This is a genomic window from Streptomyces wuyuanensis (genome assembly GCF_900103455.1).
GTDB lineage: Bacteria > Actinomycetota > Actinomycetes > Streptomycetales > Streptomycetaceae > Streptomyces > Streptomyces wuyuanensis.
The window spans coordinates 1,894-59,564 of sequence record NZ_FNHI01000003.1 but is presented as its reverse complement, the minus strand read 5'-3'; the positions used below and the strand labels follow the sequence as shown (position 1 = coordinate 59,564).

40 protein-coding genes (1 of these 40 running past the window's edge) are annotated in these 57,671 nt (G+C 71.4%); 28 read left to right on the top strand and 12 right to left on the bottom strand.

From position 1 onward, the window contains the following. Positions 1-561: the 3' end of a 4-hydroxybenzoate 3-monooxygenase gene (locus BLT82_RS05750; RefSeq protein ID WP_244291851.1), read on the top strand. It extends 672 nt beyond the left edge of the window; only the last 561 of its 1,233 coding nucleotides appear in the window; the start codon falls outside the window, past its left edge; the stop codon is at positions 559-561. Between the two features lie 174 nt (positions 562-735). Here the strand turns inward: BLT82_RS05750 and BLT82_RS05745 are convergent, their stop codons facing one another. After that, positions 736-2,322, bottom strand: coding sequence for a glutamate synthase subunit beta (locus BLT82_RS05745; RefSeq protein ID WP_093652739.1), 1,587 nt, complete (start codon positions 2,320-2,322; stop codon positions 736-738). A 381-nt stretch (positions 2,323-2,703) separates the two neighbouring features. Between BLT82_RS05745 and BLT82_RS05740 the strand changes: the two genes are divergently transcribed. Next, complete coding sequence (locus tag BLT82_RS05740; RefSeq protein ID WP_093652738.1) at positions 2,704-4,755, top strand: transglycosylase domain-containing protein; 2,052 nt, start codon at positions 2,704-2,706, stop codon at positions 4,753-4,755. A gap of 35 nt (positions 4,756-4,790) precedes the next feature. On the opposite strand, the gene BLT82_RS05735 is transcribed toward BLT82_RS05740, so the two are convergent. Then, entirely contained in the window at positions 4,791-6,533 is a 1,743-nt protein-coding gene (locus BLT82_RS05735) for an alpha/beta hydrolase (RefSeq protein ID WP_093652737.1), read from the bottom strand. A gap of 290 nt (positions 6,534-6,823) precedes the next feature. On the opposite strand from BLT82_RS05735, the gene BLT82_RS05730 reads away from it, so the two are divergent. Both BLT82_RS05730 and BLT82_RS05725 read left to right on the top strand, forming a co-directional pair. Further along, on the top strand, positions 6,824-7,168 hold the full coding sequence (locus BLT82_RS05730) for a hypothetical protein (RefSeq protein WP_093652736.1): 345 nt from the start codon (positions 6,824-6,826) through the stop codon (positions 7,166-7,168). A 214-nt stretch (positions 7,169-7,382) separates the two neighbouring features. Continuing rightward, positions 7,383-7,970, top strand: a complete 588-nt coding sequence (locus BLT82_RS05725) for a TetR/AcrR family transcriptional regulator (RefSeq protein WP_093652735.1) — start codon at positions 7,383-7,385, stop codon at positions 7,968-7,970. 41 nt (positions 7,971-8,011) lie between these two features. Here the strand turns inward: BLT82_RS05725 and BLT82_RS05720 are convergent, their stop codons facing one another. Next, positions 8,012-8,908: an NAD(P)-dependent oxidoreductase gene (locus BLT82_RS05720; protein ID WP_093652734.1), complete on the bottom strand. Its 897-nt coding sequence runs from the start codon at positions 8,906-8,908 to the stop codon at positions 8,012-8,014. A 56-nt stretch (positions 8,909-8,964) separates the two neighbouring features. Here BLT82_RS05720 and BLT82_RS05715 point away from each other — a divergent pair, with 56 nt between their 5' ends. Then, on the top strand, positions 8,965-9,549 hold the full coding sequence (locus BLT82_RS05715) for a GNAT family N-acetyltransferase (RefSeq protein ID WP_167745970.1): 585 nt from the start codon (positions 8,965-8,967) through the stop codon (positions 9,547-9,549). A 38-nt stretch (positions 9,550-9,587) separates the two neighbouring features. After that, entirely contained in the window at positions 9,588-10,193 is a 606-nt protein-coding gene (locus BLT82_RS05710; protein WP_093652732.1) for a TetR/AcrR family transcriptional regulator, read from the top strand. Between the two features lie 38 nt (positions 10,194-10,231). Here BLT82_RS05710 and BLT82_RS05705 read toward each other — a convergent pair whose 3' ends face one another. Further along, a complete protein-coding gene (locus tag BLT82_RS05705) occupies positions 10,232-10,798 on the bottom strand; it encodes a hypothetical protein (protein WP_244291850.1) in 567 nt (188 codons plus the stop codon). 184 nt (positions 10,799-10,982) lie between these two features. Then, positions 10,983-11,687, bottom strand: a complete 705-nt coding sequence (locus BLT82_RS05700; protein ID WP_093652731.1) for a DUF429 domain-containing protein — start codon at positions 11,685-11,687, stop codon at positions 10,983-10,985. Positions 11,688-11,820: 133 nt separating this feature from the next. Between BLT82_RS05700 and BLT82_RS05695 the strand changes: the two genes are divergently transcribed. The 5 genes from BLT82_RS05695 to BLT82_RS05675 all read left to right on the top strand — a co-directional run bounded on the left by BLT82_RS05695 (position 11,821) and on the right by BLT82_RS05675 (position 18,732). Next, a complete protein-coding gene (locus BLT82_RS05695) occupies positions 11,821-12,690 on the top strand; it encodes an aldo/keto reductase (RefSeq protein ID WP_093652730.1) in 870 nt (289 codons plus the stop codon). A gap of 66 nt (positions 12,691-12,756) precedes the next feature. Continuing rightward, positions 12,757-13,419 carry an NADPH-dependent F420 reductase gene (locus tag BLT82_RS05690; RefSeq protein ID WP_093652729.1) on the top strand — a complete coding sequence of 221 codons (663 nt, stop codon included), beginning with the start codon at positions 12,757-12,759 and terminating at the stop codon, positions 13,417-13,419. A 250-nt stretch (positions 13,420-13,669) separates the two neighbouring features. Then, positions 13,670-14,896 carry an MFS transporter gene (locus tag BLT82_RS05685; RefSeq protein WP_093652728.1) on the top strand — a complete coding sequence of 409 codons (1,227 nt, stop codon included), beginning with the start codon at positions 13,670-13,672 and terminating at the stop codon, positions 14,894-14,896. Positions 14,897-15,259: 363 nt separating this feature from the next. Continuing rightward, positions 15,260-17,050 carry a S8 family peptidase gene (locus tag BLT82_RS05680; protein ID WP_404203044.1) on the top strand — a complete coding sequence of 597 codons (1,791 nt, stop codon included), beginning with the start codon at positions 15,260-15,262 and terminating at the stop codon, positions 17,048-17,050. Positions 17,051-17,247: 197 nt separating this feature from the next. Then, positions 17,248-18,732: a peptide MFS transporter gene (locus BLT82_RS05675; RefSeq protein WP_244291849.1), complete on the top strand. Its 1,485-nt coding sequence runs from the start codon at positions 17,248-17,250 to the stop codon at positions 18,730-18,732. Between the two features lie 102 nt (positions 18,733-18,834). Here the strand turns inward: BLT82_RS05675 and BLT82_RS05670 are convergent, their stop codons facing one another. Further along, on the bottom strand, positions 18,835-19,311 hold the full coding sequence (locus BLT82_RS05670) for a lamin tail domain-containing protein (protein ID WP_093652725.1): 477 nt from the start codon (positions 19,309-19,311) through the stop codon (positions 18,835-18,837). 563 nt (positions 19,312-19,874) lie between these two features. Here BLT82_RS05670 and BLT82_RS05665 point away from each other — a divergent pair. Beyond that, complete coding sequence (locus BLT82_RS05665) at positions 19,875-20,441, top strand: PadR family transcriptional regulator (protein WP_093652724.1); 567 nt, start codon at positions 19,875-19,877, stop codon at positions 20,439-20,441. A gap of 101 nt (positions 20,442-20,542) precedes the next feature. Next, the gene (locus tag BLT82_RS05660; protein ID WP_093652723.1) at positions 20,543-22,261 is read left to right on the top strand and encodes an acyl-CoA dehydrogenase family protein; all 1,719 of its coding nucleotides are present in this window, start codon (positions 20,543-20,545) and stop codon (positions 22,259-22,261) included. A gap of 180 nt (positions 22,262-22,441) precedes the next feature. Here the strand turns inward: BLT82_RS05660 and BLT82_RS05655 are convergent, their stop codons facing one another. Then, positions 22,442-23,149 carry an AAA family ATPase gene (locus BLT82_RS05655; RefSeq protein WP_093652722.1) on the bottom strand — a complete coding sequence of 236 codons (708 nt, stop codon included), beginning with the start codon at positions 23,147-23,149 and terminating at the stop codon, positions 22,442-22,444. Between the two features lie 335 nt (positions 23,150-23,484). On the opposite strand from BLT82_RS05655, the gene BLT82_RS05650 reads away from it, so the two are divergent. From BLT82_RS05650 to BLT82_RS05625, 6 genes are all read left to right on the top strand, one after another. After that, positions 23,485-24,915, top strand: coding sequence for an MFS transporter (locus BLT82_RS05650; protein WP_244291848.1), 1,431 nt, complete (start codon positions 23,485-23,487; stop codon positions 24,913-24,915). A 157-nt stretch (positions 24,916-25,072) separates the two neighbouring features. Next, positions 25,073-26,368, top strand: a complete 1,296-nt coding sequence (locus tag BLT82_RS05645; protein ID WP_093652721.1) for a condensation domain-containing protein — start codon at positions 25,073-25,075, stop codon at positions 26,366-26,368. A gap of 383 nt (positions 26,369-26,751) precedes the next feature. Beyond that, positions 26,752-29,889 (top strand): non-ribosomal peptide synthetase, encoded by a 3,138-nt coding sequence (locus BLT82_RS05640; protein WP_093652720.1) that lies wholly within the window; start codon positions 26,752-26,754, stop codon positions 29,887-29,889. Further along, positions 29,889-31,838: a non-ribosomal peptide synthetase gene (locus tag BLT82_RS05635; RefSeq protein WP_093652719.1), complete on the top strand. Its 1,950-nt coding sequence runs from the start codon at positions 29,889-29,891 to the stop codon at positions 31,836-31,838. Before BLT82_RS05640 ends, BLT82_RS05635 begins: the two co-directional genes overlap by 1 nt. A gap of 1 nt (position 31,839) precedes the next feature. After that, complete coding sequence (locus BLT82_RS05630; protein ID WP_093652718.1) at positions 31,840-33,726, top strand: non-ribosomal peptide synthetase; 1,887 nt, start codon at positions 31,840-31,842, stop codon at positions 33,724-33,726. After that, positions 33,716-36,859, top strand: a complete 3,144-nt coding sequence (locus tag BLT82_RS05625) for a condensation domain-containing protein (RefSeq protein ID WP_093652717.1) — start codon at positions 33,716-33,718, stop codon at positions 36,857-36,859. Before BLT82_RS05630 ends, BLT82_RS05625 begins: the two co-directional genes overlap by 11 nt. A gap of 134 nt (positions 36,860-36,993) precedes the next feature. On the opposite strand, the gene BLT82_RS05620 is transcribed toward BLT82_RS05625, so the two are convergent. Continuing rightward, positions 36,994-39,108, bottom strand: a complete 2,115-nt coding sequence (locus BLT82_RS05620; protein ID WP_093652716.1) for a SpoIIE family protein phosphatase — start codon at positions 39,106-39,108, stop codon at positions 36,994-36,996. 799 nt (positions 39,109-39,907) lie between these two features. Here BLT82_RS05620 and BLT82_RS05615 point away from each other — a divergent pair. The 3 genes from BLT82_RS05615 (at position 39,908) to BLT82_RS05605 (ending at position 41,718) form a co-directional block, all read left to right on the top strand. After that, positions 39,908-40,732, top strand: coding sequence for an LLM class F420-dependent oxidoreductase (locus BLT82_RS05615; protein ID WP_093652715.1), 825 nt, complete (start codon positions 39,908-39,910; stop codon positions 40,730-40,732). 11 nt (positions 40,733-40,743) lie between these two features. Further along, positions 40,744-41,160 (top strand): TIGR03668 family PPOX class F420-dependent oxidoreductase, encoded by a 417-nt coding sequence (locus BLT82_RS05610; protein WP_093652714.1) that lies wholly within the window; start codon positions 40,744-40,746, stop codon positions 41,158-41,160. Between the two features lie 195 nt (positions 41,161-41,355). Further along, positions 41,356-41,718, top strand: a complete 363-nt coding sequence (locus tag BLT82_RS05605) for a DUF4180 domain-containing protein (protein WP_093652713.1) — start codon at positions 41,356-41,358, stop codon at positions 41,716-41,718. 108 nt (positions 41,719-41,826) lie between these two features. On the opposite strand, the gene sbnA is transcribed toward BLT82_RS05605, so the two are convergent. Beyond that, entirely contained in the window at positions 41,827-42,810 is a 984-nt protein-coding gene (gene sbnA, locus BLT82_RS05600; protein ID WP_093652712.1) for a 2,3-diaminopropionate biosynthesis protein SbnA, read from the bottom strand. A 771-nt stretch (positions 42,811-43,581) separates the two neighbouring features. Between sbnA and BLT82_RS05595 the strand changes: the two genes are divergently transcribed. The 3 genes from BLT82_RS05595 (at position 43,582) to BLT82_RS05585 (ending at position 46,269) form a co-directional block, all read left to right on the top strand. Next, positions 43,582-44,139, top strand: a complete 558-nt coding sequence (locus BLT82_RS05595; protein WP_093652711.1) for a condensation domain-containing protein — start codon at positions 43,582-43,584, stop codon at positions 44,137-44,139. A 264-nt stretch (positions 44,140-44,403) separates the two neighbouring features. Next, positions 44,404-45,522, top strand: coding sequence for a DUF262 domain-containing protein (locus BLT82_RS05590; protein ID WP_093652710.1), 1,119 nt, complete (start codon positions 44,404-44,406; stop codon positions 45,520-45,522). Between the two features lie 6 nt (positions 45,523-45,528). Further along, a complete protein-coding gene (locus tag BLT82_RS05585; RefSeq protein WP_143041472.1) occupies positions 45,529-46,269 on the top strand; it encodes an MAE_28990/MAE_18760 family HEPN-like nuclease in 741 nt (246 codons plus the stop codon). A 407-nt stretch (positions 46,270-46,676) separates the two neighbouring features. Here the strand turns inward: BLT82_RS05585 and BLT82_RS05580 are convergent, their stop codons facing one another. The 3 genes from BLT82_RS05580 to BLT82_RS05570 form a co-directional block, all read right to left on the bottom strand. Next, positions 46,677-48,815 carry a DNA methyltransferase gene (locus BLT82_RS05580; RefSeq protein WP_093652708.1) on the bottom strand — a complete coding sequence of 713 codons (2,139 nt, stop codon included), beginning with the start codon at positions 48,813-48,815 and terminating at the stop codon, positions 46,677-46,679. Next, complete coding sequence (locus BLT82_RS37550) at positions 48,796-49,602, bottom strand: hypothetical protein (protein ID WP_244291872.1); 807 nt, start codon at positions 49,600-49,602, stop codon at positions 48,796-48,798. The genes BLT82_RS05580 and BLT82_RS37550 overlap by 20 nt, the downstream gene beginning before the upstream one ends. Before the next feature lie 250 nt (positions 49,603-49,852). Further along, a complete protein-coding gene (locus tag BLT82_RS05570; RefSeq protein ID WP_093652707.1) occupies positions 49,853-50,098 on the bottom strand; it encodes a hypothetical protein in 246 nt (81 codons plus the stop codon). Between the two features lie 551 nt (positions 50,099-50,649). On the opposite strand from BLT82_RS05570, the gene BLT82_RS05565 reads away from it, so the two are divergent. From BLT82_RS05565 to BLT82_RS05555, 3 genes are all read left to right on the top strand, one after another. Next, positions 50,650-51,279 (top strand): hypothetical protein, encoded by a 630-nt coding sequence (locus BLT82_RS05565; protein ID WP_093652998.1) that lies wholly within the window; start codon positions 50,650-50,652, stop codon positions 51,277-51,279. A gap of 1,265 nt (positions 51,280-52,544) precedes the next feature. After that, positions 52,545-55,121, top strand: a complete 2,577-nt coding sequence (locus tag BLT82_RS05560) for a Pls/PosA family non-ribosomal peptide synthetase (protein ID WP_093652706.1) — start codon at positions 52,545-52,547, stop codon at positions 55,119-55,121. 15 nt (positions 55,122-55,136) lie between these two features. Then, the coding region (locus BLT82_RS05555) for a non-ribosomal peptide synthetase (protein WP_244291847.1) at positions 55,137-57,671 on the top strand (2,535 nt) is incomplete at its 3' end.

The window sequence follows — 57,671 nt, the reverse complement described above, 5'->3', positions numbered from 1 at the left end:
GGCTTCGCCGCACACATGGCCCGCAGCCCCCAGGTCACCCGCTACTACCTCGAGTGCCCACCCGGCGACGACCCCGGGAACTGGCCGCACGAGCGGGTGTGGTCCGAACTGCGCCTCCGGCTGGCGGCCGACGGCGCCATGCCGCTCACCGAGGGCCGGCTCATCGAGAAACGCGTTCTCGACATGCACAACTACGTGGTGGAGCCCATGTCGTACGGCCGGCTCCACCTCGCCGGCGACGCCGCCCACCTCGCCGCGCCGATCGCCGCGAAGGGCATGAACCTGGCCCTCCACGACGCCCTGCTGCTCGGCGACGCGCTCGTCGCCCACTGCGCCCGGGGCGACAGCGGCGGGCTGCGGGACTACTCGGCGGCGTCGCTGCGGCGAGTGTGGCAGTACCAGGAGTTCTCGCAGTGGCTCTCGGAGGTCATGCACGGTGCCTCGTCGGGCGATCCGTTCCGCGCGGGCGTCGCGACGGCCCGCCTCAGGCGCGTCTTCGGCTCGCCCGCCGCCGCTGCCGCGTTCGCCGAGCTGTACATCGGCAAGGACATCGACCCCTGAGCCGGTCTCGCCCGACCTGACGCGTCCCGAGCGGACGCCGCGTCCCGACGCCCGAGCGGACGCAGCCGTACGGGATCGGCCGCGGCCCGACCGGCCGCGGCCCGACCGGCCGCGGCCCGACCGGCCGGCCGGGCGATGGCAATGAGCCGCGGGCCTGCGCCGGCGTCGAGGCCCTCAGGCGACGAGCGGCCGGTCCCAAGGGGCGATCGGCGACGGCAGCACGGTCGACCCGGTGAGATAGCGGTCCGCCGCAGCCGCGGCCGCCCGGCCCTCGGCGATGGCCCACACCACCAGGGACTGTCCCCGTCCGGCGTCGCCGGCGACGAACACCCCGTCCGCCCGTGCGCGCCCGGCGGCCGCGCCCCGTGCCGCCGAAGGTGCCGCCGAGGCGTCCTCACCGCCCGCGGAGTCCCGCCGGCCGGGGGCGCCCCGGCCGGCCGGCCGTGCCCGAAGTGCGGCGAAGTCCCCGCCCCGGGCGAAGTTCCCCCGGCCGTCCACGGTCAGCCCCAGCTGCTCCATCAGGCCCGAGCCCTGTTCCGGCCCGGAGAAGCCGAGGGCGATCAGCACCAGCTCCGCCGGCAGCACCCTCTCGGTCCCCGGCAGTGGACTCCTCGCGGTCGGCTCCACCTCCGTCAGACACAGCGCCCGTACATTCCCCTCCGCGTCACCTTCGAAGTGAAGGGTTGCCGAGGCGAACAGCCTGGGATCGATCCCCTCACGGCCGCGTGCCTCCGCATGGGCATGGGATATCCGGTACACCTTCGGATGCGTCACGGGCCACGGCTGGGCCTCCGGCCTGGCCTCTCCGGGCTCGGGGTTGATGTCCAACTGCACGGCGGACAGCGCACCCTGGCGCAGCACGGTGCCGAGACAGTCGGAGCCGGTGTCCCCGCCTCCGACGATCACGGCGTGCTTGCCCTCGGCGCTCACCGGGGAAGCGGCGTAGTCGCCCTCCTGGACGCGGTTCGCGTACGTCAGATAGTCCATGGCCTGGTGGATGCCGTACAGCTCGCGGCCCGGCACGGGCAGCTCGCGCCGCTCGGTCGCGCCCACCGCGACGATCAGCGCGTCATGGCGCCGTCGGAGCTCGGCGGCGTCCAGCTCGCCACCGACGTCCACACCGGTGCGGAATTTGGTCCCCTCCTCCCGCATCTGCTGGATACGGCGGTCGAGATGGCTCTTCTCCAGCTTGAACTCGGGAATGCCGTAGCGGAGCAGCCCGCCCAGCCGGTCGTCCCGCTCGTAGACGACCACGGTGTGGCCCGTGCGCGTCAGTTGCTGCGCCGCGGCCAGTCCCGCCGGGCCGGATCCGATGACGGCGACGGTCTTGCCGCTCAGCCGCTGCGGTGGCTGCGGCGGCGCGTACCCGCGCTTCCACGCCTCCTCGGCGATGGTCTCCTCGACGTTCTTGATCGTCACCGGGTCCGTGTTGATCGCCAGGACGCAGGCGTCCTCGCAGGGCGCCGGGCACAGCTTCCCGGTGAACTCGGGGAAGTTGTTGGTCGCGTGCAGCCGCTCCGCCGCGGCCGACCAGTCGCCGTGCGCGGCGTACGCGTTCCACTCCGGGATGAGGTTGCCCAGGGGGCAGCCGCTGTGGCAGAACGGGATGCCGCAGTCCATGCAGCGCATCGCCTGCTCGGACACCAGCGGGAGCAGCGCCTGCCCCGCGTAGACCTCCCGCCAGTCGTCCAGGCGCTCCTCCACGGGGCGTGGCGGGACGGGCCGCCGGGGGATCCTGAGGAAGCCGCGTGGGTCGGTCATGCGCCGCCTCCGTCGTCCTCTCGCACTGCATTGCGACGTTCCGACCAGCGTACGCCTGGTTCGTCCCGTCTTGTCATGGCCCGGGAGCCGCCCCGGAGTCGTGCCTCACCGGCCCGTGCGCCCCTGCCGCATCGAGGCGGCCGGTGTGTCCCGCCGCCCCCACTCACCCCGCCCCACGCAGACTCGGCCGTGGTGCGGCCCGCCTACGTGACTCGCCGGTAGCGGTGCGAGGCCGAAACCGGTCCCGGGGTTCCCGTTCCGCGGCGTGCTGTCCTTCACAGTGCCGCCAGGCAACGCCGGGGCGGCACGCACCGTATTGCTCGGTGAGATCCGCGTGCCGCGGGGGCGTGCGCGCGGGGCCCGACCGAGGAGCAGCCGCACATGAGCGAAGAACCCCAGCCGTCCCGCTCGCGCCTCCGGCGGAGCGTGCCGCGCCGCCGGATCGACTACCCGCGCCGGGGCAGACAGGGTTTCCGCCGCTGGCTCCCTTCGTGGAAGCTGCTCCTCGGAGCCTTCTCCGCCGTCGTCGTCGGGCTCCTGGCGCTCTTCGCCGCCGTCTACGCCTACGTCGACATCCCGAGCGAGAACGCGGCGGCGCGCCAGGAAGCCAACGTCTACTACTGGGCCGACGGCAGCCAGATGGTGAGCGTCGGCGCGGTGAACCGGCAGAACGTCCCGCTGTCGCGGATCCCGGTGTCCGTCCGCAACGCCGCCATCGCGGCCGAGAACGCCGGCTTCTACGAGGACTCCGGCGTCTCCTTCTCCGGTCTCGCGCGGGCCGTCGCGAACATGGCCCGGGGAGAGGAGACCCAGGGTGGCTCCACCATCACCCAGCAGTACGTGAAGAACACGTACCTGTCGCAGGAGCAGACGGTGTCCCGGAAGGTGCAGGAATTCTGCATCGCCCTGAAGCTCGACAGCCGCAAGACCAAGGACGACATCCTCCAGGGGTACCTGAACACCAGTTGGTTCGGCCGCGGGGCGTACGGGATCCAGGCCGCGTCCAACGCCTACTACGGCATCGCCGCGGACAAGCTGAATCCCAGTCAGGGAGCATTCCTGGCAGCACTGTTGAAGGGCGGCAACGATTACGATCCGGCGCTCGGCGCGAGCCATCGCAAGCGCGCGGCGGAGCGCTGGTCCTGGATCCTGGACCGCCAGGTCGAGCTGGGCATGATGAGCCAGGACGAGCGGGCCCGGTACACGGTCTTCCCGGCGCCGCGCCCGCAGTCCAAGTCCACCAATCTGAGCGGCCAGACCGGTTATCTCGTCGACATCGCCAAGCGCTACGTCAAGAAGCGGACGAACCTCAGCGACGCCGATCTCGACCGGGGCGGCTACCGGATCCACACCACCTTCGACCGGGCGGCCGTCCAGCAGCTCGAACGCTCCGTCCAGGACACCCTCCGGCGGCACATCGACCCCAAGACCCGTGCGGCGGACCGTCACGTCCAGGTGGGCGCCGCCTCCGTGCGGCCCGACGACGGTGCCATCGTCGCCGTCTACGGCGGCCCCGACGCCACCGCACACTTCACCAACAACGCCGACACCTCGGGCGTGCCCGCGGGTTCGGTCTTCAAGCCGTTCGTGCTCGCCGCGGCGCTCCAGCACGGTGCCGTGGCCGACGACGGTTCCGTGCGGGCCGTCTCCACCGAGAGCGCCTTCGACGAGTCGGGCCGGCTGACCACGGGCCTCCCGCCGGTGCGGCAGGACGGCACCTTCGTGTCCCCGCTGGCCGGCCCCGGTGGCTTCCTGACCCTGCGCAAGGCGATGGCGGCCGGCCTCAACGTGCCCTTCGAGCGGCTGGGTTCGGCGACCGGGCTGGCGCGGGTCGAGGACATGGCCGTGGGCGCCGGCATGCTCCGCAGCAGCATGGCGCCCCGCACCGGGGAGTTTTCGCTGGGCACCTCCTCGCCCAGCGCGATCAGGGTGGCCGGCTCCTACGCGACCTTCGCGAGCGAAGGCGTGCGGCACGAGCCGTACTCGGTCACCAAGGTGCTCCGGGGGGACGAATCCGTCGCCGGCCTCACCGTGCCGGCCTCGCGGCGCGTGATGAACCCGGAGGTGGCCCTCGGCGTCACCTCCGTGCTGGAGGACACCGCGTTCGGCACTGCGGCCGCCCCCGCCGCAACGGCCCTCGGCCGCTTCGCCGTGGCCGCCACCGGCCGTCACGACACCCAGCGCGCCGCCTGGTTCGCCGGGTACAACGGGAACCTGTCGACGGCCGTGACGATGTTCCGCTCCCAGCCCGGCAAACCGCTGCTCCCCATGGCCGGTACGGGCGGTGAGGGAACCGTGCGCGGCAGCCTCTTCCCGGCGCAGATCTGGGCGGACTACATGACCTCGGACTCCCTGCGGAAGATGGCGCCGCGGCCCGTCGCGGCCGCGGAGGCGACCCCGGAGGCGGCCCCCACCACCACGTCGCCGGGGTAGGGGGCCGGCCCCGGGGCCGCGGGGCCGCCGGGACCTCAGGCGCAGCGGGTGCCGTCCGCAGGCGGCAGGCCCTCGATCAGATACCTGTCGACGGCCCGGTCGACACAGGCGTTGCCGACGTTGTACCCGCTGTGGCCGTCGCCGTCGCGGGTCAGCAGCACACCGGACTCCAACTGCCCCGCCAGGCCCTCGGCCCAGGCGTAGGGCGTCGCCGGGTCCCGTGTGGTGCCCACGACCAGGATCGGCGGGGTGCCGGGCGCCGTGATCGTACGCGGCGTGCCGACGGCGGCGACCGGCCACTCCGCGCAATTCAGCGCGCTCCAGCCGAGCCATTCGCCGAAGACGGGGGAGGCCTGCCGGAAGGAGGGCAGCTCGGCCTGCAACTGCTCCGAGGAGGTCACGGCCGGTGGCAGGTCCAGACACGAGATGGCCTGGAAGGACTGGCCGAACGCGTTGTCGGCGGCGCCCTCGACGAGCTCGGAGAACTCCGTCCCGTTCCCGGCGAGGGCCGCGCCCAGGGCCGACTCCAGCGCGGGCCAGGAGTCCCTTCCGTAGAGCGACTGCGCCATGATCACCACGGTGGTGTCCCGGTCGAGGAGCCCGGCCCCGCCCGCCGGGAGCGGGGAACGGTCGAGCCGTGCCAGCAGATCCGTCAGGCGCTTCGCGGCCTTGGCCGGATCGGTGCCCAGGGGGCATTCCGGCCGCTTCGTGCAGTCGGCGAGGAAGGCGTCCAGGGCCCGCTGGAAACCGGCGGCCTGACCGCGAAGCGACTCCAGCGCGTCCAGCCGGGGGTCGACCGCGGCGTCCAGGGTCAGCCGGCCGACCCGGTCGGGGAAGAGATCGGCGTACAGAGTGCCCAGGTACGTGCCGTAGGAGACGCCCAGATAGTTCAGTTTGGGGTCGCCCAGGACGGCGCGGAGCACGTCCATGTCGCGGGCTGTCTCCAGGGTGGACACATGGCCGAGGCGCGGACCGGTTCCGGAACCGCACGCGGCCGCGTTCTCCCGGGCCGACCGGACGAACCCGTCGACCTCGGCAGGGGTGTCCGGGGTGATGTCGACCGGGGCGTCACCGGCCGTCCGGACGGGCGCGCAGCGAACCGGGGCGCTCTCGCCCACACCGCGCGGATCGAAGCTCACGAGGTCGTACCGGGCGGCGACCCCGGGGGTGGCCAGCATCTCGGAAGCGGACTTCACCGCGTCGACGCCCGACGCGCCCGGCCCGCCGGGGTTGTAGAGCAGCGAGCCGATCCGGTCGGCAGGGTCGGTCGCCCGCACGCGTGCGAGCGACAGCCGGATGGTGCCGGCGGCCGGGTCGGCGTAGTCCGTCGGCACCACCAGCTCGCCGCACTGGACGACCGCACCGCAGGTCTCCCAGTCGATTCGCTGGGTGTAGAACGGGCGGAGCCCTTCCGGCACGGCGGCGGGGATGCTCGCCGGAGTGCCCTGGGATCGGGTGGCCGCGGCTCCGTCGTCGGCAGCCGCTGCGCCAGGGAGCCCCGCTCCGGCCACCAGCGCCAGGGGCACTGCCGACAGCAGGGCCGTCCCCCGCCGGCCTCGTCCGGGCGCCGCCGCACGTCCGTCTGCCGGGCCCGCCGGCCGCGCGCGGTCGAGGCGTGCGAACGGAGCGCCGGCGGCGAGCACCGCCCGGTACAGCGCCCCACGCAGTCCGGCCGCCCGGCGCCGGGCGGCCCAGGGCGCGCGGGCCGGCGTTCCGCGGTTCGGCGCGGTGTCCGCATGCTCGCCGGTGCGGTCGTGGCCGGGCGCTCGGGTGTCCATGGTTGCTCCAATCGGCGGCGGGCCGCGGCCGCGGCCCCACCCCGAGTGAAACGGCGGACGGCGCGCGGGAACACGTCCGGGAACCCGTGACTTGACAGGCCAGGGGCTTCCTGGATCGCGGGATCCGTGCAGGTCAAAGGCGGTGCGCCGGATTCTCGCGGTCCGTGTCCCGCGAGATCGTGTGATGACGTGGTTTTGGCGGCGTACGGGTGATGTGCGGGGCGAGGAGGAACCGCTCCCCGCCGGAGAGCGCCCTCAGTGGTGTCAGTGACGCAACCCTGGAGGCTTCCATGACTGCTGAGCCCCTTCTTTCGCTGTCGTCGGTGCTGTCGGAGACGGCCGCCGATCCCTACCGGGTCCCCGGCGCGCGTGACATCGACGGGCTGTACCCCGCGATGGCGGGCGGCGAAGCCGAACTCCTGCCGCCCGCCCCGGCGCAGCGGCTGGCCATCCCGCTCGCGGCACACGACCGCCGGCGCCTGGACCTGCACTCGGCCCTGACCGCCAACGGCGTCGCACCACTGCCGGGCGACCTGGACGCGATCAACATCCTCAGCGCGCTCGACGACCGGACGGTGGAGACCATCCTGCACTGGATCACCGTCCCCGGTCCGAGGCCGGCCCGCGCCAGTTGACCCGGCCCGCGCGACCGACGGGTCCCGAGTGCCGCGCAAGGCGCGGGCCCGGTACCGGAGCACCGCGAACGTGCGCCCGCGACCGCCACGGCGGCCGCGGGCGCAGGTCTGTCCCGGGCGGTCCCTGCCCGGCTCCGGATGGTGCTCGCCGACCCTCGGCGGGGACGGCGGGTGAGCTGTAGTAACTTTCCACGGGAAAGATGGGGGTTCCCCGATGGCGCGTCAGTCCTATCACCACGGTGACCTGCGCAAGGCCTTCCTCGACGCGGCTGTCGAGGTGATCGGCGAGTCCGGCACCGGCGCCATGAGCCTGCGGGAGCTGGCGCGCCGGGCAGGGGTCTCGCACGCCGCGTCACAGCACCACTTCGGCGACAAGGCCGGGCTGCTGACGGCGGTGGCCTGCCAGGGCTACGAACTCCTCGCCGAGGCACTGCGCCAGGCCGGCGACGAACTCCTCGACGTCGGGGTGGCCTATGTGGACTTCGCCGTGACGCACAGGGCGCACTTCGAGGTGATGTTCCAGCCGGGTCTTTACCACGCGGACGCCCCGGAGGTGCGTGCCGCGCGCGAGCGTGCCGGCCTGGCCCTGGCCGGCGGGCTGGCGCGGATGCCGGCCCGACGGGGCCCCGCGTCCCCGCACGCGCCCGTGGCCGCGTGGTCGATCGTGCACGGCTTCGCCACGCTGTGGCTGGCCGGTGCTCTGCCCGAGGGCCTGGGGGACGACCCCGGGGCGGCCGCCCGCCCGGTGATCGAGCTTCTCTTCGACCACGGCGACCGGAACGGCTCCGGCGGCGGGGGCTGAGGGCGGTCCCGAACCCCGTGGGAACGGTTCCGGCCGCCCGTTCAGGGCGCCCCCGGCCGCTCCCCGTCGGTGCGTGCCTCGATCGCCCGCAGGACGGCGACCATGTCGGACGCCCCGTGCCCGAGGGACACCGTTTCGCCGAAGAGGGCGTGGCAGACGTCCAGCAGCGGTGACGCCAGCCCCGAATCCCGCGCCGCCGCCGCGATCAGCCGGTTGTTCTTGAGTACGTCCACGGCCGCGGCCTGGGCCTCGAAGTCACGGCCCATCAGCTTCGGGCCCTTCATCCGCGAGACGCCACTGGCCATCGGTCCCGCGTCGAGCACCGCCAGGAACCGCTCCCGGTCGAGGCCCTGCCGGTCCGCGAAGTGGTAGGCCTCGGTCAGTCCGGTGACCATCGTGATCAGGAACAGGTTCACCGCGAGCTTCATCAGCAGGGCGTTGGGCGCCGGGCCGCACACGAAGGTCTCGTGGCACATCGGCCGCAGCAGCGGGCGAACCGCCTTCACCGCGGACTCCTCCCCGGCCAGCATCGCCACCAGCCGCCCGGACTCCGCCGGCCCCCGCGACCCGGAAACCGGAGCCTCGACGTACCGTCCGCCCGCGGCACGGACATCGGACTCGAGACGCCGTGAGTAATCCGGAGACGTCGTGCCCATGTGGACGATCGTGCGCCGCGCGACGTTCACCGCGAAGTCCGCTGTCCCGCGGCCCAGTACGGAGTCGATCGCCGGTCCGTCCGCCAGCATCATGAGCACCACGCCCGACCGCGCGAAGACCTCGGAGGGCCGTGCCGCCACCCCGGCACCGGCCGCGCGCAACGGCTCGCACCGGGCCGCGCCGCGGTTCCAGACGACGAGGTCCTGCCCGGACCGCACGAGGTTGAGCGCCATGGGCTGCCCCATGATGCCGAGTCCCACAAAGCCCACAACCGTGTCCACGGAGCACCGCCAGTGTCGCCTTGCCGTCTATGACGCTCGTCATAATACTGGGTTCCATGACGAGCGTCATAGTGGATTCCCCCGTCCCTCCCGCCCCTCGTGATCGAGGCCGGCCCGCGCCCGGTGCCCTGCCCGGGACGGAAGGATCGGGGCGGTGGTACGTCGAGAGCGTCCGTCCCGGTGACGGCCCCGCCCTGAGGTCACTCTTCGCCGGGTGCTCGCCCGAGACGGTCCGCCTGCGCTTCTTCGGGCTCCCGCGCGAGCTGCCGCGCGAGTACGCCGACAGCGTTCTGGCCTGCAGGCCAGAGGTGCACGACGCGGTCGTGGTCCACCGCGGCGACCGTCGACGGCTCGCCGGGCTGGCGGGACTCGCCGCCCCGGCGGAAGCCGGACCCGGGGCGGCCGCCGTGCTCGGGGTGCTCGTCGCCGACGAGTGGCAGCGGCAGGGACTGGGCAGGGCCATGGTGGACGAACTCCTCGCCCGCGCCCGTCGACGCGGCGTCGAACGCATCTCGGCGACCGTTCTCCCGGGCCGGTCCCGGCTGCTCGACGCGATGGCGCGCCACCTCGAGCCGGAGAGTTCGTCCCTCGACCGGGACGGGCTCACCCGCGTCTATAGGCTGGGGCGGCCGGGGCGCTGACCACGCGCCCGTGTTCGCCGGTCGGCAGGAGGTCAACGATGGCGGGTTCCGGGCGGGGGCCGCGGGAGCGGATGGTCTTCAGTGCGGCCCAGCTCATCCGGCGCGACGGAGTCACGGCGACGGGAATGCGGGACGTGGCCGCCCACGCCGGGGCGCCGCGCGGTTCGCTCCAGCACTACTTCCCGGGCGGGAAGGAGCAGTTGGTCAACGAGGCCGTCGAATGGGCGGGGCGGTACGCGGCCCGGCGCGTCGACCGCTTCCTCGCCGAGCTGCCCCGCCCCACGCCGGGCGGGCTGTTCGCCGCCATGGTGCGCCAGTGGACCGATGAGTACGAGAACTCCGGCTTCGGCACGGGCTGTCCCGTCGCCGCCGCGACGGTGGACTGCACGGCCTCCACCGAGTCCACGCGCACCGCCGCCGCCGACGCCTTCGCCTGCTGGAACCGTCCGCTGGCCCGGGCCCTCGGCGAGATGGGGGTGCCGGCCGAACGCACCGAGGCCCTCGCCACCCTCATGATCGGCGCTCTGGAGGGCGCGATCCTCATCGCCCGCGCCGAACGCGACGTCCGCGCCCTGACGTCGGTTGCGCGAGAACTCGGCCCGCTGCTCGACGGCTGCGCCACGGAGGCGCCGCCGGGGCGGTGAGCGAGCCGGAGCCGTACCCGACCGGCGCCTGGAGCCGGTCAGTGGCCTCCCCGGTTCTCGACGCAGGGTCCCGTCCCTGGCTGGGGCTCGGCATACGCGCCGTGCACCTCGCTGGTCAGCTCCTCCTCGGTGACGCGCCCGGACACGCAGACGACACCCGTGTGGACGCTGTAGAAGCCGTCCCCGATGTGGACGCCGTGCTCCTCCCCGCAGCCGAGGCTCCTCAACGCGGCCGCGATCCGCTCGTCGCCGAAGTCCCCCTCTTCCCGGACCCTTTCCAGCTCCTTGCGGATGAGCGCGGCGGACGCCTCGCCCTGGGCGCGCTGGTCGGCCGCGAGCGGCGCCTGCATGCGATAGGCGTGGTTGTCGGCGTAGTTGGGAGGAGCGTCCCCGTTCTCCTGGGCCCGACCGCCGTCCACGCCGGGGAGCGGAGACGACGGCTCGGGTACGGGCACCTCGGCTGCCTGTGCGCACTCGGGCCGTGGAGCGAAGGACGGCGAGGGGCCGGACGCCCGTGTCTGCGCCTGCCCGCCCCGCTGAGTTCCGCACGCCGTCAGGGTGAGGGCGATGAGTACGGCTGCTGCCGCCGATCGTCTGATGGACATGGGCGGAGTCTTCCGTCACGGCCCGCCCGTGTCATGAGTGCGGATACTCACCTCCGTTCCCCTGACCGTGTTCGCCTCGCCGCGTGCCCCTCCCGGCGTTCCCCTCGCCGAGACCGAGACCGCGCCCGAGCCCGGGCCCGAGCCCGCAGCGGCCCCCGCGTCCCGGGCGGCGCCCGGGGCCGGGTCAGTACCAGATGGCGATCGGTCGGCCCCGGTCACCGGGCTGCGGAGGGTCCGGCAGGCTACGGGCCCGGCCCCGGGCGATCCGGTCGGCGCTCCATGCCGCGGCGGCCGCGTCGAGCACGTCGTCCGCAGGAACCACTCCCGCGTCGCCGAGGTCGTCGGGCAGCACGATGTCCGCCTTCTCGAGGAGCGAGCGACGGGCCATCTGCCCCGCCCAGCTCTTCTTCCGGTGCACTGGCGGACGTCCGCCCGCCAGTGCCCGGAACGACACCTCCGGATGCACCTCGCGGAGACGCTCTCCGCCTGCCCCTGTCAAACATTCGTTCGCCTCGCGCAGCTTCGCGGCGAGGCCCCAGCTCTGACGGCTCAGCCCCGCTCCGGTCAGCTCCCGGCAAAGGCGGTTCGCCGCCTCGTACTGCTCCTCCTGCCACACCGCGCGCGGCGGTACCCGGAACACACTGCCGCGCAGCCTCCCCAGCAGGGCGGCGGCCTCCGCGTCGGCGCGCCGCCAGCCCGTGTCCAGGAGGCCCAGGGGAATGTCCACGGCCACCACAACGGCGTCACCCGTCCCGTCGCCGTTCCCGCCCAGCAGCGAGCGCAGGCTCGCGGCGAAGCGCGCACCGTCGAACCGCCCGTCGCTCAGCGCCACCGCGACCCACCCGCCCGGGCAGGCGTCGATCCCGAGAACCCTCACCGCGTCACCCATGCCCAACGGTTTCCCCCGGAGGGCGCCCCGCACCCGGAACCCGTCCGGAATGCGGAACGGACGGAATACAACGACTGCCGGCCGGGTTCACGAGGAGCGTCAGTGTCCCGCGGCACGCGAAAGGAACGCTCGTATGAGCACCACAGCATCCCGCCCGGCCGACGCATCCGGCACCTTTGCCCTAGGCGGCGACCTGACCGTCAATCGACTCGGTTTCGGTGCCATGAGGCTCACGGGTCCCGGCATCTGGGGCGAACCGGAAGACCACGACGAGGCCGTGCGCGTGCTGCGCCGCGCGGTCGAGCTGGGCGTCAACTTCATCGACACGGCCGACTCCTACGGCCCCTTCGTCAGCGAGCGCCTGATCCGTGAAGCGCTCCACCCCTACCCGGACGATCTCGTCATCGCGACCAAGGCCGGTCTGGCGCGCTCCGGGCCGGACGGCTGGAGCCCGCTGGGCCGCCCCGAGTACCTCCGTCAGCAGCTCGAACTCAGCCTGCGCCACCTCGGCGTCGAACGCATCGACCTGTACCAGCTGCACCGCATCGACGAGAAGGTGCCGACGGCCGACCAGCTCGGTGAGCTCGCACTGCTGCGGCAGGAGGGCAAGATCCGCCACATCGGCGTGTCCGAGGTGACCGTCGAACAGCTCGAGGAGGCACGCTCGTACGTCGACGTCGTCTCCGTGCAGAACCTGTACAACCTCGCGGACCGCAGTGCCGAGGACGTGCTGCGGTACGCCGAGTCCGAGAACCTCGCATTCATCCCGTGGTTCCCCATCGCCACGGGCGAACTCGCGCGTCCCGGGGGACCGCTCGACACCGCCGCCCGTGAGCACGGGGCCACGCCCGCGCAGCTGGCCCTGGCCTGGCTGCTGCGCCGCTCCCCGGTCATGCTCCCCATCCCCGGCACCTCCAGCGTCGCCCACCTCGACGAGAACGTCCGGGCAGCGGAGATCGAGCTGAACGACGAGGAGTTCGAGGAACTCACCAAGGCCGTGTGAACCCGGCGCAGGCACGCCCCGCCGGATCCGCGCACACCCACTGGCTCACCACCCGGAGGAAGCACCATGAAGATCGGCATCATCGGCGCGGGCAACATCGGGGGAAACCTCACCCGCAGGCTGACCGCCCTGGGGCACGACGTATCCGTCGCCAACTCCCGCGGTCCGCAGACCCTGACCGCGCTCGCCGAGGAGACCGGAGCCACCGCGGTCGACGCGCGCGACGCGGCTCGCGACGCCGAGGTCGTCGTTGTCACCGTGCCCCTCAAGAGGGTCCCGGACCTGCCGTCCGGCCTCTTCGACGGGGCCGCCGACGGCTTCGTCGTGATCGACACCGGCAACTACTACCCCAGGGAGCGCGACGGCCGTATCCCGGAGATCGAGGACGGCGGTCTCACCGAGAGCCGCTGGACCGAGCGCCACGTCGGCCACCCGGTCGTCAAGGCGTTCAACGGCACGTACGCCCAGGACATCCTCGAACGCCCGCGGCCCGCGGGCGACCCCGAGCGCATGGCACTGCCGGTCGCCGGTGACGACGAGAGGGCCAAGGGCGTCGTCCGGGCCCTGATCGACGAACTCGGCTTCGACACGGTCGACGCGGGCGGCATCGACGACTCCTGGCACCAGCAGCCCGGTACTCCCGTGTACGGGCTCCGTGCCGGTGCGGAGGCCGTCGCCAAGGCCCTGGCCGAGGCTTCCCCCGAGCGTCCGGCGGCCTTCCGCGGGTGACGGCCGCATGCGATGCGGGCCGCGGCCCCGACCGCGGCCCGCTGCCGCCGCCGCGCAATCGGGGGTGGGACAAGGCGCCGTCCGGGCCCGCGGCGCGTCGGAGCCGGCGCGCCGCCGGTGCGGTCCCCCTCGCAACCCGCGGACCGTACGGGTGACCAAGCCGCGGCGGCATCCCGTCCGGTCGGCGGACAGTGACCCCCGCGCGTCGTGGCGGACGAGCCTGACGGACCATCACCCATAAGGTGCCGGGATGGTCGATCGCACGGGCGGAACAAGCGGGACGGGCGGCGGAGGATCGGGTGGGGGCAGGCGACCGGGATACCCGGCGGCTGCCGCGGTGTTCGCGATCGGCATGGCCGGAACGACGCTTCCCACCCCGCTGTACGGTCTCTACCAGGAGCAGATCGGCTTCTCCGAGCTGACGGTGACGGTCGTCTTCGCCGTCTACGCGATCGCCGTCATCACGGCTCTGCTGGTGGCCGGCAACTACTCCGACGCCGTCGGACGCCGGCCGGTACTGCTGGCGGCCATGGGCTTCTCGGCGGCGAGCGCCTGCTGCTTCCTGCTCGAGTCCGGCCTGCCGCTGCTGTTCGCGGGACGGCTGCTGTCGGGCTTCGCCGCCGGGCTGCTCAGCGGCGCCGCGACGGCCGCCGTGATCGAACTCGCCCCGCCCGGGAAGAAGGCGCGCGCCGCCTTCGCGGCCACCGCCGCGAACATGGGCGGCCTGGGCTGCGGCCCACTGCTGTCCGGTCTGCTCGCGGAGTACGCTCCCTGGCCGCTGACGCTGGTCTTCCTGGTGCACCTCGGCCTGATCGCGGTGGCCTGCGTGCTCACGTGGCTGCTGCCCGAAACGGTCGAGGACCCGCGGCGATGGCCCCGGCTGAGCCCGCAGGGCATCTCCGTACCGCCCGGGGTGAAGGGCGTCTTCGTACCCGCGTCCGTCGCGGCGTTCGCAGGATTCGCCCTCCTCGGACTGTTCACGGCGGTGGCGCCCAGCTTCGTGGCGATGACGCTGGACGTGCACAATCTCGCGGTCTCGGGCGCCGTCGTGTTCTCCGTGTTCCTGGCCTCGACCATCGGCCAGTCGATGACACCGAAGGTCGGGGCCGTCCGGGCGCTCCCCGTCGGCTGCGGCGTCCTCGTCGTGGGGCTGCTGCTCGTCGCCGCGTCCCTGCTCGCCGCGTCCCTGCCACTGCTGGTCCTGGGCGCCCTCCTCGGCGGCACCGGCCAGGGCCTCGCCTTCCGGGCCGCCCTCACCCTGGTCAGCGGCGCGGCGCCACCGGATCACCGGGGCGGGACCATCTCGGCGTTCTTCGTCGTCGCGTACGCCGGCATCTCCGTGCCCGTGGTCGGCGTCGGTGCCCTGGCCATGGGGCTGGGACTGCGCACGGCGGGCCTCGTCTTCGCCGGCTGCGTCACGGTGGTCGCGGCCTGCGCGGGTGCGTACGCGGCACTCCACCCGCCGGCACGCAGCTGACGCCCCGCTTCGCAGGGGCCGCCGGGCGGGACGGGTGAACGAACCCGGGCGACCCGGCGCCGACACCCGGACGTGGGACATCCCAGGCCGCCCCGTCGCGGGGCGGGCGGCGGTGATCGGCGACGGCGTACGCCTGCTCGCCGGCCCGTCCGCATGCCGGGGGCACATGGCCGCCTGCCGGTGCGACAAGCCGTCCGACTGGGGTTCAAAACAGGCGGAATGGCCTCCAACCACTTGTCGGCCGGGGCCAGTTGGGCGCCGGAACGCCTTCCCTTGCGGCCTCACGGTCTGAGATCTTGCGTCCATTCCGTTCATCACCCGCCCGGTATGCGCCTCGGCGCGGCCGGGCTTTCGGAGGATGCATTGCCTACCCCCCTCATATCCAGCCGGCTGAGACGTCCGCTCGTGGCGGCCGCCGCCGTCGGCGCGGCCCTGCTGTCGGCCGTCCCCGCGAGCGCCGCGCAGGCGGCGCCGGCCGCGCCCGCGGTGGCGAGCGCGCCCACCTCTCCGCAGGCCACCTGGGCCGCCGGGACCCGCGCGTACCTGGTGATCACCGCGCCCGGTGACACCTCCGCCGTGCGCGGTGCGGTGACCGCCAACGGCGGGTCAGTCTTCGCGCACCACGACGCGATCGGTGTGATCGTGGCGCACTCCACGTCGCCGGCGTTCGCGGGCACCATGCGCGGTGTCGCCGGGGTGCAGCAGGTCGGTGCGACCCGCACCTCGGACGTCCCGGCCGACGCGTACAACCCCGCGCTGCCCGCGGCACCGTCCCAGTCGCCGACCACCCTGACCGAGTCCAACCGCTGGGACATGACCCAGATCAAGGCGGACAAGGCGTGGGCGGTCAGCACCGGTTCCGCGTCGGTCAAGGTCGGTGTCCTCGACACCGGCGTCGACGACCTGCACCAGGACATCGCACCCAACTTCAACGCGGCGGACTCGGTCTCCTGCGCCTACGGCCGGCCCGACACCCGCGCGGGTGCCTGGCGCGACATCGGCGACCACGGGACGCACGTCGCGGGCACCATCGCCGCGGCGAAGAACGGCAAGGGCGTCATCGGTGTCGCCCCCGGTGTGCGGATCTCCTCCGTCCGTATCGCCGAACCCACCACCAGCATGTTCTTCGCCGAGAACACCATCTGCGGTTTCATGTGGGCCGGTGACCACGGCTTCAAGGTCACCAACAACAGCTACTACACCGATCCGTGGATGTTCAACTGCCCGGACGACGCCGACCAGGCCGCGATCATCGAGGGCGTGAAGCGGGCCCAGCAGTACGCGGAGGGCAAGGGCTCGCTCCAGGTCGCGGCCGCCGGCAACTCCAACTACGACCTGGCGAACAAGCGGACCGACGCCTCCAGCCCCAACGACTCGACGCCGGTGACCCGCACCATCACCAACGCGTGCATCGACATTCCGACCGAACTCCCGGGTGTCGTCACGGTCGCGGCGATGGGCAACGGCAACGTGAAGGCCTCGTACTCCAACCTCGGCCGGAACGTCATCGACGTCGCCGCCCCGGGCGGTGACGGTGCGTCAGGGGTGTACTCCACACTCCCGGGCGGGAAGTACGGCAACATGAACGGCACGTCGATGGCCTCCCCGCACGTTGCGGGCGTCGCCGCGCTGCTGGCGAGCACCGACCCGGCCGCGACCCCGGCCGACCTGCGCGCCCGTCTCGCCACCCAGGCCAACGACACCGCCTGCCCGTCCGACAGCCGTTGCACGGGCACGACCGCCAACAACGCCTTCTTCGGCGAGGGGCAGGTCGACGCGCTGAAGGCGGTCGGAGGCACACCGCCCCCGGCCCGCCACTTCGAGAACACCACCGACGTGGCCGTCAACGACAACGCCACCGCCGAGTCGCCCATCACCGTGACCGGTGTCGCGGGCAATGCCCCCGCCGCCCTCAAGGTCGGTGTGGACGTCAAGCACACCTACCGCGGTGACCTGGTGCTGTCTCTCGTCGCCCCGGACGGCACGGTGTTCCTGCTGGAGGACTTCGCGGACGGCGACAGCGCCGACAACGTCGTGAAGACCTACACGGTGAACGCCTCCGCCGAGGCGGCCGCCGGCATCTGGAAGCTGCGCGTACGGGACACCGCCGCCCAGGACACGGGCCGCATCGACTCCTGGAACCTCACCTTCTAGGGGCTGGTACGGGCCAGGCACGACACGGGCCCCGGGGAATGCGTCCGCGCCTTCCCCGGGGCCCGTTCGGGTCCGGGCGCCGGGCGGCGCGCGGTTCCTGCGAACGCCGGCAGCCGTGCGGGCGGGAAGGCGTGGCGAACGGCCGGACGGGCTGGGGATGCATAGGTTCTGCATCACCGCCGTCCGAAAGGTGCAAAGTGGTCAGTACGCCCAAGGCCCCGGAAACCACCCGTACGTTCTTCGGACACCCCAGGGGTCTGTCCACGCTCTTCCTCACCGAGATGTGGGAGCGCTTCAGCTACTACGGCATGCGCGCCCTGCTCGCCGTCTACCTCGCGGCGCCGAAGAGCGAGGGCGGCCTCGGCTTCCCGGACAACACGGCCATCGCCATCTTCAGCGTCTACCTGTCGATGGTCTATCTGCTGACGCTGCCGGGCGGTTGGGTGTCCGACCGGTTCCTCGGCCCGAGGAAGGCGGTCACGGTCGCCTGTGTGATCATCATGATCGGGCACTTCCTCCTCGCCGTCCCCACCGAGGGGTTCTTCTTCGCGGGGCTGTTCTTCGTGGCGATCGGGTCGGGCCTGGTCAAGGCGAACATCTCGACCATGGTGGGCCATCTCTACGAGGGCCCGCTGGAATGGCGCCGCGACAGCGCCTTCACCATCTTCTACATGGGCATCAACCTGGGTGCCTTCTTCGCCCCGCTGGTCATCGGCACGATCGGCCAGAAGGTGAGCTACCACCTCGGGTTCGCGGTGGCCGGCATCGGCATGGCCCTGGGTCTGCTGCAGTACCTTCTCGGGCGGCGCCGGCTGAGTCCGCACAGCGACGTCGTGCCCTCGCCGATGGACGCGACAGACCGCAAGGCCATGGTGAAGAAGGGGCTCCTGTGGCTTCTGGTGCCCGTCGCCGTCTACACGGTCGTCGGGCTCTCCGGCCACTACACGCTGAACTGGGTCATCGTCCCGCTCACCGTCCTCGGGCTGGTGTTCCCCGCGTGGACGCTGATGCGCATCAGGAGGGACCCGGACCTCACCCCTGTCGAGCAGCAGCGGATGACGGCCTACGTCTGGCTGTTCGTGGCAGCCGCGATCTTCTGGATGATCTACGACCAGGGCGGCTCGACGCTCAACATCTTCGCCGAGAAGAACACCGACACGGTCGTCGCGGGCATCGACTTCCCGTCCAGCTGGTTCCAGTCGCTGAACCCGCTGTTCATCATGGCCCTGGGTCCGGTCTTCGCCTGGCTCTGGCAGTGGCTCGCCGCCCGGGACAAGGAGCCTTCCACGCCGGTCAAGTTCGCCGTCGGCCTCATCCTGGTCGGGCTGTCCTTCGCCGTCTTCCTGCCCGCCCTCGCGGCCGCCTCCGGCGGTTCGCCGGTCTCCCCGATGTGGCTCGCCGTCATCTATCTCGTGCAGACGGTGGGCGAGCTGTGTCTTTCCCCCGTCGGACTCTCGGTGACCACCAAGCTCGCGCCGGAGAAGTACGGCAGCCAGATGATGGGCGTGTGGTTCCTGGCGGTGACGGCGGGGGACTGTGTCACCTCGCTGGCCTCGCTGGCCGGCGCGAATCTCGACGGGCGTCCGTTCGTCGTCGCCGAGGTGACGGTCGCGGTGGCCGTGGGCGTGCTCATCCTGGTCTGCCGAAAGAGGATCAGCAGCCGGTTCGTCGGACATCACTGACGGCCCGCGCGGCGGTTGCCGGCCGTGGACCGTCAGTCGGGAAAATGCCCGGGGGCCCGGCCGCGCGAAAGCGGCCGGGCCCCCGGGGTGTGTGGTGCCGGGTCAGCGGCGGTGGTGTCCGAAGCGGCCCCAGGACTTGGTGTCGAGGACGCGGCCGCGGTCGTTGCGGAGGGTCGCGGTGTCGCGGTTGTCCCAGACGTAGTTGCGGCGGTCCTGGTAGACGTCGGTACGCGTGTCGCGGCCGATGCCGGTGTGCACACGGACGCTCGAGCGACCGTCGAGGCGCAGGTTGTCGAAGCGGAAGCGGTTGCCGTCCCGGTCGCTGAGCGTGTAACCGCGGAGGTTGACCGCGTGCCGGCCGGTGTTCCTCACCTCGACCCACTCGGCGTTGAGGCTGCGGTTGGAGCGGTCGTCCCGGCCGGGGCTGTCGTACTGGACCTGCCCGATGACGACCGTCGACCGGAAGCCGTGGTGCCGGTCGTGACCGGCTGCCGTCGCCGGCAGCGCGGCCGCCGCGAGGAGGGCGCCGGAGGCGAGTGCCGTGGCGACGACGCGGCGGGTGATGCGAGAAGCAGACATGGAATGCCCCTTCGAGGACGTGCCTGACAAGGCCCAGTTCAGGGCCCTTGTGCGGCGGTTCAGGTTCCCCGGCTTGCTGCCGAGGGCCCTCACTCTGGCCTGGTCGCGGACCCTACGAGACGCAAACCGGACGCTATGACGAAATGCGGACATCTCCGTAACTCTTGCCTGTATGGGGCACTCATTCCGCATCGGCCTCGGCGGCGATTGGTTTCATGTTGCACCGATCCGTTGACTGATCAACAACAAGCGGTTTCCGGCGCCGCGTGCGCCCCTCCTGTGCGCGTGGGGGTGTCGCGCTGGAAAGGGGTGGATTTATGTAACAGCGTCACTGTTTCGCCAGTCGGGCGGGCGGTCCCACGTCGCACTATCGTGCGGTTTTCGGCCGGGCCGGGTGGCCGTGCGTGCGCCACGGCGACGGCGTCTCCTTCTGCGGATCGGCATGCGGCCGGGCGAGCTGAAGGGCTCGGGGGAGTGGCGTCGCGGGCCATGCCGGGTGAGCCGCGTCTCATCCGTGCTCGGTCGCTTGTCTATGCAACGAGTTGCATAGAAGGATCGGGGTCATGGCGCTCGAACACGCGATCCTCGTCTCCCTGCTGGAGAAGCCCGGCTCCGGCTATGAGCTGGCGCGCCGGTTCGAGCGGTCCATCGGGTACTTCTGGACCGCCACCCATCAGCAGATCTACCGCGTACTCAAGCGCATGGAGAGTGACGGCCTGCTGGAGGTCCGCGAAGTGGCCCAGCAGGGGCGGCCGGACAAGAAGGAGTACTCCGTGGCGGGCCCAGGCCGTGCCGCCCTCTCCCGGTGGCTGCACGAGCCGGTCGAGCCGGAGAGCATCCGGCACGAACTCGCCGTGAAGATCCGGGGCGCCGCGTTCGACGACCCGGCGGGTCTCGTCTCCGAGGTCGAACGGCACCGCAAGGCCCACGCCGACCGGCTCGCGCACTACCTCTCGGGAGAGCGGCGGGACTTCACCGGCCCCGAGGCGCCGCTCCCGCTGGACGCCGGCCGGGAGCTCCAGCACGCCGTGCTGCGCGGCGGCATCGCCTACGAGCGGATGACGATCGCCTGGCTGGACGACGTGCTCGCCACCCTGCACCGGCTCGGCACCGCACGTCCGGGCATCTGAACCGATCCGGCCGCGCGGCCACCGCCACCCGTACCCCGCCCCGCACCCGACCGCACCGTCGACGTACCGATCCCGACCCTCGACCTCCGGAAGGCGTACCCATGGCCGACCAGCTCCTGTTCAACCCGCGTACCTACGACCCGGCGCACTTCGATCCCGAGACCCGCAGGCTGCTGCGCGCCACGGTCGACTGGTTCGAGGCCCGCGGCAAGCGCAGGCTGATCGAGGACTACCGCTCCCGCGTCTGGCTGGAGGACTTCCTCGCGTTCGCCGCCAAGGAAGGCCTGTTCGCCACCTTCCTCACTCCCGCCCCCGACGCCGGCCGGCCCGACCAGCGCTGGGACACCGCCCGGATCGCCGCCCTCAACGAGATCTTCGGGTTCTACGGGCTCGACTACTGGTACGCGTGGCAGGTCACCATCCTCGGCCTCGGACCGGTGTGGCAGAGCGACAACGCCGCCGCGCGCGCCCGCGCGGCCGAACTGCTGCTGCAGGGCGAGGTGTTCGCCTTCGGCCTCTCCGAGAAGAGCCACGGCGCCGACATCTACTCCACCGACATGCTGCTGGAGCCGGACGGCGACGGCGGCTTCAAGGCGACCGGGTCCAAGTACTACATCGGCAACGGCAACGCCGCCGGGCTCGTCTCCGTCTTCGGCCGCCGCGCCGACGTCGAGGGCCCGGACGGCTACGTCTTCTTCGCGGCCGACAGCCGCCACCCGGCGTACCGCCTCGTGAAGAACGTCGTCGACTCCTCCAAGTACGTCAGCGAGTTCCGGCTCGACGAGTACCCGGTGGCCCCCGAGGACGTCCTCCACACCGGCCGCGCCGCCTTCGACGCCGCCCTCAACACCGTCAACGTCGGCAAGTTCAACCTCTGCACCGCCTCGATCGGCATCTGCGAGCACGCGATGTACGAGGCCGTCACCCACGCCCACAACCGGATCCTGTACGGCCGCCCCGTCACCGCCTTCCCGCACGTGCGGCGCGAACTGGCCGACGCGTACGTCCGCCTCGTCGGCATGAAGCTGTTCAGCGACCGCGCCGTCGACTACTTCCGTTCCGCGGGCCCCGACGACCGCCGCTACCTGCTCTTCAACCCGATGACCAAGATGAAGGTCACCACGGAGGGCGAGAAGGTCATCGACCTGATGTGGGACGTCATCGCTGCCAAGGGCTTCGAGAAGGACACCTACTTCGCCCAGGCCGCGGTCGAGATCCGGGGACTGCCGAAGCTCGAGGGGACCGTCCACGTCAACCTCGCGCTGATCCTGAAGTTCATGCGCAACCATCTGCTGGACCCGGTCGCCCACCCGGAGGTGCCGACCCGGCTCGATGCCGCGGACGACGGCTTCCTCTTCCGGCAGGGGCCGGCCCGGGGTCTCGGCTCCATCCGCTTCCACGACTGGCGCACCGCCTTCGACGCCTTCGCCGCGGTGCCCAACGTCGCCCGGTTCCGCGAACAGGCGGACGCCCTGTGCGAGTTCGTCGCCACCGCGGCCCCCGGCGAGGAGCAGAGCCGCGACCTGGACCTCCTGCTCGCCGTCGGCCAGCTGTTCGCCCTGGTGGTGCACGGCCAGCTGATCCTCGAGCAGGCCCGGCTCACGGACCTGGACGAGGATGTCCTCGACGAGCTGTTCTCGGTCCTCGTCCGAGACTTCTCCGGCTACGCCGTCGAACTCCACGGCAAGGACTCCGCCACCGAGGCGCAGCAGAGCTGGGCGCTGGGCGCCGTTCGCCGCCCGGTCGTCGACGAAGCCCGTTCGGCACGCGTCTGGGAGCGGGTCGAGGCGCTGTCCGGGGCGTACGAGATGGCTCCGTAGGCCGCGTTGGTCCGGCTTCCGTCCGTACTCACGGACGCCGGACCGGCGGCCCGCCGGATTCCCGTGCGTCCGATGGGGAATCCGGGGGAGAAGAAGACGCCAGAGCCCCTGTCCCACACGTCGGCGGGACAGGGGCTCGCCGTCGTGCGACAGGGGCCGGGCTCGCGGGTGAGGGGGGCCTCAGTCGAGGACGTGGCGCAGATACGCCTGCGGGTCGGTGAGGTAGCGGCGCCAGTGGTCGACGAGCGCGAGCTCGTCCCAGGTGCTGCGGCGCATGCCGTGCTCGCCGACCTCCACGATGTCGGCGCCCGGGAGCGCGGTCAGCAGCGGGGAGTGGGTGGCGCAGATCACCTGGCCGCCCTTCTTCGCCAACTCGTCGATGTGCCCGAGCAGTTCCAGGCACGAGCCGAACGACAGGGCGGCCTCGGGCTCGTCCATGACGTAGAGGCCGGGCTGCAGGAACTTGTGCCGGAAGGCCGCGAGGAACCCTTCTCCGTGACTGACGGAGTCCGGCGCGAACCCCTCCCGTGCGAGTGCGTCGAGCGCCGTCTCGGCGCGCAGGAAGAACCCCTTGCGCGCCGACCAGCTGCCCATCATGCGCCGGCCCCGTGGCGCGGCTTCGAAGCGGATCCGTTCGCCGAGGGGCGACTTGGGGCGGTGGGCGGCGTACCTCCAGTCGTGCGAACCGCCCCAGGAGTCCAGCCCGAAGCCCTCGGCGAGCGCTTCGGCCAGGGTCGACTTGCCGGAACCGTTCTCACCGACCAGGAACGTCACCGGCGCGGCGAAGCGCAGGCCGTCCGCCAGCAGGTCGCGTACGCAGGGCAGGTCCCACGGCCAGGCGTCCTCGTGGTGCGGGTCCACGGCTGCGTACGCGCGTTCGATGATCACGGGCCGAGTCTTTCACGGCGCGCACGCGAGTGCCGATCACGGTCCATAGCTGGCGGAATGACCAATTCATTCCCACCGTGATCGGGAGTGGCTGTTTTCGGTCAGGATTTGAGCGGTCACGCTGAGTGGGGGACCGCCGGTGACGATCTCGCCCGCCTCCTGCCCCGGCCCGGGCGCCCGTGTCCGGCGCGGGTGCGGCATGGAAGGCATTCATGCGGAAGTACCTTGGATTCGGTGAAACTTTTACTGAGAAGACGTCGAAGTGACGCAAGAATCGACCGAAACTGGCTGCGTACTTTTGACTACTGATCGACGGTTCAGTGACTGTCGTTCACATGTCCGTCACATCCCGAGCCGCCGACGGCGGCCCGACGCGCATACGTGACTTCCGGCTGCTGCTCGCGGGAGCGGCCACCGGACAGCTCGGTGCACACGTCACACTGGTGGCCCTGCCGCTCGTGGCCGTCCTCGAACTCGACGCCTCCGCCTTCCAGGTGGGCCTCCTCACCGCCGCCGAGACCGCGGCGTTCCTGCTCATCGGACTGCCGGCCGGTGCCCTCACCGACCGGATGCGCAAGCGCCCCCTGATGATCCGTGCGGACGTGGTCCGCGCCGCGGCGATGGCGAGCATCCCGGCCGCCGCCGTCGCCGGTGTGCTGACGATGGTCCAGCTCTACGCCGTCGCGCTCGTCGTCGGCGTGGCGACCGTGTTCTTCGACGTCGCCCACCAGAGCTACCTCCCGCAGCTCCTGCCCCGCGAGCAGCTGGTCGCGGGCAACGGCGCCCTCGAGACGGTCCGTTCCACGGCCCAGGTGACCGGCCCCGGCATCGGCGGCGGACTCGTCCAACTCGCCGGAGCACACCTCGCCGTCATCGCCGACGCCGTCGGCTACGCGCTCTCCGCACTGTTCCTCCTCGGCATCAGACGGCCCGAGGAACGGCCCGAGCCCACCGCCGGTGGCTCCCTGCGCAAGGAGATCACCGAAGGCGTCCGCTTCGTCGTCCGCCACCCGCTGCTCCGTGTCATCGCCCTCACCACGGGCCTCGCCAACCTCTGCACCGCCGTCCTCATGGCGACGCAGACGGTTCATCTCGTCCGCTCCGTCGGGCTGCAGCCGGGGGCGCTCGGACTGGTCCTGTCGGCATCCGCCGTCGGAGGGCTCCTCGGCGCACTGTGCGCCGCGCGTCTCGCCGCACGGCTGGGCCAGGCCCGGATCATCCGGCTGTCCGCCCTCGCGACGGGACCGTTCGCCGTGCTGTGGCCCCTGTCCGGCCCCGGCATCCCCGGCGCGGTCCTCTTCGCCACCGGATCCGCCGTCGTCTCCTTCGGCGCAGTCGTCTACAACGTCGCCCAGGTCAGCTTCCGCCAGGCGCTGTGCCCGCCCCGGCTGCTCGGCCGGATGAACGCCACCCTGCGCTTCCTCATGTGGGGCACCCTCCCGCTCGGCGCGCTCCTCGGAGGCGCCCTCGCCGAGTCCTACGGGGCGCGCACCGCGCTCGCCTGGTGCGCCGTCGGCTTCCTCGCCGTACCGCTGCCGCTGCTGCTGTCCCCGCTGCGCCGGATGCGGGACCTGCCGGCGCCGGACGGCGTCACCGACGGCACCGCGCACGGGGCACCGGACCCGGGCGTCACCCCGAACCGAGCACCGGACGACAGCGGCTCCGTGCGCGAGGCGCCGCACGACGCCGGCATCCCGAACGGGACACCGCAGGACGGCCGAATCGCGGAAGACGGCGAACACCCCACCGCCGCGACCCTCCGCTGACCCACCGCCACACGGTCCCGGCCGCGGACATCCCGTGCGAGCCGGGTGCGCGGCCCGCGCCCCCGGCCACCACGGCGTGCGTACGCGCCCGACGCCGCGCCGGTACCGGCACCATCGCCCTCCCGCGGAACCGCGGCGACGAAACAGAGAGGATCACGTGCTCAGCATCACGAGCCAGTACCTGGCCCGCTACCGGCACCTCACCGCCGGCGACCGGGCCGACGCCCTGCTGCCCGTCACCGGAGCACAGCGCCGCTTCGTACTGGTGCGTTCGCTGGACCCGACGGGACGCCCCGACGTGGTGCCGATGTTCTTCGCCTTCCCGCCCGGCACCGTCGACGCCGAGCGCCTCCGGGCGGCGGCCTGCCGTCTCGCCGCGCGGCACACCGCCCTGCGCTCGCGACCGGCCGTGGTCCGCGGGACGCCCGTGCTCCGTGCCGGGGAGCCGGACGTCCCCCTGGTCCGGCCCGCCCCCGCCCCGGGCGAGCGGCCCGCCGACACGCTCCGCCGCGCGCTGGCCACCTGGGACCCGAAGGGCCCACCGCTGAGACTGTTCCTCGTGCGCGACGACAGGGGCAGGGCGGACGACCTCCTGGCCGTCGTGCTGGACCACGCCGTGTGCGACGGCCGCTCGCTGGCCCGGATCGTCGAGGAACTCGGCGCCGCCTACGCCGAGTCCAACACGGCGGGCCATCCCTCCCCTGAGGAGTCGGACGCCGAACTCGCCGCCTACCGGGAGGCCGTCCTCCTGCAACTCGCCGCCGAAGAACGCGCGGACACGACCGAGGCGGCGGCGTACTGGGCGGACCGGCTCCGCGCCGTACGCGAACAGGCCCCGCAGGCACGCCCGGAGCGCGTCGCCGACGGCGCTCTCCCGAGCGGCTCCGCCGAGGCCCGGCTGCCGGCCCACGAGGACACCGTGCCCTTCCCCGACCTGCTCGACGCCTGTCGCGCAGCGGCGCGCGCACTGTACGGCCCGGGCAACGTCGTGCCGCTCGGCTACCCCTGGGGCGGCCGGCCGGCAGGTGCGGAACCGGTCGTCGGCTGCTTCCTCAACACCGTCGTCTTTCCTGCCGCCACCGGTCACGGCCCCGCACCGGAGGTGACGGCCGACGCCTGGTGGGACGACCTCGACCGGGCCGACGCGCCCTTCGACGCCGTCGTGAGCGCCGCCCGGTCGGCCGGCTCCGGCTGGACCGGACGCCTCGACGGGCTGCTGACCGTGGACGACGACCGCCGCCGGCCGCCGCTGCGGCTGGGCGGTGTCGAGGGGCGGGAGATCCACGTCGACGGCAGGACCGTCCGGGGGCCCTTCGCGGTCTCCGTGACCCAGGGGGCCGAACTCCGGCTGCGGATGGTCTGGGACCGCGCGGTCCTCGACGACGCCACCGCGCACGAGGCGTTCGCCGCACTCGCCGACGCACTGCGCCCACCGGGGCGGACCGTGGACTGACACCCGCCGCCCCGGAGCGCGCGCGGCGCGGGGACGAACGGCCCGACGCGGCCGGGCCGGTGCACCCTTCGCCGCCCCGCCGCCCCGCCGCCCCGGCGCCCCGGTCCACCGGGCACCGGCACGCCGCGGACCCTCCGCATACCCGCACCGCCGCGCACGACCGCACCGCAACGGCTCCCGGCCGGCGCCACCACGGCACCACCTCCGAGCGGTCCGGCGGAGCCCCGCGGCGCCGGTCCGACGCACCACCCCCAACGCACGACCCGACGCACCACTCAATGGCCGAAGCGCCTCCGCGCGACCCGCGGAGCGCCCGCACGACCACCGCCGGACACGACCGTGACCGGCCAGGACAACCGACCCGACGACCTCAGGGATCGCCCATGCTTCCGCTCTCCTCCTCGCAGGAGATCGTCTGGCTGCACGAGCAGATGCAGCCGGGCAGCCGCGCCTACAACTTCACCGCCGCACTCGACCTGTGGGGCACCCTCGACGCCGAGGCGCTGGGCCGCGGCCTCGCCGCCACGCTGGACCGCCACCCCGGCCTGCGGCTCGAACTCGTCGCCTCCACCGGGTCCGTACCGGGGCAGCGGGTGGCGCGGGAGTGCCGGCCGCGGCTGCGCACCGTCGACCTCAGCGGGGAGGAGGACCCCGAGGCGGCCTTCGCGGAGCTGCTGCGCACCGAGGCCGAGACACCGCTCGACACCTTCGAGGCGCCGCTGATCCGCTGGACGCTCGTCCGCCTCGCCGACCGCCACCACCGGCTGATCCACGTCGAGCACCACCTGATCCACGACGGGCACTCCTTCGCGATCCTCCTCGACGACGTCTTCGGCGTCTACCGCGCCCACGTCCTCGGCGAGCCCCCCGAGCTCCCGCCCGCATCCTCGTACGCGGACCACGTCCGCGCCCGCGCCGAGGCCGCGTTCGCACCCGAGAGCCTCGACTTCTGGCGGACGGAACTGCGGGACCAGCCCCACGACCTGCCGCTGCCCGGACTCGCCCGCCCCGGCGCCCGGCGCCGCCACCACGGCGGGCAGCTGCGCCAGTCGATCGGCGCCGACCTCGCCGGGCGGCTGCGCGAGCACGCCCGCTCGCGCGGCCTCACCCCCTTCGCCACGCTCCTCGGCCTGTTCGCCGAGCTCCTGCGCCGCCACAGCGGGCGCTCCCGGATGGTCGTCGGCACCGCCGTCGGCAACCGCCCGCGCGGCTACGAGGACGCGGTCGGCATGTTCGTCAACACCATCCCGCTGCCACTCGCCCTGGACGCCGCCGCACCCGCGCAGGACACCATGGACGAGGTCACGGACACCCTCATCCGCGCCCTGCCGCACCAGGACGTGCCGGTGCAGGAACTCACCCGGGCTCTCGGCATGCACACCTCCGGCGCCGACAACCCCCTGTTCTCCGTCATGTTCAGCGCCCACGACGCCCCGCTCCCCGAGATCGACGTACCCGGCCTGGACATCACGCTCTTCGAGGGGTTCAACACCGGCACCACCCGGTTCGACCTCGACGTCGTGCTGCTGCCGGACGACCGGCGCGGCGTCACCCCCCGCCACGGCGCGGCCGGGATGACCCTCGTCTGGGACTACGACGCCGACCTCTTCGGCGAGGACGTGGCGCGGCTGCTCGCCGGCCGTTTCCTGGACCTGCTCCGGGCCTACCTCGACGCCCCGGCGACGCCGCTGGCCGATCTGGCGCCCGCGGCCGTGGAGCCGGCCGCCGCAGCCGTCCCCGTACCGGCCGAGCGCGACCTGCTCGACCCCGCGGCCGGCCACGACCCGTCACTGCCCGCCCTGCTGTCCGGCGCCCGGCGCCTCACCTACGGCGAACTCGACGCGCGCGTCGGCTCGCTCGCCGAGCGGCTCCGCGGCGCGGGCGTGACCCCCGGTCAGCCGGTGGCCGTCGTCCTGCCCAGGGGAGCCGACTCCGTCGTCGCCCTGCTGGCCTGCCTGCGGGCGGGAGCCGTCTACTGCCCGCTGTCGCCTTCCGACCCGCCGGCCCGGCTCGCACTGCTGCTGGAGCGGCTCGGCCCGGCGCTGGTGCTCACCGGGGAGGGCGGCCCCGCCGTGCCGGACGGACTTCCCGCCGCCGGGGTCGACGCCCCCGTGCTTCCCCGCGCACGCGAGGCCGACGCACTCCCCGGCACCACGTACGTCATCCACACCTCCGGTTCCACCGGGACCCCGAAGCCCGTCGCCGTCGGGCGCGCGGCTCTCGAGCACCATCTGACGGCGGCCGCCGCGCGGTTCGGCCTCGCCGCCGGCGACCGGGTCCTGATGTTCGCCCAGCCGTCCTTCGACGTGGCGCTGGAGGAGGTGCTGCCGACGCTCCACGCCGGAGCCTGCCTGGTCGTCCCCGACCACGAGGTGCCCACCGGCGCGGAACTCGCCGACCTGCTCGCTTCCGCGCGCGTGACCGTCGCCAACCTGCCCACCAGCTACTTCCTCGCCACCCGCGACGAGATGCGGCCCGCGCTGCGCGACGGCAGCTGGGCGCCGCGGCTGCTCGTCCTCGGCGGCGAGCGTCTTCCCGCGGACGCACTCCGCGACGTCCTCGGCGACACCGACGCGACCGTCCTCAACGTGTACGGCGTCACCGAGGCGGCCATCAGCTCCACCGTCCACGAGATCTCCCGGGACTCCCTCCCAGGCGGCGCCGAGATCCCCCTCGGCACCGAACTCCCGGGCGAACGCGTCCACGTCCTGGACGCCCACCACCGTCCGCTGCCGCCCGGCGCCGTCGGCGAACTCGCCATCGCGGGGCCCGGTCTCGCGCAGGGCTACGCGGGGAACCCGGAGGCCACGGCCGCCCGGTTCGTCACCGTCGACGCGCTCGACGGGGAGCGTGTCTATCTGACCGGCGACCTCGGTTACCGCGGACTCGACGGACTCCTGTACTTCCTGGGCCGGCGGGACAACCAGATCAAGCTCCGCGGCCACCGCATCGAGCTCGAGGAGATCGAGGCGGCGGCGTCCGCCGCGCTCGGCGGCCGGTCCTGCGCCGTCGTCCTGGACCGCGAGACGGCGGGAGGCCCCCGGCTCGTCGGCTTCCTCGAAGACGGCGGCGACCGCGCGGAGTTCGACGAGAAGGCGCTGCACGCCGAGCTGAGCCGCCGGCTGCCCGGCCCGCTCGTCCCGGCGCGCTGGGCGCGGCTCGACGCCATGCCGACCCTGGCAGGCGGCAAGCCCGACCGGACGGCGCTCGCCCGGCGCGCGGCGTCGCTCGAACCGGTGGCACCCGCCGCGCCCGCGCCTGGGCCCGCCGCCTTGCCGGACGATCCGATGACGGCCCTGCTCGCCGAGGGCTGGCGCGAAGTCCTCGGCCACGGCCGGTTCGACGCGCGTTCCCACTTCTTCCGCAGCGGAGGCCACTCGCTGCTCGCCGCCGAACTCGCGGCGTGGCTGGAGCCCCGGCTGGGCACGCGCCCGCCGCTCAGGGTGCTCTTCCGCAACCCCGTCCTCGCCGACCAGGCCGACGCTCTCGCGGCCACCGCCGCCCTCACCACGGAGTCGTGATGACCCAGCCCCTGACCAGCCCCGACATCATCCCCGGCACCGGCACCGGCACCGCGGTTCGGCTCGCCGCCGAGGACGTCCCCGACGGCCTTGCCGCCGGACCGGCGCCGAGCATCGCCCGCGGCCCCGCAGCCGAACCGACCGGCGTGATCGCCCGCTTCGAGGAGTGGGCCCGGCGCACGCCGCAGGCCCCCGCCGTGATCGACGGCGAGCACACCTGGACGTACCGCGACCTCGACAGGGCCGCCGCGCTCGTCACCACCGCCCTGCGCGACCGCGTACGCCCGGGGGACCTGGTCGGCGTCTGCCTCGACCGCTCCGCGGCCCTCGTGGTCACCGCCGTCGCGCTCGCCCGCGTCGGTGCCGTCTATCTGCCCCTCGGCCCCCGCCCGGGGGAGCGTCGCACCGAGGCCGTCGCCGAGGACCTCGACGTCGTCTGCCTCATCGGCGATCCCGGAGTCCTGCCGGCCCGGCACCGTGCCGGGGAGCTGACTCCGCTGCCCCTGCCCACCGAGGGCAGCAACGCCCCGGCCGCCCCCGTGGCCGCCTTCACCGACCCCGACCCGGGCGACGGCGCGCGACGCGCACCCGAGGGAGCCCTGTACGCCGTCCTCACCTCCGGCTCCACGGGCCGCCCCAAAGCGGTCGCGGTGGCCGAGCCCGCGCTGTCCGTCGCCCTCGACTGGTACCGGGCCGAAACCGGCCTCGCCCCCGGTGACCGGCAGTCGCTGCTCATCGGTGTCGCGTTCGACCCGCACCTGCTGGAGCTGTGGGCCGGACTCACCTCCGGCGCCGCCCTCGTCCCGGCACCCGACGACGTCCGGTGGGACTCGCGCGTCCTCACCGACTGGTGGCGGGACGCCGGCGTCACGGTCTCCGTGGCCGCCACCCCGACGGTCGAACCCCTGCTGGACCGGCCCTGGCCCCAGGACCTGAAACTGCGTCACCTCGTGGTCGGCGGTGACCGAATGCGCGGCCGGCCCGGCCGCGACGTCACCGCCACCGTCCACAACGCCTACGGCCCCGCGGAAGCCACCGTGGTCGCCACCACGTACGCGATGCGCGGCAGCGACGCCGAGGCGGGCGACACGGCCCCGCCGCCGATCGGCACCCCCCTCCCGGGCGTCACGGTCGTCGTCACCGGGGACGACGGCCGGCCCGTCGACCGCGGGCAGGACGGCGAACTCCGCATCGGCGGCCACTGCCTGGCCCTCGGCTACCTCGACCCGGAGCTCACCGCACGCCGCTTCGCCGCACCGCCGCAGGACGCCCCGCTGCCGGGTGTCGACCGTCTCTACCGCACCGGCGACCGGGTGCGGATGACCTCCGACGGCAGCCTGGAGTTCCTCGGCCGCCTCGACGACCAGGTCAAGATCAGCGGCGTGCGGATCGAACCGGCCGAGGTGGAGGCCGCGTTCGAGCGCGACCCGGCCGTCCGCAGTGCCGTCGTGACCGTGCTGCGCGACGAGTCGGGCCGCGCACGCCTCGTCGCCCACGTCAGGCCCGCCGCCCTCGGCGGGCCCTCGGCCGGCGACCTGCTCGCGGCGGTCCGCGCCTGGCTCCCCGAGCAGGCCGTCCCCTCCGTCGTGCGTCTCGTCGACGGCTACCCCCTCGACGCCAACGGCAAGGTGGACCGGGCCGCCCTCGCGGCCGAGGCGTCCGCTCCCGGCGGCCCTTCGGCGCCCGCCGCCGACCTCGCCGGCGCCACCCCCGCGGAACGGCTCGTCCTCGCGACCGTGCGGGACCTCCTCGGCCGGCCCGGCACCACGCTCGGCGACAACTTCACCGACGCCGGCGGAACCTCCGTCGTGGCCGCCCGGCTGCTGGCGGCCGTCGAGCGCGAGACGGGCGTCCGGCTGCGAGCGCCCGAACTACTGCGCAGCCCCGACCTGCGCGCCTTCGCCGCCCTCCTCGACGAGCGCCGTGCCCCGCGACCGGCAGGAGCCTGACATGTCACACAGCACCCCGCAGCCGCTCGACACGACGAGGGACGCGACCGTGCCTCCGCTCGACGCCCCGGCCGGCCCCGGTGCCACGCCGCCCGCCCCGCGGACCGGCCTGCCCGGGCTCGTCGCCCGGCGCGCCGAACTCACCCCGGACGCCCTCGCCGTCGTCGACGGGGACACCACCCTCACCTACGGCCGGCTCGTGGCGGCCGGCCGCGCACTCGCCGCACGCCTGCGCGACCACGGGGTGGCCCGCGGCGACCGGGTCGCACTGCTCACCACCCGTTCGGCCCGCACGGTCGTGGCACAGCTCGCACTGTGGTGGGCCGGAGCCGTGTGCGTACCGCTCGACCCCGCCCAACCCCGGGCGCGCACCGAGGCGATGACCGCCGACGCCGGGGTGACGCTCACCGTCGGCGACGCCAAGCTGCTGGACGCGGTCGCGGTCGCCGGTCCGGTCCTCGCCCTGCCCGAGGAACCGCTGACCAGCGGCGTTCTTCCCGAGGACGTCGACCCGGACAGCGCGGCGTTCATCATGTTCACCTCCGGCTCCACCGGACGTCCCAAGGGCGTCGCCGTCCCCCACGGCGCCATCGCCGAACTGGTCACGGCACCGGACTACGTCACCGTCACCGCGAGGGACCGCGTCCTGTTCCACTCGCCCATGACCTTCGACGCCTCGACGTTCGAGGTGTGGTCCGCCCTGGCCAACGGCGCCGCGGTCGTCGTGTGCACCGTGGACCGCCCCTCCCTGGAGGACCTGGCCCGGCACGTCGAACGCCACGGTGTGACGGTGGCGTTCTTCTCCACCGCGCTCTTCCACCAGCTCGCCGCCCGCCGCTCCCGCGTCTTCGCCCAGCTCCGCTCGGTCGTGGTGGGCGGCGAGGCACTGGCCGCCGCGCAGGCCCGCGAGGTGCTGGCCGCCTTCCCCTGGCTTGAACTGGTGAACGGCTACGGCCCGACCGAGACGACCACCTTCGCCACCGCCCACCGGGTCACCGAGGCCGACTGCGAGGGACCGGTACCGATCGGCAGGCCCATCGCCGGCGCGACCGTGCACGTCCTGGCCGCCGACGGCAACCCCGTCGCCGACGGCGACCGGGGCGAACTGTGGATCGGCGGCAGCAGGCTGGCTCACGGCTACACCGGCCTTCCCGATCTCACCGCCGAGCGGTTCGTCGACCACCCGGACGCCGGCCGGCTCTACCGCACGGGCGACATCGTCTCCTTCCGGCCCGACGGCACCCTCGACTTCCACGGCCGCAACGACGACCAGGTCAAGGTCCGCGGGTTCCGCATCGAACCGGGCGAGGTCGAACACGCCCTGCGCGAGCGGCCCGACGTCGACGACGCCGCCGTCACCGTCGACCGGGCGGGCACCGCGGAGGCACGTCTCGTCGCCTTCGTCGTGGCGGCGCCGGGCCCGGTGCCCCGGCCCGCGGCGCTGCGCGAGCGGCTCACCGACGTCCTGCCGGCCCATCTGGTGCCCGACGCGATCACCGTGGTGGAGCGGCTGCCGCTCACCCCGTCCGGCAAGGTCGACCGGCGCGCGCTCGCCGGACTCGCCGACACGGCGGCGAACGCCGCGCCCGGCACGCCCACGGCGCCGATGACCCCGCTGGAGCAAGCCGTCGCCGAGGTGTGGAGCCGGGCGCTGGGCAGCGAGGTCACCCGCGCCGACGCCGACTTCCTGGCCCTCGGCGGACACTCGCTGCTCGCCCTCGCCATCACCGACGACCTGCGCGAGGAACTCGGCGTGGAGCTCGCCCTCGCCGACTTCTTCACCGCCCCGACCGTCGCCGGCCAGGCCGCCCTGGTCGAACAGGCCCTGCTGGCCGCCCACGGCGACCTCCACCCCGAGAGCACCCCGGAGCACACCGATGCCCACTGACGCCGACCCCGTGCCGCCGGCCCGGAGGCGGGAACTCCAGCAAGAACTGCTGCGCCGCGCGCGTGCCGCCCGGCGTACGACGACCGTACCCGCCGCAGCCGGCGACGGTGCCGCCGCCGGGGCGAGCGGCGGCGCGTCCCGGGACGCCGCACCGCCGGCACCGACGCACGACGACTCCGCGCCGCGGGAGCACGGCGGCGGACGTGCTCCGCTCTCCCGCGCCCAGCGCCGTATGTGGCTGATGGAACGGCTCGGCGGCTCGGGCGACTCGTACCACGTACCGTTCGCCACCCGCGTGCGCGGCCCCTTCGACCCGGCCGCGCTCGGCACCGCCCTGACCGGGCTCGTACGCCGCCACGGGATCCTGCGCACCCGATACGCACAGCACGACGGCGAGCCGTACCAGGAGGTGCTCCCGGCCCCGCCGGCCGTCCCCGTGCCCGTGGTGGACAGCGCGGAGGCGGAGGCCGGGCCGGTGCTGGAGCGGGAGGCCGCCCGCCCGTTCGACCTCTCCGCGGGGGAGGCCGTCCGTGCGCTCGTACTGCGCCACGGGCAGCAGGACCACACCGTGCTGCTGACGTTCCACCACATCGCCGTCGACGGAGGCTCACTGGAGACCGTCGCCGGGGAACTCGCCGGCCTCTACACGGCGGCCGTCGAGGGAACCGGCGGGCCCGGCCCGGCCGCACCCCCGCAGTACGCGGACCACGCGCGCCGCGAACATGCCGAGGCTCGGGGCCTCGAGGCGGAGCTGCGCCGCTGGAGCGGGCTGCTGGCCGGCGCCACCCCGCCCCGCCTTCCGCGCCCGGCGGCGGCCGCGCCGGACAGCGCCCCCCGGCGAGCGGCGGTGCGCACGGTCCCGCTCGCCCCCCGGCTGCCGGGCGCCCTGCGCGCCTTGGGCGCCGAGCGGCGCGCCACGCTCTTCGCGGTGGCGCTCACCGCGGCCTTCGCCGCACTGCACCGGCTCACCGGCGAGGACGACCTGGTCATCGGGGTGGCCGGCACCCACCGGCGCGGAACCGCCATGCGCGGCCTCGTCGGACTGTGCGTCAACACTCTGCCCGTACGGGTCGACACCTCCGGCGACCCGTCCTTCGCCGAGCTGCTGGACCGGGTGCGCGACGCGCTCCTGGAGGCCCAGCGACACCGTCACATCCCGTTCGACCTCCTCCTCGAACGCCTCGGCGCCGGGGCGCGCGGCGCCGACGGCACCGGGCTCGTCCGCGTCACCTCGGACGTCCTCGGTGAGCCCGCGGTGCTGCGGCTGCCCGGCACTTCGGCGGAGTACCTCGACGTGGCCGCCACCGGCGCGAAGTTCGACCTGTCCTACGGGCTGGGGCTGGGCGACGAGGCCGAGCCGGTGGCCCTGGTCCAGTACGACGGGGCCGCGCTGGACGACGCCGTGGCCGAGGCGACCGCCCGGCACTACGCGGAGCTGCTCGACAGGGCGTCGGCCGACCCGGACCTTCCGCTGAGCGGGCTGCCGGCCCCCGGCCCGGTCACGGGTCCGGGCACGGCCGGCGTCCCGGATCCGCGCGACGACGCGCCGGACGCCCCCGGCGCGGAGGTGCCCGCCGCCGGCCCCGGACCCAACGGCCCCGCGGCCGCCCACGACGGCGCCACGGCCGGAACCGCGTCCGCCGAGGACGCCCCCCGGGACTCCGGCGGCTCCCACGACCACCCGGCGGCAGGGATCCTGCGCGCCCACCCGCGCGTCGCCGACGCCACGGTCGTCCGTCCCGCCGAAGGGCCGGCTCTGGCCTACGCCGTCCTGCGCGACGGGGTGGGCCCTGCGCGCGACGCACTGCTGGGCCTGCTCAGGCGATCACTCGCCCCCGAGTACGTACCCGCAACCGTCACCCTGCTCGACGTACTGCCGCGCGGCACCGACGGTGCCGTCGACGCCACCCGCCTGCCCGGGCTCACCGCGCCGAGCGCCCCGACAGGCCCGCACGCGCGGGCCGTGACCGAAGGCTTCACCGCGCTCCTCGGCCTCGTGCCGTCGCCGGACGACGACTTCTTCGCGCTCGGCGGCCACTCCCTGGTCGCGGTGCAGCTCGCCGAGCGGCTGCGCACCGGACTCGGACTGCCGCTGACGGGACTCGACGTGCTCCAGGCCCGGACCCCCCGGGCGCTCAGCGCCCTTCTGGACCGCCGGGCGGCCGAGCGGACCGCCGCGAGGACCGCGAAGCCCGCGAGCAGCCGGACCCGGCCGCGCGGCAGCCGTACGGGCACGGTACTGGTGACGGGGGCGACCGGCGGTGTGGGCGCGTTCGTCCTGCGTGAACTGGCCGCCCGGGGACGCCCCGTGCTGGCCCTGGCCCGGCCCGAATCGGCCCATCTGGTCGCCGCGGAGGGCGTCGACGTCGTCGAAGGGGACCTCACCGATCTCGGCGGGCTGCGCGACGCCGTCGCCGGCGCGGACGCCATCGTGCACGCGGCGTGCACCTTCACCCGTCCCGAGGTGGACCTGGCGGCCATGGAGGCCATGGTGGCCGCCTGGCGCAGCGGCCCGTTCGTCTTCGTCAGCAGCGTCGACGCCTACGGGCACCCCGACGGGGACCGGGTCGCCGAGGAGTCCTCGTCGTCCGAGCCGCTGAGCCCGTACGGGAGGGCGAAACTCGACTGCGAGGCCATGCTGCTGCGGGCGGCCGGGACCGAGGGGCGCGGGGGAGCGAGCGCGGTGCGCTCACCGATCGTCTGGGGTGCGCACGACAGGCTCCGCGAACAGCTCCGCTGGGGCGCCACCGGCCGGCTCTTCCAGGCCGCCCGTGAAGGCGGACCGATCGAGCTGCCGCGCCCCGACGCCGGCGGTCACCCCTGGTACGGAGTCGCGTGGGTGCACGCGGCAGCACTGGCCCGTGCGGTGGCCGACTGCCTCGACCGGCCCGTGCACGGCGTCGCCAACGCCTGCAGTGGGCACGTCTCCTGGCGGGACCTGGCCGGCGACCTCACGGAACTGCTCGGGACCCCCGGCGAGTTCCGCGAGACGGACGACATACCCCGCGATCTCGACCACCACTGGCACTACGACAGTGCCCGCCTGGCCGCACCGCTGCGCGCCAGGCCGGGGGAGGAACGCAGGACGGTGCTCGCCGACATGATCGGCGGCATGTCCGAGGGCGACGGCTGAAGCGGCGGCGCCCGGTGGTCGCACGGCCGCCGGGCGCCGCCGACGTGCCTCCCCTGTACCACCGTTCGCGCGCCGCCGACCCCGGCAGCGTCCCGCCCCGGGCCGATGCGCCGTCACCAAGTGGCGGGCCGCGGTCACCCGTCGGCCGAGCAGAACCGGATGAGCAGCAGTGCGATGTCGTCGACGGGATTGGTGACGTGCCGGATCAGTGTGTCCGCCAGAGCGTCGAGGTCCGCGGGATCCGTGCGCCGCAGCAGGCCGCGGAGCGAGTCCAGCGCGTCGTCCGGATCCACTCCCGGCTCCTCGACGAGGCCGTCGGTGTAGAGCAGGAGCACGGAGCCGGGAGTCAGGGCGAAGTCGAGTGTGGGGTAGTCGGCCTCCGGATCGATGCCGAGGAGCAGGCCCGGTGGCACGGTCAGCACTTCGGTGCGGCCGTCGGCGTGCCGCAGCAGGGGGCGCGTGTGCCCGGCGGTGGCCATGCACAGCTCCCGCCGGGCCAGATCCAGATGGGCGTAGAGGCAACTGGTGAACAGATCGCTGTCGAGGTCGATGAGCAGACGGTTGGTCCGGCGGAGGACGTCGTCGGGAGGCGCGCCGGCACTGGCGTGGGCGTGGACGGCGGTGCGGACCTGCCCCATCAGCGCCGCGGCGTCGATGTTGTGGCCCTGTACGTCGCCGATGGCCGCCGCGACAGTGGTGTCGTCCAGCCGGATGAGGTCGTAGAAGTCGCCGCCGACGTCGAGGCCCCGCCCCGCGGGCAGATAGCGCGCGGTCACGTCGAGACCGGGCACGCGGGGGAGGCTGTGGGGCAGCAGCGCGGCCTGGAGCCGGCGGGCGACGTCGTGCTTGGTGTCGTACAGGCGGGCGCGTTCCAGGGCCTGCCCGATCAGCCCGGCGAGCGAGGTGAGCACGGCCCGTTCGGTGGCGGGGAACCGCTTGTGCCGCTCGTACGCGAGCACGAGCGACCCGATCGGCCTGCCGGACGCGATCAGCGGCAGGACCGCCCAGGACTCCATGCCGTCCCGGTGGACGGCCTGGGGGTGGGCGCGGCGGAGCTCGTCGAAGTCGCCGAAGAAGCCCGCCTCGCCGGTGATCATGGCACGGGCGGCGGGGGTGTCCGGCGTCAGGGGGATGTCGTCGAAACGCTCCATGAGGGCGTCGCTGTAGCCGCGGTGGCCAAGCACGCGCAGCCGGCCGTCCTCGGCCGCCAGCAGCGCCATGGCCTGCGCCCCGAGTGCCGGCATGAGCTGGTCGGCGGTCTGCTCGACCACGTCCTTGACGCCCGCGGCCTCGGTGAGCGTGGCGGCCAGGTGCATCAGGTGGTACAGCACGGTGGCGCGGCTCGGCCCGGCCGGCGGTGGGGAACCGGGCTCGGGCGTCCTGGGGCCGGGGCCGCCGGGGGTGATGCGGACGCTGATGCCGGAGGCGTCCGGGTACAGCTCGAAGGAGAGCCAGGTGTCCGGCGGACGCAGCGCGGTGAACGTCGTCGGAAGCTTGCTGACCAGGGCCGACCGGTAGCGGTCCTCGACCTCCGGCACGTCCGTCCACGGCAGTGCCTCCCACGGCAGGGCGCCCAGCAGGTCCGCCGGGTCGGCACCGACGAGAGCGGCGGCCTCCGGAGTGATGAAGGTGATCCGGCCGTTCAGGTCCAGGGCGCAGGACCCTCCCGGCAGCCGGTCGACGAACGCCGCCAGCGCCTCGGGCGGTCCCAGCGCACGGTCCGGTTCCGGCGTCACCGTCCGCGGCCGGGCGCACGGCACCGGTTCGCCGGCCTCCGCCACCACCCGAAGGGCGCGGCCCAGACGACGGCACACGGCCTCCACGACCTCCCGCTCGTCGGCACCGAGCCGGGTGGAGTGCGATCCCGGCCACAGCAGCACCAGCCCGCCGCGGAGGGTGCCGTCGTCAACCACGGGCGCGGCCGCCAGCACGAAGTCGTACGGCAGCACCAGTGACGGCCTCGGGTAACGCCGCGCCAGTTCCTCCGTGCCGCCGACCCACACCAGTCGCCCTTCCCGCACGGCATCCGCAACGGGAAACGGATCCGCCAGCCCCACCCTGGTCCAGGGGGCGGCGATATGACGGGGAACCCCCGCCAGCACCGCCAGCCACAGGGCGTCGCCGCCGGTGTCGAGCACGTACAGCATCGCCGCGGAGGCCCGTGAGTCCCGCACCGCGTCCACCAGCGTGGCTTCCACGTCCGGGCCGGGACCCGCGGCGGCACGCGGACCGGCCAGGTCCCCGCTCATCCGCACTCCCGGCTCGCCGGTACCCGAGGGGCTCCGGCGGTGCAGGTACCCGCGCGCGTCGCCCGCCGCCCGCGGCCGGGTCCGCCGGGTGCCGACGGCCGCCGGTGCTCCGGGCCGCGCCTCTCGCCCGGCCCACCGGGACACCGGGCCGGGCGGAGCACCAGGCGGTGCACGGCGCCGCGGCACCGGCGGCCGAGCGGTACGACCGGGGTGCGGCGGATCCACCGAGCACGGCCCATAAGCGGACCATAAGCCCGACCGCTACCGACGACACCCGGGCGGCCCCGGCCACCCATGGCCGGGGCCGCCGTCGTACGCGGGGTGTCACGGCGCGACCGCACGCCGTGTCTCCCCGGCCGGGCCGACCGCCGCGGAGGTCCGGTACCCGGCTCCCGAGCGCGACCCGACGCTCCGCCGCGGACCGACGGCCCCGCCGCGGCCGGGGCGTGAGCCCGCCATCATGGGCCGGGCCCGCCCTGCGGCGGCCCGGCCGGCCTCCGCGCCTCCCCGCGCGCGGCTGGGCCTGAGCCCGCCGCCCTCCAACGGCCCGTCCTGCGGCCCTCTCTCCCGGCAGCCGCCGGAGGGGGCGGGCTGCGGGACGACGGGCTCCGGCGGCGGACGCGTACACCCGGTCAGAGCCGGTATCGCGTGGACACGCGCGGCCACGCGGCCCCCTGGGACAATGAAGACCGCGTGTCGTGAGGGCCGCCGCCGGGCCGGGCCCGGGGAGGGCCGGCGGGGGAGAGCCATGACCCGCCCACTCCCGTACACGACTCGTACTCGACCCCGAGGAGCGGTTGTGAAATTCGGAGTCTCGACCTTCATCACCGACCAGGGAATCCGCCCGGCCCCGCTGGGATCGGCACTCGAGGAGCGCGCGTTCGACTCGTTGTTCATCGCCGAGCACTCCCACATCCCGGTGTCGCGCCGGACCCCCTACCCCGGCGGCGGTGAGCTGCCGGACATGTACTACCGCACGCTGGACCCCTTCGTCGCCCTGTCCGTGATCGGTGCGGTGACCCGGCGCCTGCTGCTGGCCACCGGCATCGCGCTCGTCCCGCAGCGAGACCCCATCACCACGGCCAAGGAAGTGGCCTCGCTCGACCTGGTGTCCGACGGGCGCGTGATCTTCGGTGTGGGGGTCGGCTGGAACCGCGAGGAGATGACGAACGACGGCGCCGACCCCAGCACGCGCGGCCGCCTCACCGACGAGCGGCTGCTGGCCATGCGGGAGCTGTGGACCGCCGAAAAGGCCGAGTTCCACGGCGAGCTCGTGGACTTCGACCCCGTCTACGCCTGGCCCAAACCGGTGCAGCGCCCTCATCCGCCGATCTACGTCGGCGGCGGCGAAGGGGCGTTCCGCAGGGTCGCGTCGATCGGCGACGCCTGGCTCGCCAACAGCGTGCCGCCCGAGCAGCTCGGCCCGCAGATCGAACGCCTGCGGAGTACGGCCGGCCGGGACGTGCCCGTGACGGTGTACGCGGTCCCGGACGACCCGGAGCAGATCGAGGGCTACATCCGGCTGGGAGTCGAACGGGTGCTGTTCTACCTGCCGACGCTGCCGGAGGGGGAGACGGCTGCGCATCTCGACCGGCTGGCCCGCGTCGCGTCCGGGTTCCGCTGAACGGGGACGTGATGCCCGCCCTGACGAGCGCCGAGGCACGGGAGCGGTTCGCGGCGGCTCGCGTCGCCCGGCTCGCGACGGCCGGCCCGCATCTGGTCCCCGTCGTGTTCGCCCTGGACGGCGACACGGTGATGACGGCCGTGGACCACAAGCCGAAGCGCACGACCCGGCTGAGACGTCTGGCGAACATCGAGGCCGACCCCGCGGTGTGCCTGCTCGCCGACCACTACGAGGAGGACTGGGAACGTCTGTGGTGGGTCCGCGCGGACGGGGAGGCGCGGGTGCTCCCGGCGGCGGGCCGATCTCCGGAGGCCGAACGCTGCACCGCACTGCTGACGGCGAAGTACGAGCAGTACGCCGGGCGTCCTCCCGCAGGCCCCGTCGTCCTCGTCGACGTCGTGCGCTGGAGCGGCTGGCGTGCCTCCTGAGCGGCGCGGCGGGCCCGTTCGCGCATGCCCGCGATGCGTGCGCCCCGAATCCGCGTCACCGCACTCCCTCGCGCGTCGGGACAGCGTCGCGCGCCGCTGCACCGGCCGCGGGGCGGGGCGACCCGGGTACACCGCTGCACCCGGCCGTGCGCTGGTCCACCGCCGATTGTCGGGACGGTCCTTTAGGCTGCTGCGATGACCGCCTTGGAGAAGATCCACGACATCCCGGTCCTGCTCTGCGCCGCGGAGGGGAAGCCCATCGGCAGCGAGGCCGACGCCCTGGATCTCATCGGTGACGCCATGTACCAGGGCGCCCGTTGGGTCGTCGTTCCCGCCGAGCGGTTCGACGAGTCGTTCTTCAGGCTTCGCACCCGAGTCGCCGGCGACATCGTGCAGAAGTTCGTCAACTACCGCCTGGGCCTGGCGATCGTGGGTGACATCTCCGCCCGCACGGAGGCCGCGACCGCCCTCCGGGACTTCGTCCGTGAGTGCAACCGCGGGCGCCAGACGTGGTTCGTGGCGGACATCGGGGAACTGCGGGAGCGCTTGAAGGGCTGAGCGGCCCCGCACCCGCCGACCGCGCACTCGGCCCGCCCGGCCGCCGAGAGCCGGTTCGTCCGGTGGTGGCGGCCGTGCGCGGCGCGGCGGGCGGCCGCCGGCCCGCTGTCAGACCGCGGGGGAGGGGGCCGTCGCGGCCGGCTGGGCGAGCACGTGCTCGCCGTAGAGGTCGTGGACCCAGTTGGTCTGGTAGATCGTCTCCAGATAGCGCTCGCCGAGGTCCGGCGCGATGGCCACCGCGGTCAGGTTCTCGTCGCCGTGCGCGGCGAGCCAGCTCGTCGCACCGCTGACGACGGTGCCGGTGGAGCCGCCGAAGAGGAATCCGCGGCGGGCCAGCCGATGGCACACCCGGATGGTGTCGGCTTCGGGGACGTGGACGACCTCGTCCACGTACGAGGTGTCCAGCAGCGGCGGGCGGACGCTGGTGCCCAGGCCGGGGATCATCCTCCTGCCGGGAGTGTCCCCGAACGTGACCGATCCGACGCTGTCCACGGCCACCACGCGCACGGGACGGTGCCACTCGCTGAAGAAGCGCGCGCAGCCCATCAGCGTTCCCGTGGTTCCGGCACCGACGAACAGCACGTCCAGATCGGGGAACTGCCGGGCGATGGCCGGGGCGGTCCTGCGGTAGTGGGCCATGCCGTTGCTCGGGTTCGTGTACTGGTTCAGCCATACGTGGCGGTCGTCCGACGCGCACAGTGCCCGCACGTGGTCGATGCGCGCGCCCAGGAAGCCGCCCTCGCCGGGTTCGGTGACGACGTGCACCTCGGCGCCCAGGGCCTCCATCAGCAGTCGGGTGGACAGATTGCAGCGCGAGTCGGTCACGCACAGGAACCGGTAGCCCTTGCTGGCGGCGATCATGCTCAGTGCCACGCCCAGGTTGCCCGACGAGGACTCGACCAGGATCGAGTCCGGCCCCAGAAGGCCGTCCCGCTCGGCGGCCTCGACCATTTCGTTGGCGGCCTTGAGCTTGATCGAACCGGCGAAGTTGAACCCCTCGCATTTCAGGAACAGCGGGTGCCCGGAAAACTCCTCGAGATCGACGTAGAGATCGTCTTCGTTGAAGTCCTGGGGAACGGATATGACAGGCACGGCGGCCTCCTGCCAGGGCGTGTGGTGAGTGGGGACAAAGGCCGTTCGGAACGACCTCCGAACGCCCCTCCAGTACGCCCGTCGGAAACCCTGTTCGTCATGCCACCGGTATTCGGGACTTGACAACGGTGCACAGCATGGATAGTGGCTGTTCTCGCATGTATGCGCAGGTCAGCAGCGTGTGTGGATGTGGAATGGGAGATGCTCGCGCGGGGTGCAATGTGGTCGTGGCGTCTATCCGCACCCGCTTTCGGTGTCAAGCACCGAATTCCAGTGGCAGGACACGGCCGGCCTGATGGGGCTTACTGGAGAGCGTTCGGTCCAGCGGAGCGGCTCAAGGCCGAGCCGCTGCCGGGGCGGTCCGTAATGGGCCGTCCGGGAACGGACGATTCCAAGGAAATCGACAGTGCAACCGGGCAGATTGCAGGTGTGCGACCCATGCGTTCGCAGTTCCGTGAGCGGGACGGGGCCCACGGCCTCGGCCTTCCCGGGCGGTCCGCTGCCGCGCGCTGCGGCGGTGTCCGTCCGGAGCGGCTCGGGGGAGCCCCTGGTCGGTGTCACGCAACGTGACCGTTGGCCGGCCCGGACGCGAAGTTCCCCCTAACGCGCGGTGGGGTGGCAACCCGGCCCGGGAAGTACGGGACCACAAGGCTCTCCACCACGAGGCCGTACACAACGCTCCTCGCCGCACCGCGGTCCCGGGACACGCCCCCTGACGGCCGGCCTGCGACGCCGGCCCACACACCACCTCAGCAACCGAGGAAGGACACGATGGACATGCATGCGGACACCGGCCGGGAGTTCTGGCGCGACGCGCTCAGCGCCGGAGGACTGACCACGATCCCGAGGTGGACGACGACGCCGGCGCCGGGGAGCGCGGGCCACGAGGCCCGGATCCCTGACGGGCTCGCCCAGGACCTGCGGCGACTGGCCGAGGAGCTCGGGATCCCGGTCACCTCGCTGGTCCTGGCGGCCCACGCACACGTGCTGGCGGTGCTGTCGGGCGAGAGCGAGGCCGTCACCGGCTACGTCCCCGCCCCGGGCGCCCGGGCGCTGCCGTACCGGGTGGCCACCGACGTTCCCTCGTGGCGGAACCTCGTCGTGGACGCCCACGCCACCGTGGCGCGGCTCGTCCTCCACCGGGACTTCCCGGTGGAGGACCTGCGCCGGCAGCTGGCGATCACGGGTCCGGTGACCGAAGCCGAGTTCGATCCGTTCGGCGCGGACGGGGATGTGGAGGCAGGGCGAAAGACCAGGCCGGGGCAGGGTAGTGCGACACCACAGGTGAGAACCAGTCCGTGGCTGGGGCGGTCGGCTCCGCGACTTTAGCCAGCCACTTTGGCGCGAGCCTCGAAGATCATGGCCCCAACGTCGTGCTTTACCGGGCAGGTCCACAGACTGCCCGACGCGCCGACAGCTTACGGGGCCATGATCACTCGCGCCAAAGCAGCTCCCGGCCAAAGTCGCTACGCCGACCTACGCGCGGTTTCCTGCCGGGCCGTCAGGGCAGCTCTGACAAGCACACCCTCGAGGTCGCCGACATCCCATAAGCTAAGCATCCAGACGAGTTGACTCAGAAGGTGTGGGAGAAGCGTGGCGACGCAGCCGGATCAAGACGCCCTCTTTGACGGCGAAGAGGAGGACGTGACCGCAGAACAAGGCGAAGCCCTGACTGTGCCCGTCGAAGAGCGACGGCTCGTGACGCAACCATACGACCTGTCTCTGACGACTCTCGTTGATGACATTCGCCGGCAGCGGCTGCTCTTGAGCATTGAGTATCAGAGGAAGTATGTATGGGATCGATCTAAAGCGAGCAGGCTGATCGAAAGCTTCCTCCTCAACATCCCTGTGCCCGTCTGTTATTTTGCGGAAAATGAAGACGGTACGTACGAGGTAATCGACGGATTGCAGCGCATTCAAACGGTAAATGACTTTCTGACCGGAAAGTTCTCCCTTCGGGGGGTCTCGGTGGTTACCGAATTTGAGGGGCTGCACTTTGAAGATCTGCCCTTGAAGGAGCAGCGGCGACTTGGAAATCGCACGATTCGCTGCATCGTCATCACTGATGACTCTCACCCTGATATCAAGTTCGATGTGTTCGAGCGGCTAAACACCGGCTCTGCGATGCTCGCAGCCCAAGAACTCCGCAACTGCATTTATCGGGGATCGTTGAACTCCTTCCTTAAGGAGATCGCCAACGAGTCGTACTTTAGTCAAATCCTTGGCGGCATCCAAAATAAGCGCATGGCATATGAAGAATTGGCGTTGCGATTCTTCTCTCTCCGTGAGGATCTCCCTTCGTATAAGCCCCCGCTTCGGCAGCTCCTCAATTCCTACATGCGGAAGCATCGCAAGGGAAGGCCGACCGAGGACGCGGTCAAGATATTTGAAGAGACCTGCAACGCCGTACACGAGATCTTTGGCTCCGAGGCGTTCCGGATCATGCGTGATGGTAAGTTGGGGGCGTTCAACAAGGCGCTCTTTGACTCCATCATGATGGCACTGTCCTTCTCGGATCGAGGGGCAGCTATCAGTAAGGCAGGCGAGGTTCGCACGCTGCGCGAAGAGCTGCTGGACCGGGAAAGTTTTCAGACATCTATCGGTCGAGCGACGGCCGACAGGACCAGGATGCATGGCCGCATCAAGGCGTTTGCCACCGGATTGACGCGGCTGGGCGTGCGCTGTGAACTTCCCGACCTCCCTGAACTGTGAGGGCTGATGGCCGAGCCTGCTCTGGAGTCGTACTCCGAGTTTATTGACAGTCTCCGCGAGGTCGAGACTTTGCTTGCCGCACGCCCTGCCGCTCCACTTGGGAGCGGATCGACTGCCAGCCATACGCAGGAACGTGAGCTGGTTAACGCAATCACACGGGCCTGCGTAGTAATGCTGGTCGCCCACTTTGAAGGTTTCGTGAAAGCGGCGTTGACGGAACTCATTGATGAGATCCGCCAAGCGAAACCGCCGACGCGGCGGCTGCCTGCAGGACTATTGGAGCTGCACACTCGAGAGCGCCTTCAAGAGATATTCGGCACGGAGGGGCCTGACCGAATCCATCGGACTCGCCGCTTGTTCACCACCTATGCTCAGCTCTGGGATTCCGACCGGGCCGTAAACCCGCAGCTCTTGTCATCCAAGCTGCTCACGAGGCAGTTCACAAACGCCAAGCCAGAGATACTGGAGGCGGTTTTTTCCCTTCTCGATGTGAATGACGTCATCACCGAGGCGGATTCGCATGTGAATGCTGCAATCCTCGCCCGAGGAGACGGTGCAACGAGCCTCAAGGTCGACGTCAAGCTGACCGAGATCGTAGAAAGAAGGAACAAGATTGCGCATGGGGATCGGGATGAGAAGCCCACACCATTCGAAGTCGAATCGTACATGGTCTTCGTGAAAGACCTAGCCCAATGCATTGCCTTCATAGTTGAACGGCGCATTCAGCATTGCTGTTCTTTGAGGTGAATCAGGGGTGGTGTGAGGACGGGCCGGCCACCTTCTCTGCCCTGGGGCGACGTGCTCGAGTGAGCATCCGAGTCTGTCTCACCGGGTACGGAGTCCTTACGGTAGAGCAGCGAAGCACAGCAACCTCACCGACCAGTGACAACCTCTGGCGCCGCCGACAACGCTGCTGAGCAGCCCAGCAGACTCAGCGACCTCCCCGCCCGTAGTTCGCGAGGGGCAACCCACCGCGCCCCGGTGGGGCCGTCTCGGGACCATGCGGGGCGCTCAACGGCGAGCAACGCTGACAAACGTTGACGGCTCAGCCGCAGGTCAAGGCGTTGATCGACTACGTGCCCGCAGGTCAGTCACCTCTTCGGAACTGGTCTCAGCTCGGCTTGACGCAAGGATCGAGGCTCCGCCTCTGCCTCCTACGCGGGCTTAGCAGCGCCACAAAGGCGAGTCACACTCGCGCTCGCCAGCGAATCCGCTAGCTCCGCGAGAGCGGCGAGCTCCGTATCTTGCCCAAGCGTGTAGGTCGCAAGTACGTGACCCCGAATCACCGACTTCACGTCTCCGACGCCAACCTGGATGCCTGCCTTCTGGAGTTCAGCGAGGAGTTGCTCCCCTCGGGCCGCCGCAGCCTCAGGTGAGTCGTCGCCGGGAGGAACCTCCCCGCTTCTCCTGCATACGATGATCGAGTCAAGGTTTGAAGGTTCCTTTCCGCCCTTCGTGACACTCGTACTCATCTCCCCCTTGATCGGTTGAATAGCTGTCACACCAAGGCCGGCATTAGCTAGCGCCTCGACAAGACTCACCCACCCCGTGAGCCGAGCCTGATGAAAGGTAAAGGCCAACAAACCGCCCGGCTTCAGAACTCGCTCACACTCCTTCCAGACGCGCGAGATCGCATCACCGAACTCCCGGGGATCAGCACTCTGAACTTCTTCAGAACTCCTTGTCGTCTCCTCGGAATATGGATAATCCGAGAAAGGTTTCATGCCCATAAGCCAGGCATGGAAGAAGTCGGCGAGTTCGGAGTAGTGGACGTTATCCATGTAAGGAGGATCGGTTACAACGAGGTCCACAGACGCTGGTGGCAAGTCGGTGCGGGACGAATCACCATTACGGATGTAGACCTGCCTGTGGCCGAGGCCCTGCTCTGGCCAAGCAGTAACTAGCTGGCCATCGAACGGGAGTGACACACCTGTGACCCTCTGCACGCCGCCTTCGACCAACAGTTGATCGACGGGGTCAGTCTTGTATTCGTGTGCTCGAAGGATGCGGCTACGGAAAAGCGTGGAGAATGACCCTGAGGATGCAGGCGAGCCCCATGGGTGCGCCTCGAGCGGCATACGTTCGGGCTTGAGGATGTGGTGACTGAACATATGCCTGACCGCTCCGGTTCCCTCACCCTTGAAGGAACAGAACATGTTGTTGAATTCGAGCGTCCCAGAGAAGAGTGCAACTAGGGCCTCTCGCTCGGCGTACCCTGCTTTTACGTCCCGAATTGCAGAACCAAGCAGCCCCAGCGAATATAGTTGCCGCTCATTAAAGAACTGACGCCACTCCACGAAGCCCCATCGCATCGCCTGACGAGTATTCTCTCCCACATCAAGGCGCCCCACCGGAAGAACAAGGTCAGATTCCTGAGCGCTGAGCAAGTCGACGCATTCGGCATAAAGCGACCTGTCAAACGCGTTGATTGGCTCGTATCGCTTTTTCCCGTCACGCCCCAAAACGATCTTGGCATACATCTCGCGCTCAGGGATTTCTCCGCCGAGAGCGTCAAGCACCTTCGAAATGTGCCCATTGGGGCACGTCATCTGGGTGCGGTTTACTGCACCAGCGCGCCCAAACTCATGCCCATTGCGGCATTTCGCCAACTGGAAATCGTAACGCCCGGGCTGCACATCCAAGCATTCCGGACAGACCAGCTGGGCGTCGGGAACCCTTTTGGGATAGGCGTTCTGCGAGAAGACGTGCGTCGAGAAGAGACGAGTTCTGGCGGCGCAATGTGGGCACGAAGCCACGGCTACCCAGAAGTAATAGAGGACCGTCTCCCCAGTTTCGGTGCGATGGACACGGTCAATCTCTTCACGGCAATTCGATTCAACCAGTTTGAACGCTCGATGCAATTCAGAAACATCCCAACATTGCACAGCTTGACGCTGGACAAGCGTTGCAACAGGATTAATGTCTGAACCGATGACACTCGCGCCCAGTTTTGCGGCTTCGACTACGGTTGTGCCAGAACCCGCGAATGGATCGAACACAACCAAGTCTCGAAGATCTACAGGGCTGCTGTACGTTTTGAACGCATCATCCTCAGCCTCAGTGACCGCCGCAGCCATGATGCCACGGAATACACTCCCCAGCCGCTTAGCCCACCATTTATGGGTGCTTGTAGCCGGCCGATGGACTTCTTTACGCCATGACTCGTTCTCCGCGATCTTACTGAGCTCGACTGCCGGAAACGCGACCTCCAGCGCAGACGAGCTCGGGATACCTCGATAAACCTGCGAGTCAGCGCCAAAAAGAGCCGAGTGGTCAGGGATTGGATAGTTCATCGGTCTCATCCAGTAGGGGCTGTCGAGGTACCCGCCTCAGGGGCTTCATGGCAACTTCACCGGCCGGATCGCTCTTTGCTCTGTACGCCGTGAAGGTACGAGTAGATCCGGCTGTCGGATTATCCGCCAATTCCGTACGCAAGGAGTTGTCACGGAAGTCGAAGGTGTACCTAGACGCAATTTTATCGGCATCGGCCCGAACCAGGGAGCCGACCTCCCGTAGACTATCACGCCCGTCAAGCAGCTCATCTTTTGGAGCGATCAACGTGCAATTGGAGATGAAGCCGTCCGCTAGCGCATAAGGCGTCGGAGCGACGTACATCTTCCGATCCCGCACCAGGATATCGCCGTAGGATCCGAAATCGCGGAAGCTGTCATTCTTGTGTACGTAATCGTGATGGGCATTCAGGAAATCACCATGGCAGATAACTAGGTCAAGAACCGGGAACTGGTCGCCCTCAGGCTTTTTGGGGTACCGGCCGAATATGTAGTACACCGACCTTCCGTCATGCATTCCAGTCGCGAGCTGACTGTTACAATCAAAGTCCGTCTGCCTCCCAGGGGTCTCTAGCCCTTTCACCTCGTATCCTTCGAGATGGTCAACCATGATGTAGTCAGGGTATTTGTTCCTCTTCGTCTCTTCCCACAAAAATCCTGTTTCGGTGATTCGGTTGCCGACCCAATCCTGGAAGTGGAACTCCTTATCCCTCCTATTTCTGCGGTGAATCAGCTCCCCACGCTGCATGGCCTCATAGCAGGAGAGGAAAACTGCGGCAACTGTCGCCATTGTCACGATTCGCCCCTTTTAGCGGTTCCGTGGTCACCCTTAACACGCTGGGCCACACTAACGGCGCTGTGGACCATGTGTGGACGGATCGCGCCCTTCAGGGCGCGCGCGAGACCATGACCTGCTGCTTTGACCGGTACTGCAGGGGCCTCCGGAGCCGTGTGCGCAGGTTCGAATCCTGCCGGGGGCTTCAAAGAAGGTGCCCAAAGACCCCGCCACCAGCGAGAAGGCTGAGGACGGGTCTTCGCGATCAAGCGTGGATCTCGCGGACCAAGCCGTCGTCTTCGTCGTAGAGCTCCAGTGAGTACCTCAGCCCGAACCGGTCCAGGAAACCGGCGAGCTCGTGGAAACGCCGCGGATCGACGACCCCGTTGAGCAGGAGGTCCGAGTCCTCGAAGGGGTCGATCTCCACCTGGCACCAGTTGGTTTCGACCTCGTAGCCGTACCAGGAGGACGACCGCGACCTCCAGCCGGCTTGCTCGAAGTGCTCAGCCACAGCCGAAGCATCACGACAACCGCGCAGTGTGCCGCATACGTTGTTGCCGACCTCGATCCACTCCGGGTCAAGCTTCGAGCCATCGTCGGACATACTCACGCTCGGATTATGAAGCACCACAGCACCCGTGATCACTCGTACTCCCGCGGGAAATCCGCGTTCCGGCGGCTGGCGACTTCCTGCCTGCCGCCGAGGCAGTTCGCGTAGCGAGTCGGCAGGACCTGCGATTCCGCGCCTGCCCCGGATTGGCCGCGGCGTGTGGGGCGGCCGGGTTGGACACCTTGGACTTCTCCGGCGCAGCCGCCCGTGACGGTTCGGTCTCGTCAGCTGCGCCGCCGCATCATCCACAGGGCGCCTCCGCCGTCAAGTCCCGAATTCCCGTGTCACGCGATCCAGGGGCATGACGCCCGTCGTCCGTCCCGGCGTAATGGAGATGCGGGCCCGGCCGGATCGGTCGGACCGCGCGGCTCGTCGGTAAGTGGTTTCGCCGAATGCCCCGGGTCGTTTCGACAGATCCCCCTTGCCGACCTCTCTCGACGGAAGTGATCTTCATGTCCCATGGATCCCGGTCCCTGACACTGGCCCGAACCAAGCGTCTCCTTGTGTTCTCCCTCGCCGCCGCTGCCGTCGCCGGAGGTGCTGTGGCGTCCTCCACCGCGAGCGCCGCCCCCGTCACTCCGCGTGCCGGTGCCGTCACCGCGATACAGGCCGAGCTTCGTGCGGGGTGGGTGAAGACCACCGACGCTCCCACCGGGGTCACGGTGGACCTGCCCGGCAAGGCCACCCTCCAGAAGCACACCGAACGCATTCTCGGCCAGGACGTGACCAGCCGCGGGTATCTGCTGGAGACCAAGGAGGGCTTCGTGGTCTTCGCCGTCACCGAAGTGCCGGACACCTATGACATGCGGCTCGCGACCGAGCTCCAGTCCTTTATAGAAGGAGTGAAGGAGGAGACCGGGAGCTCGTTCATCAGTACGGGCGCCAAGGAGACCACGGTCGAGGGCCGGCCCGCGCTGGACGCGCGGATCGCGACGGACGAAGGGGAGCGGATGAGCGGCTCCACCCGCCTCATCGACGGCGACAAGTATCTGGTCCAGGTCGTTTCCGTCGGGCCGGAGGCGAACGAGAAGGCCCTGAACAAGACCCATCAGCAGATCGTCGACAGTATTCGGATTCCGTAGGCGCTTCCGGGGCGGGCCGTACGAGGGACTCCCCCGTCGGCCCGGCCCTTCGCCGGCTCGCCTCCCTGATGACGGGCCGCCGCCGTCGGTCGGCGGCCCGTCGGAGCTGCGGTACGCCGTTCGTGCGACGGCCGTCAGGGTTTCGCTCGGCCGGTGGTGGCGGCGGAGCGGGGCACGCCGGGCCGAGGCTGCGAAGTCCCGGTCGACCCCGCACGACGCCCGGCCCCGGCGAGGCACGGCGACGGTCCGGGGCCGGCCCCGGTCCACACCCGGGTCAGGCAGCACACCAGGAACGGCCCCGTATCGACACCGCGGCCCAGGCAAGGCACGGCGCCACTCCAGGCCGGACGCGGCGCACTCCAAGGCCACCAGGCCGACATTCCGGCCAGACGCCGCGCACTCCAGGTCCAACCCGCTCGACGTCCCGGCCAGTCGCGGCGCACTCCAGGTCCAACCCGCTCGACGTCCCGGCCAGTCGCGGCGCACTCCAGGTCCAACCCCGCGAAGCCCCGGTCCAGACGCCGGAGATCCCGGTCCAACCGGCATCCGCCGGCGGCCTTTCGCCCGTCCGGCCCACCGCCCCGTCCCGCTGTCCCCGTCCGGCCCAGCCGCCCCGTCCCGCTGTCCCCGTCCGGCCCAACCGCCCCGTCCCACTGTCCCCATCCAGCCCAACCGCCCCCTACCGCTGTCCCCATCCAGCCCAACCGCCCCGTCCCACTGTCCCCGTCCGCCCGTCATCTCCCTCGTACGCCCTGCGTACGCGCCCCCCGCGCGCCCCCCGCGCGCGCCCCTCCACCCCTTCCCCCACGCCCCTCTCACCCGACCGGTCGAACTCCGCTCGGCACTTTGAAGACATTTGATCGATGAATTTCCCATCCGCCCGGGCGCCGGTGCCGAATACCTGACGGGTGCGATTCAGGCGCCTCGCGGAGCGGCCGCCACCAGCGGTTCGGTGGCCTGGGGACGTCGCCTCGTCCTGACGACGACAACAGCTTTGATGCGGTGGCCGGACTGCTGGTCATCCGCGGTTCGGCGGCCGGGATTCACCGGTGTCGCCGTCCCGTCGCAGGGCAGTCCGGTGGGATCGAGTCCAAGTGGCAACCCGGCGATGCACGGCGGAGACTGGTGATCGTGATTGTGACCGGAGAAGAGCTCACGACCGCGTGACTTCCGGGATTGCTCGCTCCGGCCGTCGCCGGAGCGTGAGGACAACGAGTGCCGGCCGCACGGAAACATGGCGACCGGCATTTCCTCAAGGAGCTCGCATGGTGGAAAAATCTGTCGAGGTCCTGACGCCCGAGCCGGATGAATCGGCGCGCAACGCGCGCCGAATCGACGGCTCGGCGGCGGGAACGGGGACGGCAGTTGCCGAGAGGGACTTCGCCGAAGTGCTGGGCGGCCTGGTGAAGGCCGAGCAGATATCGGTGGACAGCCATTTCTTCGACGACCTCTGCGCCAACTCGCTGGTCATGGCGCAGTTCTGCGCCCGGGTCAGGAAGCGCGGAGACCTTCCGTCGGTGTCGATGAAGGACATCTACCAGTACCCGACGATCCGGAGCCTGGTGACGGCCCTCGCGGTCGAGGCACCCCCGCCCGAGACGTCCTCCGCACCCGAACCGGCCGAGACGGTCGTACCCGTCGACAGAAGGACCTACGTCCTCTGCGGGACCGCGCAGACCCTGATTTTCCTTGCCTATTGCTTTGCCCTCGGCACCGTGACCGCCCGCGGCTTCGAATGGGTTTCCAAGGGCTCGGGCCTGGTGCACCTCTATCTGCGTTCCCTGGTCTTCGGCAGCGCCGCGATGCTTGCGCTCTGCCTCTTTCCCATCGCCGCCAAATGGATTCTGGTCGGCCGCTGGAAGCCACAGGAGTTTCCCGTCTGGGGACTGGCGTATCTGCGGTTCTGGACCGTCAAGGTGCTGGTAAACGCGAACCCGATGAGGTTCTACGTCGGAAATCCGCTGTACGTGCTCTATCTACGGGCCCTCGGCGCCCGGATCGGAAAGGGCGTCACGATCCTTTCCCGGACCGTCCCGGTGTGCACCGACCTGCTGACGATCGGCTCCGGCACGGTCATCCGCAAGGAGTCCGGCTTCACCGGCTACCGCGCCCACGCCGGTCGCATCCAGACGGGACACGTCACGATCGGCCGGGACGCGTTCGTCGGTGAGAAGACCGTGCTCGACATCGGCACCTCGATGGGCGACCGGGCCCAACTGGGCCACGCCTCCGTGCTGCAGAGCGGTGAGTCGATCCCGGACGGCGAGCACTGGCACGGCTCCCCGGCCGAGCGCACCGACGTCGACTACGTGCGCGTGCCGGCGGCGCGTTGCGGCACCCTGCGCCGGGCGCTCTTCGGACTCGGCACCGTGGTCCAGCTGTTCGTGCTGTGGGTCCCGCTGTCGGTCGGCGGCGCCTACCTCCTGCTGACGGAGATCCCGGCGCTGAACCAGGTGCTCGGCCCCGGCGCGACGCACGTCACGTCGGCGACGCTGTACGTCGACGCCCTGATCCTGTCCGCCGTCCTCTTCTTCGGATCTCTCGTCCTGGGCCTGGTCTGGCTGTTCACCGTGCCGCGGCTGCTCAGCCTGACGATCAAGCCGGACAAGGTCTATCCGCTGTACGGACTGCAATACTCCCTGCACCGGCTCATCGCGCGGATGACGAACGTCAAGTTCTTCGGCTGGCTCTTCGGAGACAGCTCGTACATCGTCCACTATCTGCGCTTCCTCGGTTACGACCTGTCCAAGGTGGAGCAGACCGGGTCCAACTTCGGCACCCATGTGCAGCACGAGTCCCCGTACCTCACCACCGTGGGAAGCGGAACGATGGTCGCCGACGGGCTCTCCGTCATGAACGCGGAATTCTCGGGGACCTCGTTTCGCGTCTCCCGGACCGTCATAGGCCCGCGCAGCTTCCTCGGCAACAACATCGCCTACCCGTCCGGGGGCAGGACCGGCGAGAACACCCTGCTCGCGACGAAGGTGATGATCCCGCTCGACGGCGAGGTCCGCGAGAACGTGGGCCTGCTGGGAGCACCGTGCTTCGGGATCCCGCGCACCGTCGAGCGGGACACCCGGTTCGACCACCTGAGGACCGGCGACGAGTTCCGCCGCAACCTCGCCGCGAAGAACCGCTACAACCTCCGCACCATGGCCTTCTGGCTGTTCGTGCGCTGGGTGCACGCGTTCGTGCTCACGGCGTTCGCTCTGGCGGCGCTCGACATGTACGGCGTGTTCGGGCAGCTGATGATCGCCCTGTATCTCGCGATCACTCTGGCGTTCACCGGCTGCTACTTCACTCTGTCGGAACGGTTCATCACCCGCTTCCGCTCGCTGGAGCCGAAGCTGTGCTCGATCTACGACCCGTACTTCTGGTGGCACGAGCGCCTCTGGAAGGTCCCCGAGCACTACCTCAACCTCTTCAGCGGCACGCCGTACAAGACGCTCCTGTGGCGGATGCTGGGCGTGCACATCGGGAAGCGCGTCTTCGACGACGGCGCCGGCCTCACGGAGCGGACGCTGACCACGATCGGTGACTTCTGCACGCTCAACCAGGGGAGCAGGATCCAGTGCCACTCGCAGGAGGACGGCACGTTCAAGTCCGACCACAGCGTCCTCGGCACCGGCTGCACCCTCGGCGTCAACTCCCTCGTGCACTACGGCGTGACGATGGGCGACCACGCCCAGCTCGGCGCCGACGCCTTCCTGATGAAGGGCGAGGAGATGCCCGCCCACGCACGGTGGGTCGGGAACCCGGCCGCCGAGGCGCGTGGGGCCGCCTATCGACCCGTCGCGCTGAACGGCAGCCCGCAGGGGCACGCGGCGCCCGGGCGAGGGTGAGGGGAGGACGTATCGATGGAGACGCAGATGGCGCGGACGACGCAGCCGGCGGAACCGCGAGCGGCGCGCACCGACGCGGGCCGGGAGTTCTGGCGCGAGGTACTGGCAGCGGGCGGCTTCACCGCGGTGCCCCGGTGGGTGGCGGGCGGACCGGCGCCCGGCACGGGCGGGTACGGGGCGTACGAGGCGGCCGTCCCCGGCGTGTCCGCGAAGGCGCTACGCCGCCTGGCCGAAGAGTGGGGTGTGCCGCTGGGCGCGGTGGTGCTCGCGGCGCACGCACGCGTGCTGGGCGTGCTGTCGGGCGAGGACGACGCGATGACCGGCTGGGGACCGGAACCGGGTGCCGCCCCGGGCGCCCGGGCGCTGCCCTGCCGGTTGGCCGTCGACGGCGAACGCACCTGGCGGGCGCTGGTGCTCGACGCACACCGCGTGACCACGGGACTGCTGGAGCACCGGGACTTCCCGGTGGAGGAGCTGCGCCGGCAGCTGGCGATCACGGGTCCGGTGACCGAAGCCGAGTTCGATCCGTTCGGCGCGGACGGGGATGTGGGTGCCGGGACGGTGCTGCGGCTGGTGGTGGTGGAGGGCGGGGACGGGACGGTGGTGCTTCGGCTGCGGTATCGCACCGATGTGCTGGACGGGGAGGCGGCGGGCCGGATCGCGGGTTACCACCTGGCCGCGCTCGAGCGGATCGCGGCGGATCCGGATGCCGCGTGCGGCGACACGAGCCTGGTGTCCGACCAGGAGGTTGCTTTTCAGGTGGATGGTCTGGCGGGGCGGCGGCGGGAGTTGCCGGGGTTGCGGGTGCACGAGTTGTTCGAGGAGCGGGTGCGGGCGCATCCGGGTGCGGTGGCGGTGGTGCATGGGGGTCGGGAGTGGACGTACGGGGAGTTGAACGGGCGGGCGAACCGGATTGCGCGGGCGCTGCGGGCGCGTGGGGTCGGGGGGGAGGGTGTGGTGGGGGTGGTGCTGGAGCGGAATGTGGACTGGCTGGCTTCGGTGCTGGCGGTGTTCAAGGCGGGTGGGGTGTATCTGCCGGTGGAGCCGCATTTCCCGGCGGGGCGGATCACGGCGACGTTGTCGCGGGCGGGGTGCCGGGTGGTGCTGACGGAGCCGGGCAGCACGGCGACGCTGGACGAGGCGCTGGCGGGTGTCGCGGGGGTGGAGCGGCTGCTGGTCGGTACCGCTTATGGCGAGGGGCATGCGGAGGGGGATCTGCATGTGCCGGTGGCGGGGGATCAGTTGGCGTACATCTACTTCACGTCGGGTTCGACGGGTGAGCCGAAGGGGGCGATGTGCGAGCACGCGGGGCTGGTGAACCATCTGTTCGCGAAGATCGACGATTTGGGGATCGTCGAGGGCAGTGCGGTGGCGCAGGTCGCTCCGCAGTGTTTCGACATTTCGCTGTGGCAGTTGGTGGCGGGGCTGCTGGTGGGTGGGCGGACGGTGCTGGTGGAGCAGGAGGCGGTGCTGGACGTGCCGCGTTTCCTGGACACGGTCACCGGTGCGGGGGTGAATGTGGTGCAGGTGGTGCCGTCGTATCTGGAGGCGGTGCTGGCGGCGCTGGAGCACGAGCCGCGGTCGCTGGACCGGTTGCGGTGTGTGTCGGTGACGGGTGAGGCGTTGAAGCGGGAGCTGGTGGAGCGGTGGTTCGCCGCGCAGCCGGGGATCCGGCTGGTGAACGCGTACGGGTTGACGGAGACCTGTGACGACACCAATCACGAGGTGATGACGGGGGTGCCGGAGCGGGTGCTGCTGGGGCGGCCGGTGGCCAATGTGCATGTGTATGTGGTGGACGGGCGGTTGCGGCCGGTGCCGTTGGGCGCGCCGGGGGAGATCGTGTTCTCGGGCGTGTGTGTGGGGCGTGGGTATGTGAACGATCCGGAGCGGACGGGGGCGGCGTTCGTGGCGGATCCGTTGCGGCCGGGTGAGCGGTTGTATCGCAGTGGGGATCGTGGGCGCTGGGATGTGTCGGGGAAGCTGGAGTTCCTGGGGCGGCGGGACACGCAGGTGAAGATCCGGGGGTTCCGGATCGAGATCGGTGAGATCGAGAACACGTTGTTGCGTCAGGTGGGGGTGCGTGACGGTGCGGTGGTTGCCGCGCAGGGTCCGGCGGGGACGCAGTTGGTGGCGTTCTACACCGCGGTGGCGCCGTTGGAGGCGGGTGTGCTGGCGGCCGGGCTGGGGGCGACGCTGCCGTCGTACATGGTGCCGTCGGTGTTCCACTGGCGGTCCGGGCTGCCGCTGACCGCGAACGGCAAGGTCGACAAGAAGGCGCTGGTGGCGCTTGCCGCGACGCTGGACGGCGGGAACGCGGCCGGTGGGGGTGAGGCGCCCTCGACGCCGGCGGAACGGCGGCTGGCGGCGGCCTGGTCGGCCGTGCTCGGTGTCCCCGAGGACCGGATCGGCCGTGGCGACCACTTCTTCGACCGGGGCGGTACGTCGCTGTCCGCGGTGAAACTCGCCATCGCCCTCGACCGGGCCGTCACCCTCAAGGACGTCACCCGCCACCCCGTCCTCACCGACCTCGCCGCACTCCTCGACAAGAAC

Excerpts from the sequence above, each read along its gene's own strand:
- BLT82_RS05620 (WP_093652716.1), bottom strand. The coding sequence starts at position 39,108 with ATGAGCGGGGACCTGGCCGGTCCGCGTGCCGCCGCGGGTCCCGGCCCG.
- BLT82_RS05640 (WP_093652720.1), top strand. The coding sequence starts at position 26,752 with ATGCTTCCGCTCTCCTCCTCGCAGGAGATCGTCTGGCTGCACGAGCAG.
- BLT82_RS05700 (WP_093652731.1), bottom strand. The coding sequence starts at position 11,687 with ATGGGTGACGCGGTGAGGGTTCTCGGGATCGACGCCTGCCCGGGCGGG.
- BLT82_RS05735 (WP_093652737.1), bottom strand. The coding sequence starts at position 6,533 with ATGGACACCCGAGCGCCCGGCCACGACCGCACCGGCGAGCATGCGGAC.
- BLT82_RS05695 (WP_093652730.1), top strand. The coding sequence starts at position 11,821 with ATGAGCACCACAGCATCCCGCCCGGCCGACGCATCCGGCACCTTTGCC.
- BLT82_RS05690 (WP_093652729.1), top strand. The coding sequence starts at position 12,757 with ATGAAGATCGGCATCATCGGCGCGGGCAACATCGGGGGAAACCTCACC.
- BLT82_RS05605 (WP_093652713.1), top strand. The coding sequence starts at position 41,356 with ATGACCGCCTTGGAGAAGATCCACGACATCCCGGTCCTGCTCTGCGCC.
- BLT82_RS05650 (WP_244291848.1), top strand. The coding sequence starts at position 23,485 with ATGTCCGTCACATCCCGAGCCGCCGACGGCGGCCCGACGCGCATACGT.
- BLT82_RS05635 (WP_093652719.1), top strand. The coding sequence starts at position 29,889 with ATGACCCAGCCCCTGACCAGCCCCGACATCATCCCCGGCACCGGCACC.
- BLT82_RS05745 (WP_093652739.1), bottom strand. The coding sequence starts at position 2,322 with ATGACCGACCCACGCGGCTTCCTCAGGATCCCCCGGCGGCCCGTCCCG.
- BLT82_RS05595 (WP_093652711.1), top strand. The coding sequence starts at position 43,582 with ATGGACATGCATGCGGACACCGGCCGGGAGTTCTGGCGCGACGCGCTC.
- BLT82_RS05585 (WP_143041472.1), top strand. The coding sequence starts at position 45,529 with ATGGCCGAGCCTGCTCTGGAGTCGTACTCCGAGTTTATTGACAGTCTC.
- BLT82_RS05610 (WP_093652714.1), top strand. The coding sequence starts at position 40,744 with ATGCCCGCCCTGACGAGCGCCGAGGCACGGGAGCGGTTCGCGGCGGCT.
- BLT82_RS05740 (WP_093652738.1), top strand. The coding sequence starts at position 2,704 with ATGAGCGAAGAACCCCAGCCGTCCCGCTCGCGCCTCCGGCGGAGCGTG.
- BLT82_RS05725 (WP_093652735.1), top strand. The coding sequence starts at position 7,383 with ATGGCGCGTCAGTCCTATCACCACGGTGACCTGCGCAAGGCCTTCCTC.
- BLT82_RS05630 (WP_093652718.1), top strand. The coding sequence starts at position 31,840 with ATGTCACACAGCACCCCGCAGCCGCTCGACACGACGAGGGACGCGACC.
- BLT82_RS05710 (WP_093652732.1), top strand. The coding sequence starts at position 9,588 with ATGGCGGGTTCCGGGCGGGGGCCGCGGGAGCGGATGGTCTTCAGTGCG.
- BLT82_RS05660 (WP_093652723.1), top strand. The coding sequence starts at position 20,543 with ATGGCCGACCAGCTCCTGTTCAACCCGCGTACCTACGACCCGGCGCAC.
- BLT82_RS05685 (WP_093652728.1), top strand. The coding sequence starts at position 13,670 with ATGGTCGATCGCACGGGCGGAACAAGCGGGACGGGCGGCGGAGGATCG.
- BLT82_RS05565 (WP_093652998.1), top strand. The coding sequence starts at position 50,650 with ATGTCCCATGGATCCCGGTCCCTGACACTGGCCCGAACCAAGCGTCTC.
- BLT82_RS37550 (WP_244291872.1), bottom strand. The coding sequence starts at position 49,602 with ATGGCGACAGTTGCCGCAGTTTTCCTCTCCTGCTATGAGGCCATGCAG.
- BLT82_RS05730 (WP_093652736.1), top strand. The coding sequence starts at position 6,824 with ATGACTGCTGAGCCCCTTCTTTCGCTGTCGTCGGTGCTGTCGGAGACG.
- BLT82_RS05560 (WP_093652706.1), top strand. The coding sequence starts at position 52,545 with ATGGTGGAAAAATCTGTCGAGGTCCTGACGCCCGAGCCGGATGAATCG.
- BLT82_RS05665 (WP_093652724.1), top strand. The coding sequence starts at position 19,875 with ATGGCGCTCGAACACGCGATCCTCGTCTCCCTGCTGGAGAAGCCCGGC.
- BLT82_RS05580 (WP_093652708.1), bottom strand. The coding sequence starts at position 48,815 with ATGAACTATCCAATCCCTGACCACTCGGCTCTTTTTGGCGCTGACTCG.
- BLT82_RS05670 (WP_093652725.1), bottom strand. The coding sequence starts at position 19,311 with ATGTCTGCTTCTCGCATCACCCGCCGCGTCGTCGCCACGGCACTCGCC.
- BLT82_RS05705 (WP_244291850.1), bottom strand. The coding sequence starts at position 10,798 with ATGTCCATCAGACGATCGGCGGCAGCAGCCGTACTCATCGCCCTCACC.
- BLT82_RS05625 (WP_093652717.1), top strand. The coding sequence starts at position 33,716 with ATGCCCACTGACGCCGACCCCGTGCCGCCGGCCCGGAGGCGGGAACTC.
- BLT82_RS05715 (WP_167745970.1), top strand. The coding sequence starts at position 8,965 with ATGACGAGCGTCATAGTGGATTCCCCCGTCCCTCCCGCCCCTCGTGAT.